Origin of the sequence: Pseudonocardia sp. Ae505_Ps2 (assembly GCF_001932425.1) — a bacterium.
GTDB lineage: Bacteria > Actinomycetota > Actinomycetes > Mycobacteriales > Pseudonocardiaceae > Pseudonocardia.
Map to the genome: position 1 here is coordinate 5,449,871 of NZ_MCIP01000001.1, position 56,301 is coordinate 5,506,171.

At 73.6% G+C, this 56,301-nt stretch carries 54 protein-coding genes (2 of these 54 only partly in view); 25 read left to right on the forward strand and 29 right to left on the reverse strand.

All coding sequences use genetic code 11. The features are described 5' to 3' along the window. On the reverse strand, positions 1-58 hold the beginning of the coding sequence (locus Ae505Ps2_RS25350) for a DUF3046 domain-containing protein (protein ID WP_043278601.1). It extends 137 nt beyond the left edge of the window; the window shows 58 of its 195 coding nt (coding positions 1-58); its start codon is at positions 56-58; the stop codon falls past the left edge of the window. A 77-nt stretch (positions 59-135) separates the two neighbouring features. Here Ae505Ps2_RS25350 and Ae505Ps2_RS32170 point away from each other — a divergent pair, with 77 nt between their 5' ends. Then, a complete protein-coding gene (locus Ae505Ps2_RS32170) occupies positions 136-297 on the forward strand; it encodes a hypothetical protein (protein WP_020624151.1) in 162 nt (53 codons plus the stop codon). Between the two features lie 9 nt (positions 298-306). Here Ae505Ps2_RS32170 and Ae505Ps2_RS32175 read toward each other — a convergent pair whose 3' ends face one another. Further along, entirely contained in the window at positions 307-474 is a 168-nt protein-coding gene (locus Ae505Ps2_RS32175) for a hypothetical protein (protein WP_158071465.1), read from the reverse strand. A 169-nt stretch (positions 475-643) separates the two neighbouring features. On the opposite strand from Ae505Ps2_RS32175, the gene Ae505Ps2_RS25355 reads away from it, so the two are divergent. Both Ae505Ps2_RS25355 and Ae505Ps2_RS25360 read left to right on the forward strand, forming a co-directional pair. Continuing rightward, positions 644-1,165: a hypothetical protein gene (locus Ae505Ps2_RS25355; RefSeq protein ID WP_075311270.1), complete on the forward strand. Its 522-nt coding sequence runs from the start codon at positions 644-646 to the stop codon at positions 1,163-1,165. A 71-nt stretch (positions 1,166-1,236) separates the two neighbouring features. Further along, entirely contained in the window at positions 1,237-6,357 is a 5,121-nt protein-coding gene (locus Ae505Ps2_RS25360) for an ATP-dependent helicase (protein WP_084786430.1), read from the forward strand. Between the two features lie 23 nt (positions 6,358-6,380). Here the strand turns inward: Ae505Ps2_RS25360 and Ae505Ps2_RS25370 are convergent, their stop codons facing one another. Beyond that, positions 6,381-7,172: a carbon-nitrogen hydrolase family protein gene (locus Ae505Ps2_RS25370; protein WP_075554053.1), complete on the reverse strand. Its 792-nt coding sequence runs from the start codon at positions 7,170-7,172 to the stop codon at positions 6,381-6,383. Positions 7,173-7,208: 36 nt separating this feature from the next. Between Ae505Ps2_RS25370 and Ae505Ps2_RS25375 the strand changes: the two genes are divergently transcribed. Then, positions 7,209-7,850 (forward strand): GntR family transcriptional regulator, encoded by a 642-nt coding sequence (locus Ae505Ps2_RS25375; protein ID WP_020622813.1) that lies wholly within the window; start codon positions 7,209-7,211, stop codon positions 7,848-7,850. Here the strand turns inward: Ae505Ps2_RS25375 and Ae505Ps2_RS25380 are convergent. Then, positions 7,840-9,165: an MFS transporter gene (locus tag Ae505Ps2_RS25380; protein WP_075554054.1), complete on the reverse strand. Its 1,326-nt coding sequence runs from the start codon at positions 9,163-9,165 to the stop codon at positions 7,840-7,842. The genes Ae505Ps2_RS25375 and Ae505Ps2_RS25380 overlap by 11 nt on opposite strands. Positions 9,166-9,285: 120 nt before the next feature. Between Ae505Ps2_RS25380 and Ae505Ps2_RS25385 the strand changes: the two genes are divergently transcribed. The 4 genes from Ae505Ps2_RS25385 (at position 9,286) to Ae505Ps2_RS25400 (ending at position 12,988) form a co-directional block, all read left to right on the forward strand. After that, complete coding sequence (locus Ae505Ps2_RS25385) at positions 9,286-9,984, forward strand: DUF2848 domain-containing protein (RefSeq protein ID WP_020622815.1); 699 nt, start codon at positions 9,286-9,288, stop codon at positions 9,982-9,984. A 29-nt stretch (positions 9,985-10,013) separates the two neighbouring features. Further along, positions 10,014-10,415, forward strand: coding sequence for a MauE/DoxX family redox-associated membrane protein (locus tag Ae505Ps2_RS25390; protein ID WP_075311264.1), 402 nt, complete (start codon positions 10,014-10,016; stop codon positions 10,413-10,415). A gap of 134 nt (positions 10,416-10,549) precedes the next feature. Continuing rightward, positions 10,550-12,013, forward strand: coding sequence for a glycosyltransferase family 39 protein (locus Ae505Ps2_RS25395; protein WP_075311262.1), 1,464 nt, complete (start codon positions 10,550-10,552; stop codon positions 12,011-12,013). 99 nt (positions 12,014-12,112) lie between these two features. Further along, positions 12,113-12,988 carry a DNA-formamidopyrimidine glycosylase family protein gene (locus Ae505Ps2_RS25400; RefSeq protein WP_075554055.1) on the forward strand — a complete coding sequence of 292 codons (876 nt, stop codon included), beginning with the start codon at positions 12,113-12,115 and terminating at the stop codon, positions 12,986-12,988. A 135-nt stretch (positions 12,989-13,123) separates the two neighbouring features. Here the strand turns inward: Ae505Ps2_RS25400 and Ae505Ps2_RS25405 are convergent, their stop codons facing one another. The 4 genes from Ae505Ps2_RS25405 to rimO form a co-directional block, all read right to left on the reverse strand. Further along, the gene (locus tag Ae505Ps2_RS25405; RefSeq protein WP_075311258.1) at positions 13,124-13,972 is read right to left on the reverse strand and encodes a PspA/IM30 family protein; all 849 of its coding nucleotides are present in this window, start codon (positions 13,970-13,972) and stop codon (positions 13,124-13,126) included. Between the two features lie 189 nt (positions 13,973-14,161). Continuing rightward, positions 14,162-14,533: a helix-turn-helix transcriptional regulator gene (locus Ae505Ps2_RS25410; protein ID WP_020623215.1), complete on the reverse strand. Its 372-nt coding sequence runs from the start codon at positions 14,531-14,533 to the stop codon at positions 14,162-14,164. A 135-nt stretch (positions 14,534-14,668) separates the two neighbouring features. Then, positions 14,669-15,286, reverse strand: coding sequence for a CDP-diacylglycerol--glycerol-3-phosphate 3-phosphatidyltransferase (pgsA, locus tag Ae505Ps2_RS25415; protein WP_020623216.1), 618 nt, complete (start codon positions 15,284-15,286; stop codon positions 14,669-14,671). Beyond that, positions 15,283-16,779, reverse strand: coding sequence for a 30S ribosomal protein S12 methylthiotransferase RimO (gene rimO / locus Ae505Ps2_RS25420; protein WP_083695117.1), 1,497 nt, complete (start codon positions 16,777-16,779; stop codon positions 15,283-15,285). Before rimO ends, pgsA begins: the two co-directional genes overlap by 4 nt. Before the next feature lie 52 nt (positions 16,780-16,831). Between rimO and Ae505Ps2_RS25425 the strand changes: the two genes are divergently transcribed. The 4 genes from Ae505Ps2_RS25425 to Ae505Ps2_RS25440 are packed head-to-tail and all read left to right on the forward strand — an operon-like array spanning position 16,832 to position 19,090. Then, positions 16,832-17,353, forward strand: a complete 522-nt coding sequence (locus tag Ae505Ps2_RS25425) for an amino-acid N-acetyltransferase (protein WP_249265349.1) — start codon at positions 16,832-16,834, stop codon at positions 17,351-17,353. 28 nt (positions 17,354-17,381) lie between these two features. Then, positions 17,382-18,242 carry a helix-turn-helix transcriptional regulator gene (locus Ae505Ps2_RS25430; RefSeq protein ID WP_084786432.1) on the forward strand — a complete coding sequence of 287 codons (861 nt, stop codon included), beginning with the start codon at positions 17,382-17,384 and terminating at the stop codon, positions 18,240-18,242. Next, positions 18,239-18,625, forward strand: coding sequence for a VOC family protein (locus Ae505Ps2_RS25435; protein ID WP_075311256.1), 387 nt, complete (start codon positions 18,239-18,241; stop codon positions 18,623-18,625). Before Ae505Ps2_RS25430 ends, Ae505Ps2_RS25435 begins: the two co-directional genes overlap by 4 nt. A gap of 3 nt (positions 18,626-18,628) precedes the next feature. Beyond that, positions 18,629-19,090, forward strand: a complete 462-nt coding sequence (locus tag Ae505Ps2_RS25440; RefSeq protein ID WP_075311254.1) for a tRNA (cytidine(34)-2'-O)-methyltransferase — start codon at positions 18,629-18,631, stop codon at positions 19,088-19,090. Here Ae505Ps2_RS25440 and Ae505Ps2_RS25445 read toward each other — a convergent pair. After that, the gene (locus tag Ae505Ps2_RS25445) at positions 19,083-19,943 is read right to left on the reverse strand and encodes a GntR family transcriptional regulator (protein WP_075311252.1); all 861 of its coding nucleotides are present in this window, start codon (positions 19,941-19,943) and stop codon (positions 19,083-19,085) included. The genes Ae505Ps2_RS25440 and Ae505Ps2_RS25445 overlap by 8 nt on opposite strands. A 96-nt stretch (positions 19,944-20,039) precedes the next feature. On the opposite strand from Ae505Ps2_RS25445, the gene Ae505Ps2_RS25450 reads away from it, so the two are divergent. Further along, entirely contained in the window at positions 20,040-21,191 is a 1,152-nt protein-coding gene (locus tag Ae505Ps2_RS25450; protein ID WP_075311250.1) for an FAD-dependent monooxygenase, read from the forward strand. Between the two features lie 39 nt (positions 21,192-21,230). Here the strand turns inward: Ae505Ps2_RS25450 and Ae505Ps2_RS25455 are convergent, their stop codons facing one another. The 5 genes from Ae505Ps2_RS25455 to Ae505Ps2_RS25475 all read right to left on the reverse strand — a co-directional run bounded on the left by Ae505Ps2_RS25455 (position 21,231) and on the right by Ae505Ps2_RS25475 (position 28,340). Continuing rightward, complete coding sequence (locus tag Ae505Ps2_RS25455; RefSeq protein WP_233147469.1) at positions 21,231-22,133, reverse strand: YceI family protein; 903 nt, start codon at positions 22,131-22,133, stop codon at positions 21,231-21,233. Between the two features lie 135 nt (positions 22,134-22,268). Continuing rightward, positions 22,269-24,860 (reverse strand): DNA translocase FtsK, encoded by a 2,592-nt coding sequence (locus Ae505Ps2_RS25460; protein WP_083702282.1) that lies wholly within the window; start codon positions 24,858-24,860, stop codon positions 22,269-22,271. A gap of 79 nt (positions 24,861-24,939) precedes the next feature. Beyond that, a complete protein-coding gene (locus Ae505Ps2_RS25465; RefSeq protein WP_043277545.1) occupies positions 24,940-26,628 on the reverse strand; it encodes a ribonuclease J in 1,689 nt (562 codons plus the stop codon). A 168-nt stretch (positions 26,629-26,796) separates the two neighbouring features. Further along, on the reverse strand, positions 26,797-27,828 hold the full coding sequence (gene dapA, locus Ae505Ps2_RS25470) for a 4-hydroxy-tetrahydrodipicolinate synthase (protein ID WP_020623227.1): 1,032 nt from the start codon (positions 27,826-27,828) through the stop codon (positions 26,797-26,799). 38 nt (positions 27,829-27,866) lie between these two features. Beyond that, positions 27,867-28,340 (reverse strand): TIGR03085 family metal-binding protein, encoded by a 474-nt coding sequence (locus Ae505Ps2_RS25475; RefSeq protein WP_349289839.1) that lies wholly within the window; start codon positions 28,338-28,340, stop codon positions 27,867-27,869. A gap of 317 nt (positions 28,341-28,657) precedes the next feature. Between Ae505Ps2_RS25475 and Ae505Ps2_RS25480 the strand changes: the two genes are divergently transcribed. Both Ae505Ps2_RS25480 and Ae505Ps2_RS25485 read left to right on the forward strand, forming a co-directional pair. Further along, a complete protein-coding gene (locus Ae505Ps2_RS25480; protein WP_083695124.1) occupies positions 28,658-29,971 on the forward strand; it encodes an MFS transporter in 1,314 nt (437 codons plus the stop codon). A 188-nt stretch (positions 29,972-30,159) separates the two neighbouring features. Then, positions 30,160-30,900 carry a Crp/Fnr family transcriptional regulator gene (locus tag Ae505Ps2_RS25485; RefSeq protein ID WP_060712822.1) on the forward strand — a complete coding sequence of 247 codons (741 nt, stop codon included), beginning with the start codon at positions 30,160-30,162 and terminating at the stop codon, positions 30,898-30,900. 84 nt (positions 30,901-30,984) lie between these two features. On the opposite strand, the gene thyX is transcribed toward Ae505Ps2_RS25485, so the two are convergent. After that, positions 30,985-31,749 (reverse strand): FAD-dependent thymidylate synthase, encoded by a 765-nt coding sequence (gene thyX, locus Ae505Ps2_RS25490; protein WP_020627863.1) that lies wholly within the window; start codon positions 31,747-31,749, stop codon positions 30,985-30,987. 151 nt (positions 31,750-31,900) lie between these two features. Between thyX and Ae505Ps2_RS25495 the strand changes: the two genes are divergently transcribed. The 3 genes from Ae505Ps2_RS25495 (at position 31,901) to Ae505Ps2_RS25505 (ending at position 34,157) form a co-directional block, all read left to right on the forward strand. Then, complete coding sequence (locus Ae505Ps2_RS25495; protein WP_075311244.1) at positions 31,901-32,494, forward strand: toxin-antitoxin system HicB family antitoxin; 594 nt, start codon at positions 31,901-31,903, stop codon at positions 32,492-32,494. Next, complete coding sequence (locus tag Ae505Ps2_RS25500; protein WP_084786434.1) at positions 32,491-33,648, forward strand: hypothetical protein; 1,158 nt, start codon at positions 32,491-32,493, stop codon at positions 33,646-33,648. The genes Ae505Ps2_RS25495 and Ae505Ps2_RS25500 overlap by 4 nt, the downstream gene beginning before the upstream one ends. Positions 33,649-33,713: 65 nt before the next feature. Beyond that, positions 33,714-34,157, forward strand: coding sequence for a nitroreductase family deazaflavin-dependent oxidoreductase (locus tag Ae505Ps2_RS25505; protein ID WP_139318968.1), 444 nt, complete (start codon positions 33,714-33,716; stop codon positions 34,155-34,157). Between the two features lie 4 nt (positions 34,158-34,161). On the opposite strand, the gene Ae505Ps2_RS25510 is transcribed toward Ae505Ps2_RS25505, so the two are convergent. Together Ae505Ps2_RS25510 and Ae505Ps2_RS25515 are read right to left on the reverse strand one after the other, a co-directional pair. Next, positions 34,162-35,409 (reverse strand): crosslink repair DNA glycosylase YcaQ family protein, encoded by a 1,248-nt coding sequence (locus Ae505Ps2_RS25510; protein WP_075554317.1) that lies wholly within the window; start codon positions 35,407-35,409, stop codon positions 34,162-34,164. 63 nt (positions 35,410-35,472) lie between these two features. After that, on the reverse strand, positions 35,473-36,357 hold the full coding sequence (locus tag Ae505Ps2_RS25515; protein ID WP_075311242.1) for a 3,4-dioxygenase subunit beta: 885 nt from the start codon (positions 36,355-36,357) through the stop codon (positions 35,473-35,475). A gap of 154 nt (positions 36,358-36,511) precedes the next feature. Here Ae505Ps2_RS25515 and Ae505Ps2_RS25520 point away from each other — a divergent pair, with 154 nt between their 5' ends. Next, positions 36,512-37,042: a GNAT family N-acetyltransferase gene (locus tag Ae505Ps2_RS25520; RefSeq protein ID WP_075333137.1), complete on the forward strand. Its 531-nt coding sequence runs from the start codon at positions 36,512-36,514 to the stop codon at positions 37,040-37,042. A gap of 4 nt (positions 37,043-37,046) precedes the next feature. On the opposite strand, the gene dapB is transcribed toward Ae505Ps2_RS25520, so the two are convergent. Further along, positions 37,047-37,796, reverse strand: a complete 750-nt coding sequence (gene dapB / locus Ae505Ps2_RS25525; protein WP_075311238.1) for a 4-hydroxy-tetrahydrodipicolinate reductase — start codon at positions 37,794-37,796, stop codon at positions 37,047-37,049. Positions 37,797-37,931: 135 nt separating this feature from the next. Beyond that, entirely contained in the window at positions 37,932-38,153 is a 222-nt protein-coding gene (locus tag Ae505Ps2_RS25530) for a hypothetical protein (protein WP_075554056.1), read from the reverse strand. Between the two features lie 208 nt (positions 38,154-38,361). On the opposite strand from Ae505Ps2_RS25530, the gene Ae505Ps2_RS25535 reads away from it, so the two are divergent. Then, complete coding sequence (locus tag Ae505Ps2_RS25535) at positions 38,362-39,186, forward strand: transposase family protein (RefSeq protein WP_075553319.1); 825 nt, start codon at positions 38,362-38,364, stop codon at positions 39,184-39,186. Here Ae505Ps2_RS25535 and Ae505Ps2_RS25540 read toward each other — a convergent pair whose 3' ends face one another. The 3 genes from Ae505Ps2_RS25540 to Ae505Ps2_RS25550 form a co-directional block, all read right to left on the reverse strand. Then, positions 39,187-40,254, reverse strand: coding sequence for a hypothetical protein (locus Ae505Ps2_RS25540; protein ID WP_075307519.1), 1,068 nt, complete (start codon positions 40,252-40,254; stop codon positions 39,187-39,189). Positions 40,255-40,259: 5 nt separating this feature from the next. Next, a complete protein-coding gene (locus Ae505Ps2_RS25545; protein WP_139320213.1) occupies positions 40,260-40,559 on the reverse strand; it encodes a hypothetical protein in 300 nt (99 codons plus the stop codon). 128 nt (positions 40,560-40,687) lie between these two features. After that, complete coding sequence (locus tag Ae505Ps2_RS25550) at positions 40,688-41,167, reverse strand: DUF456 domain-containing protein (RefSeq protein WP_020627871.1); 480 nt, start codon at positions 41,165-41,167, stop codon at positions 40,688-40,690. Positions 41,168-41,397: 230 nt separating this feature from the next. Between Ae505Ps2_RS25550 and Ae505Ps2_RS25555 the strand changes: the two genes are divergently transcribed. The 4 genes from Ae505Ps2_RS25555 to Ae505Ps2_RS25570 are packed head-to-tail and all read left to right on the forward strand — an operon-like array spanning position 41,398 to position 47,144. Next, positions 41,398-42,381: an ABC transporter permease gene (locus tag Ae505Ps2_RS25555; protein WP_020627872.1), complete on the forward strand. Its 984-nt coding sequence runs from the start codon at positions 41,398-41,400 to the stop codon at positions 42,379-42,381. A gap of 1 nt (position 42,382) precedes the next feature. After that, positions 42,383-43,339, forward strand: coding sequence for an ABC transporter permease (locus Ae505Ps2_RS25560; RefSeq protein WP_075554057.1), 957 nt, complete (start codon positions 42,383-42,385; stop codon positions 43,337-43,339). Then, positions 43,336-45,408, forward strand: coding sequence for an ABC transporter ATP-binding protein (locus Ae505Ps2_RS25565; RefSeq protein WP_075307523.1), 2,073 nt, complete (start codon positions 43,336-43,338; stop codon positions 45,406-45,408). Before Ae505Ps2_RS25560 ends, Ae505Ps2_RS25565 begins: the two co-directional genes overlap by 4 nt. Positions 45,409-45,449: 41 nt before the next feature. Next, on the forward strand, positions 45,450-47,144 hold the full coding sequence (locus Ae505Ps2_RS25570; protein ID WP_075554058.1) for an ABC transporter family substrate-binding protein: 1,695 nt from the start codon (positions 45,450-45,452) through the stop codon (positions 47,142-47,144). Between the two features lie 160 nt (positions 47,145-47,304). On the opposite strand, the gene Ae505Ps2_RS25575 is transcribed toward Ae505Ps2_RS25570, so the two are convergent. From Ae505Ps2_RS25575 to Ae505Ps2_RS25605, 7 genes are all read right to left on the reverse strand, one after another. After that, the gene (locus Ae505Ps2_RS25575) at positions 47,305-48,681 is read right to left on the reverse strand and encodes a pitrilysin family protein (protein ID WP_349289840.1); all 1,377 of its coding nucleotides are present in this window, start codon (positions 48,679-48,681) and stop codon (positions 47,305-47,307) included. 4 nt (positions 48,682-48,685) lie between these two features. Further along, entirely contained in the window at positions 48,686-50,962 is a 2,277-nt protein-coding gene (locus Ae505Ps2_RS25580) for a polyribonucleotide nucleotidyltransferase (protein WP_075307529.1), read from the reverse strand. Positions 50,963-51,206: 244 nt separating this feature from the next. Next, the gene (gene rpsO / locus Ae505Ps2_RS25585; protein WP_020621572.1) at positions 51,207-51,476 is read right to left on the reverse strand and encodes a 30S ribosomal protein S15; all 270 of its coding nucleotides are present in this window, start codon (positions 51,474-51,476) and stop codon (positions 51,207-51,209) included. 300 nt (positions 51,477-51,776) lie between these two features. Beyond that, entirely contained in the window at positions 51,777-52,316 is a 540-nt protein-coding gene (locus Ae505Ps2_RS25590) for a helix-turn-helix domain-containing protein (RefSeq protein ID WP_083695722.1), read from the reverse strand. A gap of 64 nt (positions 52,317-52,380) precedes the next feature. Continuing rightward, on the reverse strand, positions 52,381-53,343 hold the full coding sequence (locus Ae505Ps2_RS25595; RefSeq protein WP_075333133.1) for a bifunctional riboflavin kinase/FAD synthetase: 963 nt from the start codon (positions 53,341-53,343) through the stop codon (positions 52,381-52,383). A 65-nt stretch (positions 53,344-53,408) separates the two neighbouring features. Continuing rightward, complete coding sequence (gene truB, locus Ae505Ps2_RS25600) at positions 53,409-54,305, reverse strand: tRNA pseudouridine(55) synthase TruB (RefSeq protein ID WP_075554060.1); 897 nt, start codon at positions 54,303-54,305, stop codon at positions 53,409-53,411. A 9-nt stretch (positions 54,306-54,314) separates the two neighbouring features. After that, positions 54,315-54,974 (reverse strand): response regulator transcription factor, encoded by a 660-nt coding sequence (locus Ae505Ps2_RS25605; RefSeq protein ID WP_075307535.1) that lies wholly within the window; start codon positions 54,972-54,974, stop codon positions 54,315-54,317. A 116-nt stretch (positions 54,975-55,090) separates the two neighbouring features. Here Ae505Ps2_RS25605 and Ae505Ps2_RS25610 point away from each other — a divergent pair, with 116 nt between their 5' ends. Continuing rightward, positions 55,091-56,301, forward strand: partial view of a cation:dicarboxylase symporter family transporter gene (locus Ae505Ps2_RS25610; RefSeq protein ID WP_075307537.1) — the 5' portion only. 256 nt of this gene lie beyond the right edge of the window; 1,211 of the gene's 1,467 nt are visible here — the first part of the coding sequence; its start codon is at positions 55,091-55,093; the stop codon falls past the right edge of the window.

Genomic DNA, 56,301 nt, shown 5'->3' on the forward strand with positions numbered 1-56,301 from the left:
CCGCCCGCACCGGCCCGAACTCGCCCTCCATCAGTTCCCGGAAGTGGCTCAGTCGCACGTCCGCGAGGGTAGACGGGTCACCCGTTCCGTGCGGCGTCCGCCCGATGACGCCCCGGAGCAGGTAGCCTGGGTGATATGTCCGAACTGCTCGCCACCGTCCCGGTCGACGTCGCCGACGAGGTCCTCGCGACGACCGGCATCGGCTCGCCACTGGCGTGGCAGATCGTGTCCCTGCTCGCGCTGCTGTCCGCACTGGTCGTGCTGGTGCGCTGGTGGCTCCACCAGCGCCGTCGCTGAGGGTCTCGCTCAGCCGGCCGCCGGGCGTCCCGCACCGGCCGAACGCACCGCCACCAGCAGGAACGGCACCGTCACCACGACCGCCACCGCGCCGAGCAGCGCGTAGGACGACACCGTCACGAGCACCCCGGCCACGATTCCGGCGGCGGCACCGGCCAGGTTCATCGCCACGTCCACCGAGCACCTGCACCATCGCGAGAACCGTCAGCAGCCGGGGCTGCGCGGGGTTCTGGGGCGGGGAGACGGCGTCGGGTGCGGCGGTCACGGACGGATGCTGCCGTGCGACGGCCGCCGTGCGCCAGGGCGTTACGCTCCGGCCCGGCCACACGAGCGGAGGACGGTGGACATGGCGGGGACGACCCCGAACGCACGCAGGTCGGCGGGCGCGGACGACGCGGAGCTGCGGAACGCCTACCGCATGGTGTCCGACGTGCTGGCCGGGGCGGTCCGCGAGACGCTCGCCGCGCCGGGGCCCGATCCGGCCCGGTTCGCCGTGCGCCGGCTGACCGCGGTCGACCGGGACGTGCCGCCGGACACCACGCCGCCCGGCTGGTCGCTGGCCTTCCTGGTGCTGGCCGACTGGTACGACGCCGCCCGCGCCGCGCTGGTCGACCACGACGACCGCTCCGAGCGGGCACTGGCCTGGATCGGGCAGAACCTGGGCCCGCGCTACGCGGCCCGGGCGCGCTACACCATCGCCCCGCTCGTCGACCCGGCCGACGCCCGCGAGACCTCGCACTACGTCGACGCCCTGGGCGTGGACTTCCTGGCGTCGATGGTCTGGACGGTCGCGGCGGTCGTCGCGGAGTTCCCGGCCGAGGACGCCGCGGAGGTCTGGCCCCGTACCAGGGCCGACGCCGCCCGCTGACCTCGCAGGTCACGCCCGGTCCGACGGGAGCTCGGCGGGTGCTCGGCGGGTGACTGTCGGACCCCACCCGCATGATGGTCGGCGTGACCGCACTCGAGGGCTTCTCCCCCGCCACCCGCCAGTGGTTCGAGGGGGCCTTCGCCGCGCCCACCGCGGCCCAGGAGGGCGCCTGGTCCGCGGCACAGGCCGGGCGCAACGCCCTCGTCGTCGCGCCGACCGGGTCCGGCAAGACCCTGGCCGCGTTCCTCTGGGCGCTCGACCGGCTCGCGGCGACGCCACCGCCCGCCGAACGCAAGCACCGCTGCCGGGTCCTCTACGTCTCCCCGCTCAAGGCCCTCGCCGTCGACGTGCAGCGCAACCTCCGCTCGCCGCTGACCGGCATCCGCCAGGCCGCGCAGCGGCTCGACGAGCCGGTGCCGGACATCACCGTCGGGATGCGCACCGGCGACACCCCGGCCGACGAGCGGCGCCAGTTCCAGCGCACCCCGCCGGACGTGCTGGTGACCACTCCGGAGTCGCTGTTCCTCCTGCTCACCTCGGCCGCGCGGGAGTCGCTGCGCGGGGTGACGACCGTGATCCTCGACGAGGTGCACGCCGTCGCCGGCACGAAGCGGGGGGCGCACCTGGCGGTGTCGCTGGAACGGCTCGAGGAGATCACCGAGGCCACCCCGCAGCGGATCGGGCTCTCGGCGACCGTGCGCCCGGTCGACGAGGTCTCGACGTTCCTGTCCGGTACGCGCCCGGTCGAGGTCGTGCAGCCCACGATCCCCAAGACGATCCGGGTCGAGGTCCAGGTCCCGGTGCCCGACCTGGCCGCGCTCGACGAGCGGCCCGCGCCGGGCAGCACCGACGAGGAGGTCGTCGGGTCCGCCGCGGGCACCGCACGCAGGCCCTCGATCTGGCCCGCCGTCGAGGAGCGGCTGCTCGGCCTGGTGCGCGAGCACCGGTCGACGATCGTGTTCTCCAACTCCCGCCGGCTCGCCGAGCGGCTGACCTCCCGGCTCAACGAGCTCGCCGCCGAGCAGGAGGCGGCCGCACTGGAGGAGACCGCACTGGAGGAGGCCGCCGACCTCGACACCGCGCCGGGCGCGTTCCCTGCCGAGGCGGTCGGGCAGTCCGGGGTGGGCGGCGGGGTCGCACCGACGGTCGCCAAGGCCCACCACGGCTCGATGTCGCGCGACCAGCGGACCCTGGTCGAGGAGGAGCTGAAGTCCGGCGTGCTGCCGTGCGTCGTTGCGACGTCCAGCCTGGAGCTGGGCATCGACATGGGCGCGGTCGACCTGGTCGTGCAGGTCGAGGCACCGCCGTCGGTCGCGTCCGGGCTGCAGCGGGTCGGGCGCGCCGGGCACCAGGTGGGCGCGGTGTCCGAGGGTGTCGTGTTCCCGAAGTACCGCGGGGACCTCGTGTCCTGCGCCGTCGTCGCCGAACGGATGACGACCGGGTCGATCGAGTCCACCCGCTATCCCCGGAACCCGCTCGACGTCCTGGCCCAGCAGATCGTCGCGATGGTCGCGATGGAGCCGTGGCAGCTGTCCGACCTGGCCGCGACGATCCGTCGGGCGGCCCCGTTCGCAGCACTGCCGGACTCCGCGCTGCACTCGGTGCTCGACATGCTGGCCGGGCGCTACCCGTCCGAGGAGTTCGGCGAGCTGCGCGCCCGCATCACCTGGGACCGGGTCACCGACGAGCTGCGCGGGCGCCCGGGCGCGCAGCGCCTGGCCGTCACCTCCGGCGGCACCATCCCCGACCGCGGCCTGTTCACCGTGATGACCCCGGGCGGCGCGGACGGCGCCGGGTCGCGGGTCGGTGAGCTCGACGAGGAGATGGTCTACGAGTCCCGCGTCGGGGACACGTTCCTGCTGGGGACCTCGTCGTGGCGGGTCGAGGACATCACCCACGACCGCGTGATCGTCACCCCGGCGCCGGGGGTGCCCGCCCGGATGCCGTTCTGGAAGGGCGAGTCGATCGGGCGGCCGCTGGAGCTGGGCCGGGCGGTCGGCGCGTTCGTGCGCGAGATGTCCGGGCTGGCCGACGCCGAGGCCCGCGAGCGCGCCACCGCGGCCGGGCTCGACGCGTGGGCCTGCGACAACCTGCTGTCCTATCTGCGCGAGCAGCGTGAGGCGACCCGGCACGTGCCGAGCGACCGCACGATCCTGGTGGAGCGGTTCCGCGACGAGCTGGGCGACTGGCGTCTCGTCGTGCACTCGCCGTTCGGTGCTCAGGTCAACGGGCCGTGGGCACTGGCGATCGCGGCCCGGATGCGGGAGCGACGCGGGGTCGAGGTGAGCGCGTCGGGCGCGGACGACGGGATCGTGCTGCGCCTGCCGGACGCGGTCGACGACAACGGCACCGAGGTCGTCCCGAACGCGGAGGACGTGCTGCTGGAACCGGGCGAGATCGAGCAGATCGTCGTCGCGGAGCTGGGGAACTCGGCGCTCTACGCCTCCCGGTTCCGGGAGTGCGCCGCGCGGGCGCTGCTGCTGCCCCGCCGCGACCCGCGCCGCCGCAGCCCGCTGTGGCAGCAGCGCCAGCGCTCGGCACAGCTGCTGGGCGTGGCGGGCAAGTTCGAGCAGTTCCCGATCACCCTGGAGGCGATGCGGGAGTGCGTGCAGGACGTCTACGACCTGCCCGGGCTCCGCGAGCTGATGGGCGACGTCGCCGCGCGCCGGGTCAAGGTCGTCGAGGTCGAGTCCGCGCAGCCGTCGCCGTTCGCGCGCAGCCTGCTGTTCGGCTACGTCGGGATGTTCCTCTACGAGGCCGACGCGCCGCTGGCCGAGCGGCGCGCGGCCGCCCTGTCGCTGGACTCGACACTGCTGGCGGAGCTGCTCGGCTCCGAGGCGATCCGGGAGCTGCTCGACCCGGAGATGCTGGCCGAGATCGAGGGGCAGCTGCAGCGCACCGACCCGGAGCGGCACGCCCGTGACGTGGAGGGTGCCGCGGACCTGCTCCGCTTCGTCGGTGACCTGTCCGAGGCCGACGCGCGGGCCCGCGGCGTCGACCCGGCGTGGCTGGAGCAGCTGGAGCGCGACCGCCGGGCGCTGCGGGTGCGGATCGCCGGTGAGGAGCGCTTCATCGCGATCGAGGACGCCGGGCGCATCCGGGACGCGCTGGGCACGGCGCTGCCGGTCGGGGTGCCGGAGGCCTTCACCGAGCCGGTGCCCGACCCGCTCGGGGACCTCGTGCTGCGCTGGGCACGTACGCACGGACCGTTCACCGCCGCCGAGCTCGCCCGTCGCTTCGGACTGGGAGTGGCCGTGGTCGCCGGGGTGCTGGAACGGCTCACCGGCACCGGGCGGCTGATGAAGGGCGAGCTGCGGCCGCAGGCCTCGGTGCCCGCCGGGTCCGGCGGTGAGCCGGAGTACTGCGACGCCGAGGTGCTGCGCCGGCTGCGGCGCGCGTCGCTTGCGAAGCTGCGCCACGAGGTCGAGCCCGTCGAGCAGCGGGCGCTGGGGCGGTTCCTGCCGCAGTGGCAGGGCGTGCAGGTGCGGTCGGGCTCCGAGCGGCGCGGCCGGGTGCGCCGTGCACCGGGCGCGGAGGACGTGCTCGGTGTGGTCGAGCAGCTCGCCGGGGCGCCGCTGCCGGCGAGCGCGGTCGAGTCGCTGGTGCTGCCCGCCCGGCTGCCGGGCTACACCCCCGCGCTGCTCGACGAGCTGACCGCCGCCGGTGAGGTGACCTGGGTCGGGTGCGGCGCGCTGTCCGGGCAGGACGGCTGGCTCGCGCTGGCCCCGGCCGACGTGGCGGACCTGCTGCTGCCCGCCCCGGACCTCGACACCGCGGGCACCCCGCTGCACACCGCGGTGCTGGCCGCGCTCGGGCTGACCGACCCGGCCGCGCTGACCGACCCGGGGGCGGCGCCCGATTCCGGGGGCGGTGCGTTGTTCTTCCGCGAGCTCGCGACCCGGGCCGGGGTCCTGCTGACCGAGCAGGGCGAGCCGGCCCCCTCCGACGACGACGTCGTCGCCGCCGTCGGGGACCTGGTCTGGGCGGGTGCGCTCACCAACGACACGCTCGGCCCGCTGCGGGCCCGGCTGTCCGGGGGCGGCTCACGACGGGGCGCCTCCGGGCGGCAGGGCGGGGCGCATCGCACGGCGCGGCGACCGGCCCGCGGACGCTACGCACAGCTGCGTGCGGGGCGGCCGTCGATGCCCAGCCGGACCGGGCCGCCGTCGGTCGGCGGGCGCTGGTCGGTGGCGGTGCCGCGCGAGCCCGACCCGACCCGCCGTGCGCACGCTGCGGCGGAGGCGTTCCTGGAGCGTCACGGCGTGCTGACCCGGGGCGCGCTGGGCACCGAGCGGGTCACGGGCGGGTTCGCCGCGGTCTACAAGGTGCTCCGGGCGATGGAGGAGTCCGGCCGGTGCCGACGCGGCTACATCGTCGAGGGGCTGGGCGCGGCGCAGTTCGCGGTACCGGGTGCGATCGACCGGGTCCGGGCCCTCGCCGGCACCTTCGACGCCCCCTCCACCTCCCCGCAGACCGGCCCGCGCCGCCTCGGCGCCGGTCCCGGGGCGGTCATCGCCGACCCCGCCGACCGTCCCGGCCCGTCCGTCCCCGACCCCGACGACCTCTCGGAGCCCGGCGGCCACGCCCCGCACGACGGCCATCCGGATCCCACCGGGTCCGCCGGTGACGCCGGGGACGGGGACCCGCTGCCTGGCGACCTCGTCGGTGACGCGTCCGGCTCCCCCGGGACCGACGACCCGTACGCAGGGGTGCCCGACGACCTGCGCGGCGGCCTGGGCGGGCTCGGCGGCGCGGGTCGCCACGCCGAGTTCGACGGGGGCGCCGGCCGCCGCCCGCAGGCGCCGCGGGAGGCGTGGCGCGACCTGTCCCGGGTGGTGCTCGCCGCCACCGACCCCGCCCAGCCCTACGGCGCCGCCCTGCCGTGGCCGGACACGACCGGCGAGACCCGGCACCGCCCCGGTCGCAAGGCAGGCGCCCTGGTCACCCTCGTCGACGGGGCGCCAGCGCTCTACGTCGAACGCGGCGGGAAGTCGCTGCTGTCGTTCACCGAGGACCGTGACGAGCTGCGCGCCGGGGCCGAGTCGCTCGCCGGGGCGGTGCACGAGGGCTGGCTGGGATCGCTCGCCGTCGAGCGCGCCGACGGACAGGACTCGCTGGCCTCGGCGCTGTCGGAGGTGCTCACCGAGGCCGGGTTCCGGGTGACGCCGAAGGGGCTGCGGCTGCGGGCCTGACCGGCGACACCGCGCACCCCGGGTCAGTACCGCCGGTTGGCCAGGACCGGGATCGCCCGGCGGGCCGCGGTGACCGCGTCGAGGTCCAGGTCCACCACCAGGGTCCCCGGTGCGGCGTCCAGCGCCGCGACGACCGAGCCGGTCGGGCCGGCGACCGTGCTCGCCCCGATCCCGGTCGGGGCGCCACCGGGGACCGGGCGCCCCGCCGCCTCCGGGTCCGCCTGGTCGCAGGCAGCCACGAAGGCCGTCGTGTCGAGGGCCCTGGCGCGCACCAGCAGCTCCCACTGCTCCCGCTTGCCCGGCCCCGCGCCCCAGGACGCGGGCACGAGGACGACCTGCGCACCGGCGTCGCCGAGGGTCTGGAACAGGCCCGCGAACCGCAGGTCGTAGCAGGTCGCGAGGCCGACCGTCACCCCGTCGACGGTGACCGTGACCGGCCGGTCCCCCGGGGCGACCGTGTCGGACTCGGCGAACCCGAACGCGTCGAACAGGTGGATCTTGTCGTAGTGCTCCTCGACGCCCGGGCCGGTGACGAGCAGGGTGTTGCGGACGCGGCCGTCGTCGGCGGGGGTGAACATCCCGGCGACCACGGTGACCCCCGCACCGGCGGCGATCTCGCGGACGCGGGACGCCCAGGGGCCGTCGAGGGGCTCGGCGACCGGGCCGAGCGGCACGCCGAAGCGGCACTGGGTGGCCTCGGGGAACACGACCAGCCGCGCGCCCCGGGCGGCCGCACCGGCGACGCCGTCGGCGACCAGGGTGAGGTTCTCCGCCGGGTCGGTGGTGGCGGCGATCGGGACGAGGGCGATCCGCATGGCGTCTCCTGGGGTGGTTCGGTGTATACGTGTCGTATGCCGACGTCACGGGAGTCCGGTCGCGACCGCGCGTTGCACTACCTGCGCGAGACCGTCCTGGTGGACCCGCGGGTGCAGGGCACGTTCCTCAACGAGAACGAGCTCGCCGGCCGGATCGGGGTGTCGCGAACCCCGGTCCGTGAGGCGTTGCTGCTGCTCGTGGCCGACGGCCTGGTCGAGATGCTGCCCGGTCGCGGCGCCTACGTGCCGCCGCTGACCGGCCGGCAGATCTCCGAGCTGATGGAGCTGCGCGGGGTCCTGGAGAAGCACGCGGCGCGCGCGGCGATGGGCGCCGACGGTGTGCCGTTCGAGGCGATGAACGCTGCCCTGGACCGGCAGCGCGAGCTCGCCGGTGCCGGCGGGGACCCGGCCGAGTTCATCGAGCTCGACATGGTCTTCCACCAGGCGCTCGTCGACGCCACCGGGAACGCGCTGCTCTCGCGGACCTACGCCGGGCTGCGGGTGCGCCAGCGCCGGGTGGGCGTGACCGCGCTGTTCCGGACCGAGGACCGGCGGCAGGCGGTCTGTGCCGAGCACGACCGGATCGTCGCGGCGCTGGCCGGCGACGACCCGGACGCGGCGGCGGAGGCGATCGACGAGCACCTGCAGCTCACCCTGCGCGTGCTGCTCAGGGCGTGAGGGCGAGGTAGGCCTCGTCCTCGTCGTGGTCCGGGTCGCGACCGATGACCAGCCCGACGACGGTCAGCGCGCAGGCGATGGCCAGGTAGGCCGCGACCGGCACCCAGTTCCCCGACCCGCCGGACAGCGCGGTGAACGCCAGCGGCGCGACGGCGCCCCCGACCACGCCGGCGATGGTGTAGGCCAGCGAGCTGCCGGTGTAGCGCAGCCGCGGTGAGAACTGCTCGGTGACGAACGCGGCCTGCGGCCCGTACATGAACGAGTGCAGGCCGAGCCCGACCACGATGCCGACGACGAGCAGCGCGAACGAGCCGCCCGCGATCATCGGGAAGAAGACGAACGGCCACACCGCTCCCCCGACCGCGGCGACGCCGTAGACCAGGCGCCGGTTGAACCGGTCGGTGAGCGCCCCGGCCAGCGGGATCGCGGGCAGCTGCAGCGCCGAGCCGATCAGGATCGCGCCGAGCACCTCCGACCGGGAGAATCCGAGGTGGGTGGTGGCGAAGGTCAGCACGAAGACGGTGAACAGGGCGTAGCTGACGTCCGGACCGATCCGGCTGAGGATCCCGGCGAGCAGCGGGCGGCGTTCGGCGGTGAACACCTCGCGCACCGGCGCCGACGGCCGGTCACCGGACTCGGCGATCGCGCGGAAGACCGGGGTGTCCTCCAGCTTGAGCCGGATCCACAGCCCGAACGCCACCAGCACCGCCGACAGCAGGAACGCCAGCCGCCAGCCCCAGTCCAGGAACTGCTGGTCGGTCAGCAGCAGGGTGAGCAGGGCCAGGACGCCGTTGGACAGCAGGTTCCCCGCGGGCGGCCCGACCTGGGCGGCCGAGGCCCAGAACCCGCGCCGGCGCGGCTCGCCGAACTCGCTGGAGAGCAGGACCGCGCCGCCCCACTCCCCGCCGACGCCGACGCCCTGGGCGAAGCGCAGCAGCACCAGCAGGATCGGTGCCGCGACGCCGATCGTGCCGTAGGTCGGCAGCAGCCCGATGAGGAACGTCGCGACGCCGATCAGCACGAGCGTGATGACCAGGACCTGCTTGCGGCCGATGACGTCGCCGAGCCTGCCGAACACGACACCGCCGAGCGGGCGCGAGACGTAGCCGACGGCGTAGGTGGAGAACGCGAGCAGCAGACCGGTCACCGGGTCCGCGGCCGGGAAGAACAGCACCGGGAACACCAGCGCGGCCGCCGCGGAGTAGACGGCGAAGTCGTACCACTCGAGCGAGGTGCCGGTGAGGCTCGCGACGAAGGCCTTGCGCAGGTCACGGCGGTCGACCGGTGGTGACGAGGAGGCGGAGGGCGAGGTCATCGCGGGCTCCCGGGGTCGGGGCGGTGGGGTGGACGAGGCTCATACTTGCTGTATACACAGTGTGTGCGCAACCCTCGTGCGCATCGGTAACGCGACGTACACATCTGACGGAGGTCCCCCGTGACGCTCGAGCTGACCCTGCCCGACGGCGACACCCGCTCGGTGGAGGTCCACCGGGTCTTCAACGCCGGCTACGCCGGCCGCGCCCAGGAGGAGGTCGCCGCGCACGTCGCCGAGCTGGCCGAGCTGGGTGTGCCCGCCCCGGACACGGTGCCCGCGCTGTACCCGGTCTCGCCGTACCTGGCGTCGCAGACCGACCGGGTCCCCGCCCAGCACGACCGGACCTCCGGCGAGGCGGAGTGGGCACTGGTCGTCGGCGACGACGTCACCGACCCGCTGCTGACCGTCGCGTGCGACCACACCGACCGCGCGCTGGAGGTGCACGGTGTGGCCTGGAGCAAGAACGCCGGTCTCGACGTCCTGGGGCGCAAGGCCTGGCGGCTCTCGGAGGTCGCCGACCGGCTCGACGACATCACCCTGCGCGCGTGGGTCCGTCACGGCGGCGACCACGACGGCACCGAGGCGCTCGTGCAGGACGCGACGCTGGCAGCCCTGCTGCCGCCCGCCTACTGGGTCGAGGTGCTGCGCGAGCGCGGCTGGCTGGTGCCCGGCACCGTCCTGCTGTCGGGGACCGTCGCGATGAAGGCGGGGGTCGACCAGTTCGCCGACGCCTGGCGGGTGGAGCTGCACGACCCCGCCACCGGCGACACGATCGGCCTGACCTACGAGGTCGACCGGCTCCCGGCGCCGATCGGCTGACCGCCCGGCCGGGTGGCACCATCCCGGTCATGATCCGTCGCTCCCCCACCACCCCGTCCCGCGACCGGCGCCTCGCCGTCGGGCTCGCGGGGCTGCTCGGCACCGCCGCCGTCCTGCACGCGGTGCGGCCCGAGCCGTTCGACTCGATCGTGCCGCGCAGCCTGCCCGGTGAGCCCCGGTTCTGGACCTACGCCTCCGGGCTCGCCGAGGGTGCCGTCGCCGCGGCGGTCGCGCTTCCGCGGACCCGGCGTGCGGGCGGCTGGGCCGCGGCCGCGCTGTTCGCGGCGGTGTTCCCGGCGAACGTGTCGATGGCGCTGCACTGGAACCGCAAGGCTCCGCTGTACCGGGCAATCGGCTGGGGGCGGCTGCCGCTGCAGGTCCCGCTGGTGCTGTGGGCGCTCCGGATCGCCCGCAGCGCCCCGCGCGGCTGACCCGAGGATGGGCCGCCGGTAGACCGAAGTCGATCGTCGACCACCCGATGCCCGCTGCGCCGGAGGGACCCGCCGGGGTCTGATGGCGCCGGGCCCGGGACCGACGGCGCCCACGTCGTCGCTCGGGGGGACACATGACGTCGTCGACCACGGTCCGGGACTCCGACGCCGCACCCGCGGCCGTCCCTCCGCTCGCGCGGCTGCCCGTGGGGATCGTCGCCGCGGTGGTGGCCGCCGTCCACCTCGTGATGGGGGCGCTGGGCCGCGGGCACTGGTTCGACGAGGCGCTGATGCTCGCGATCGGGCGTCACCACCTGGACTGGGGATCGGCCGACCAGCCGCCGGTCGCGCCGGCACTGGCCGGGCTCGCCGACGCCCTCGCGCCGGGGGTGAACGGGGTGCTGCGGATCGTGCCGTCCCTGTCGACGGCCGGCGCGGTCGTCGTCGCGGCGCTGATCGCCCGCGAGCTGGGCGGGGACCGCAGGGCCCAGGTGCTCACCGCGCTCGCCCAGGCCACCGGGCTGTGGGTGACGATGTTCGGGCACTTCGTGACGCCGTACTCGCTCGAACCGCTGCAGTGGGCGCTGCTGCTGTGGCTGCTGGTCCGCTGGACCCGGGTCCGCGACGACCGGCTGCTCCTCGCCGTCGGGCCGCTGCTCGGCCTGGCCGCGCTCACGAAGTTCCAGGTGATCCTGCTCGGCGCGGTGCTGGTGGTCGCGATCGGCGTGGCCGGGCCGCGGGCGATGCTGCGCCGGCCGGCGTTCTGGTGGGCCGCGCTGGTCGGGGCGCTGATCGCGTCGCCGACGCTGGTGTGGCAGGCCGTGCACGGCTGGCCGCAGCTGCGGATGACCGCGGTCGTCGCGCAGGAGTCGATCCTGTTCGGCGGGCCGGGCCCGAACGCGGTGGCGATGCTGCTGCTGGCGGGCCTGCTCGGCACGGTGCTCGTGGTGGTCGGCGCGGTCGCGGCGTTCACGGCGCCGCGGCTGCGGCCCTACCGCTTCGTGGCGGTCACCTTCCTGCTGCTGTGGGTCGTGTTCGCGGTGACCGTCGGGCGCGCCTACTACCTCTGCGGGCTGCACGGCGCCGTCGCCGCGCTCGGTGCGGTGTGGTTCCAGCAGCGGCGCGAGGCCGGGCGACGACGGTGGTCCTGGATGGCGTGGCCCGCGGGGGTGCTGTCGGTCGCCCTCGCCACGGCGATGCTGTCCGCGAGCGTCGCCGCGGCCGACCCCGCCGTGCCGGAGCGGATCGTCACCGAGGTCGCCCGGGTGCGCGACGGGCTGCCCCCGGACCGGCGCGACCGTGCGGTCGTGGTGGGCGACTCCTACATCTTCGCCGCCTACGTCGACACCGCCGACCCCGCGCTGGGCCTGCCCCCCGGGTACAGCGGCAACCGCAGCTACGGCTACTTCGACCCGCCCCCGGACGACCAGGACGTCGTGATCTTCCTCGGGAAGGACCCCGGCCTGCTCGCGCCCACCGGGGTGGCGCTGCGGCCGGTCGCCGACCTCGGCGACGGCAACCGCATCTGGCTGGGCGAGGGCATGACGCATCCGTGGTCGCAGGTGTGGCCGCAGCTGCGGACACTCGTGCTCGACTGAGCCGTCGACCCAGCCGTCGACCCAGCCGGGCGCCCGGGCCCGGCCGGGTCGTCCGCCGAGCCCGGGCCGGGTCCGGCCGGCCCGGGTAGCGTCGCGATCGTGCCCGAGGGAGACACCGTGTACCTGGCCGGCAAGCGGCTGCACGCCGCGCTGGCCCGGCACGAGCTGCTGCGCGGCGAGCTGCGCCACCCGCGGCTGGTCGAGCACGACCTGGCCGGGCTGACCGTCACCGGCGTCGTCTCCGTCGGCAAGCACCTGTTCACCCGTTTCGACGACGGCCGCAGCCTGCACAGCCACTTCCGGATGGACGGCTCCTGGCACCTGTACCGGCCCGGGATGCGCTGGCGCCGGGTCGCCCACGAGGCGCGCGCGGTGCTGGCGACCGCCGACCGGGTCGCCGTCGGGTTCGCCCTGCACGACCTGGAGCTGCTCCCGACCGACGACGAGCACACCCTCGGCGGGCATCTCGGACCCGACCTGCTCGACCCGGCCTGGGGGCCCGCCCACGACGCCGAGGCGCTGCGCCGGATGACCGCCCGCGCCGACCACCCGCTCGGGCTGGTGCTGCTCGAACAGCGGGTCATGGCCGGCCTCGGCAACCTCTACCGCAACGACATCTGCTTCCTGCTCGGACTCACCCCGTGGGTGCCGGTCCGCGACGTACCCGACCTGCCCGGGGTCATCGACCTGTCGCGGCGGCTGCTGTCGTCGAACAAGGACCGCCCGGAGCAGACCACTACCGGCTCGCTGGCCGCGGGCGAGGCGCACTGGGTGTTCGAACGGGCCGGGCGGCCGTGCCGCCGCTGCGGCACCCGCATCCGGACCGCCGACCAGGGCGACGACCACCGGGCCCGGGTCACCTACTGGTGCCCGCGCTGCCAGGCCGGGCCGTCGCCGCGCCCGGTGCGCCGCGGCACCGGCCCGCGCCGCGGCGCACCCGGGCGGCCGCCGCCCGGCGCGGCCCGCACGCCCTGACCACGTCGGCCACGTCGCGACCGACGGCCGGAGCAGGCCCGGAGCCGCATCGACCGGCCCGGGCGGGCCCGGACACACGTCCGCCGCGACCCCGGGATCGGGACCGCGGCGGACGGTGTGGAACGGCTGAGCGGCTCAGGCGGTGCCGGGCTGCTGCTGGTTCTGGGTGTTCTGCTGCTGGGCCGGTGCCGGCGAGGACGGCAGCTGCTGGGTCGCCTCGCCCTGGCCGACCTGCGGGGCCTGCTGGCCACCGGCGATCGGCGCCCCGGACATCGACGCCCGGATCTGCTCCAGCCGCGACATGCCGGCCATGTCGGTGGTCGACTGCTGGACCTCCAGCATCCGGCCCTGCACCGAGTTCTGGGCCAGCTCCGCGGACCCGAGCGCGGTGGCGTACCGCTTCTCGATCTTGTCGCGGACCTCGTCGAGCGAGGGCGCGTTGCGCGGCGCGGACAGCTCGCTCATCTGCTGCAGCGACTTCGCGGCCTGCTCCTGCATCTTGGCCTGCTCGAGCTGGCTGAGCAGCTTGGTGCGCTCGGCGATCTTCTGCTGCAGCATCATCGAGTTCCGCTCGACGGCCTGCTTAGCCTGGGCGGCGGCACCGATCGACTGGTCGTGCAGCGTCTTGAGGTCCTCGACGCCCTGCTCCGCGGTCACCAGCTGGGTCGCGAAGGTCTGCGCCGACTGCTCGTACTGCTGGGCCTTCTGCTCGTCGCCCTGGGAGCGGGCCTGGTCGGCCAGCACGAGTGCCTGCCGCGCCGACGACTGCAGCTTCTCGATCTCACCCAGCTGCCGGTTCAGCTTCATCTCCAGCTGACGCTGGTTGCCGATCACCGCGGCGGCCTGCTGCGACAGCTGCTGGTGCTGGCGCTGGGCGTCCTCGATGGCCTGCTGGATCTGCACCTTCGGGTCGGCGTGCTCGTCGACCTTCGACGAGAACAGGGCCGACAGATAGCTGAAGAACTTGGTGAATCCGTTGGCCATCTCTGCGCGTCCTCCGCCTGCGTTCGCTCGCGACCGTGCCCGCCACCACGGCGGGCGTGCGGACCCCGGACCGACCCCGCGTTCCCCCCGTGGTCGGAACCGGGCCTCCGGCCCTGTCCATCCTGGCATCGCTGCCGGTCTGCCCGCACCCTACCGCGCAGGAGCGGTCGGCCGGGGTCGGCGGTGCGATCAGGCGGCCGAGGCCACCGGGCCGCCCGAGGACGCCGGTGCGGCGACCACGGAACCCGGCCGGCCGGCCAGCCGCAGCTCGGCGTGACGCTGCCCGATCGGGACGAGCACGTCGTCACGGCGGCTCGCGGCCGCGGCGGAGGTCGCCGTCGCCATCTCGGCGGCGACGGTGGTCAGCAGGTCCGGCACGGAGACCCCGAGTGCCTCGCAGATCGCCGCGAGCAGCTCGCTGGAGGGCTCCTTGCGCCCGCGCTCGACCTCGGAGAGGTACCCGAGGCTCACCCGCGCGGCCCGCGAGATGTCGCGCAGCGTGCGCCGGCGCGCCGTGCGCACCTCACGCAGCCCACTGCCGATCGCTTCCCGCAGCAGCATGTGCCCTCCTCGACTGCTCCCCGGACATCCGGTGATGTCTCACCGTACCGACTTCTCCGGTTCCTCCGCGCCGTGACGCTGTACGCCCACGGCGAACACCTCAACGCCGCACGGGCGCCGGATCGTCCCCGCAGGTCAGGCGGCCCGGGGCCGGACGGCCTTGCGGACGTAGTCGGCGCCGGTCACCACGGTGAGCACCAGCGCGACGGCCATCACCGCCCACTGGAGCACGAGCACGGCGGTCGCGGCGGTGGTGCCGGGGCCCAGCAGCTCGGGCAGCGGCAGCAGGAACAGCCCGATCGCGACCGTCTGGGCGACGGTCTTGGCCTTGCCGCCGCGGCTGGCCGGGATGACGCCGTGCCGGCGGATGACGACGAAGCGCAGCACGGTGATGCCCAGCTCGCGGACGACGATCACGATCGTCACCCACCAGGGCAGCACACCGAGGATCGACAGCCCGATCAGGGCCGCGCCCATCAGGGCCTTGTCGGCGATCGGGTCGACCAGTGCGCCGAACCAGGTGACGAGCCCCCGGCTGCGGGCCAGCTGGCCGTCGAGCCGGTCGGTGGCCGCCGCGACGACGAACACCGCGAACGCGACCAGCCGCCACACCACGTCCTCGCCGCCGCCGACGAACAGCGCGACCACGAACACCGGGACGAGCAGCAGCCGCAGGACCGTCAGCGCGTTCGCGATGTTCAGCAGGGGCGGGTCGCCGACTCCGGCGGCGCCCCCGGCCGGGTGCGAGCTCATCCGGCCGCGGAGGCCGCCGGGACGGCGGCGGCCGGTGCGTTCGGGTCGATCAGCTCGAGGGCCTCCACCAGCAGGTCGACGCCCTCGGTGTCCACGACGCGGCAGCGGACGAGGTCACCGGGACGCAGCGAGTCCGGCTCGGGGCCGTCCTGCGCCGCCGCGACGACGGTGCACTCGCCGTCGGCGTCGGGGCCCTGGTGGGCGGCACGACCGGTGCAGTCGTCCTCGTCGCCCTCGGCGGACTCGACCAGCACGACGACCTCGGTGCCGATGCGCTCCTCGGCACGCTGCTCCATCAGCTCGTCGACCAGCGCCGAGATCCGCGCGACGCGGGCCCTGACCTCGGCCGGATCGACGTGGCCGTCGTAGCCCTCGGCCTCGGTGCCGTCCTCGTCGGAGTAGCCGAACACCCCGACGGCGTCGAGCCGGGCGCCGGCCAGGAACGCCTCCAGCTCGGCGAGGTCCTCCTCGGTCTCGCCGGGGAACCCGACGATGACGTTGGAGCGGATCCCGGCCTCCGGCGCCAGCGCGCGGATGCGCTCGCAGAGGTCGAGGAAGTCGGTGCGCGACCCGAACCGGCGCATCCGGCGCAGCACCCGCGCCGACGCGTGCTGGAACGACAGGTCGAAGTACGGCGCGACGCCCGGCGTGGTCGCGATGACGCGCAGCAGGTCGGGCCGGAGCTCGGCGGGCTGCAGGTAGGCGACCCGGATCCGTTCGACGCCCTCGATCGCGGCGAGCTGCGGGAGCAGGTCGACCAGCGCGCGGGTGCCGCCGGGGAGGTCCTTGCCGTAGCTGGTGGAGTTCTCGCTGACCAGCACGAGCTCGCGCACGTCCTGCCGGGCGAGCCAGGCCGCCTCGCCGAGCACGTCGGCCGGCGGGCGGGACACGAAGCTGCCGCGGAAGCTCGGGATCGCGCAGAACGCGCAGCGGCGGTCGCAGCCCGAGGCCAGCTTGAGCGAGGCCACCGGCCCGCCGGACAGGCGGGTGCGCGCGATGTCGGGCACCCAGTCGTGGCCGGGGACCGAGACGTCCGCGGTCGCGGCCGGGCGCTCCGCCGGCGAGATGGGGAGGAGCTTGCGACGGTCGGTGGGGACGTGCGGGGCCGGGGCGTGCCCGCCCAGGACGTCGCCGAGCCGCTCGGCGAGCTCGGGGTAGGCGTCGAAGCCGAGCACCGCGTCGGCCTCGGGGAGGTCGGCGGCGAGCTCGGCGCCGTAGCGCTCGGCCAGGCACCCGACCGCGACGACCTTCGCCCCGGCGGGCCGTGCCACGTCCGCCGCGGCCAGCACCGTGTCGATCGAGTCCTTCTTCGCCTGCTCCACGAACCCGCAGGTGTTGACGACGATGACGTCGGGGCTGCCGTCCTCGGCGTCGACCAGTTCCCAGCCGGACCCGGCCAGACGACCGGCGAGCTCCTCGGAGTCGACCTCGTTGCGCGCGCAGCCCAGGGTCAGCAGGGCGGCGCGCCGGGGCGCAGTCTCGGGGGAAGCCACGAATACCAGGGTAGACGGCGCCGTCGGCGACCCCGGTCTAGGCTCTCCTGCCGTGCCCGACCCCGTGTCCGCCCCGGTCCCCGACGTGATCGTCCGCCGCGCCCGCACCCGCGACGTCCGCCGGATCCGTGAGCTCGTCGACGAGTACGCGGGCACCGTCCTGCTGGCCAAGGAGACCGTCACCCTCTACGAGGCGGTCCCGGAGTTCCTGGTCGCCGAGGTCGACGGCGTGGTCGTCGGCTGCGGCGCGCTGCACGTGCTGTGGGAGGACCTGGGCGAGATCCGCACGGTGGCGGTGTCGCCGTCGGTGCTGGGTCGCGGGGTGGGGCACCGGATCGTCTCCGCGCTGATCGACGGCGCGCGCGAGCTGGGCCTGGAGCGGCTGTTCGTGCTCACCTTCGAGAAGCAGTTCTTCGCCCGGCACGGCTTCGCCGAGATCGACGGGACGCCGGTGTCGGCCGAGGTGTTCGCGGCCATGCTGCGCAGCTACGACGCCGGCGTCGCCGAGTTCCTCGACCTCGCCCACGTCAAGCCGAACACCCTGGGCAACGTGCGGATGCTGCTCACGCTCTGACCCCGCCCGCGCCGCTACCCTGGCCCGCATGTCCGACGGGGCCCGGCGCTGGCGTCCCTCCGCACGTCTGCGCCCGCTGGTCTCCGGGATCTGGTGCTGGTCCTCGCCCGCGGGTCCGGCGGGGACGCACCAGGGCGTGTCGAGCGCCCACCTGACCGTCGTGCTCTGCCTGGACGGCACGGTCGACCTGCTCGCGGCTCCGGACCCGCGACGCGGCCCGGGCCGGTTCACCGCATCGGCGGCCGGTCTGCACACCGCGCCCGCGCTGCTCGCCGCCGGCGCCCCGCAGTCCGGGATGCAGCTGGAGATGACCTGGCGCGGCGCCCGCACGCTGCTCGGGCTGCCCGCCGGCGAGCTGGCCGGCGACGTCGTCGACCTCGCGCTGCTCCTCCCCGACCTGGACACCCTGCTCGACCGACTGCGCGCCGAGCCGGGGTGGGCCGGGCGGTGCGCACTGCTCGACGCCGCGCTGTGCCGCGGCGCCGACGCCCGGGACGGCCCCGGCGAGCCGGCGCCGGAGGTCGTGCACGCCTGGGAGCTGCTGGTCCGCAGCGGCGGGACGGCGCGTGTCGCCGACGTCGCCGGGGAGGTCGGCTGGTCGCCACGCCACCTCGGTGAACGGCTGCGACGCGAGACCGGGCTCGCGACGAAGGCCGCGGCACGGGTCATCCGGTTCGAGCGGGCGTGCACGCTGCTGCGCCGCCCGTCGGCTCCCCCACTCGCCAAGCTGGCCGCGACCTGCGGCTACAGCGACCAGCAGCACCTGGCCCGCGACTTCCGCGAGCTCGCGGGGACGACCGCGCTGAGCTGGCGGGCCGAGCGGGTCGCGCCGGCGGCTCCGATTCGTCCACGACCGGCCCGCGCGGCCTCGGCACCCTCGTCCTCATGAGCGACCTGCCCGGCCTCTGGCCCAGCCTGTCCAGCCCCGACCCACGCGCCCTGGTCACGTTCCTGACCTCGGCGCTGGACTTCACCGAGCGTGCCGTCCACACCGGCGACGACGGCGCCATCGTCCACGCCGAGCTGGTACGCCCCGGGTCGACCGGCGCCCCCGGCGGCGTGATGCTCGGCCCCACCCACGACGGGTGCCGCCCGCCGGGCGGCGCCGCCGTCCACCTGGTCTGCGACGACCCGGACGCCCTGTTCGCCCGCGCCGTCGCGACCGGGGCCACCGTCGTGCACGCGCCCTTCGACGCCGAGTACGGCAGCCGTCTGTTCGAGATCGCCGACCCGGACGGGAACCACTGGAGCGCGGGCACCTGGTACGAGTAGCGCGTGGTCCGCCTCGCCCTGCACACCCCGGAGATCCCGCCGAACACCGGCAACGCGATCCGGCTCGCCGCGAACACCGGCGCCGAGCTGCACCTGGTCCGGCCGCTCGGCTTCTCCCTCGACGAACGCTCGGTGCGCCGGGCCGGGCTCGACTACGCCGATCTCGCCGAGATCGTCGTGCACGACGACACGGCCGCGTTCGCCGGCTGGGTGCGGGCCGCCGGGGCGCGGGTGTTCGCGTTCGTGCCGGGTGCGCCGGTCCGCTACACCGACGTCGCCTACTCCTGCGGGGACGTGCTGCTGTTCGGCCGCGAGTCGACCGGACTCCCGCCCGAGGTCGCGGCGGCGGACTGGGTGACGGGCACGGTGGCGCTGCCGATGCGGCCGTCGAACCGCTCGCTGAACCTGGCCAACGCCGCCGCCGTCGCCGTCTACGAGGCGTGGCGGCAGCAGGGGTTCAGCTGATCCCGTCGAGGAGCCGGGCGATCCCGGTGTCGAACACCCGCTGCAGGTCGTACGGGTAGTCGCCGACCCGGCGCAGCGCGGGCCCGCCGTGACGGCGCAGCGCGGCCCGCAGCCCCGGGTCGTGCTCGGACCAGGTGTCGGCGTCGACGCCGGTGTCGGCCTGCGCCTCCTGCTCCGCGGCCAGGGTCAGCGCCATCCCCCGCACGAATCCGGTCAGCGCCAGGTGCAGGTCGAACCGCTCCACCGGGTCCGCGACGACCTCCTCCAGCGCGGCCAGCTCGAACTCGGCGAAGCGCAGCAGCGACGGCAGCGCCTGCGGCCGGGACAGCGACAGCACCCGCGCCAGCCACGGGTGCCGCCGGTGCACCCGCCACTGGGCGTGCGCAGCGCCCTCCAGCCGGGCCCGCCACGGCCCGTCGGCCGGGGGCAGCACCAGCTCGGCGAAGACCGTCTCGAGCATCGCCAGCAGCAGCTCGTCCCGGCTGCGCACCAGCCGGTACAGCGACATCGTCGGCACGCCGAACGCCCCGGCGAGGCGCCGCATGGACAGCGCGGCCAGGCCCTCGTCGTCGGCGATGCCGATCGCGGTCCGCACCAGCCGGGCCGTGTCCGGTGGCGGAGCGGTGCCCGCAGGCGTGGCCCGTTCCGCCACCACCGACCCGACCCGCGCCGTCGTCCGCAGCAGACCCTCCTCGCGCAGCCGGGACAGCGCCCGGGCCGCGGTGGACATCGCGACACCGTGCTCGGCCACCAGCGCGCGCACCGACGGCGCGCGGTCCCCGGGCCGCAGATCCCCCGACTCGACACGGGCACGCACCGCGGCCGCGACCCGATCCGTGGGCGAACCGTCCACCGGCCACCTCCCTGTACCACCTGTGCCGCTACACGACACCCGTCATCCCAGCTCGCAGCGGCATCGTCGATGCGTACACCGTACCGAGGAGGACACATGACCGACATCCTGATCAGCGGGGCCGGTATCGCAGGGACGACGCTCGCGTGGTGGCTGCGCCGGCACGGGTTCCACCCGGTCGTCGTCGAGTCGGCGCCGAGGCCGCGGCCCGGCGGGCAGGCCGTCGACGTCCGGGGGCCCGCGCTGACCGTCGTCGACCGGATGGGGCTCGGAGCCGCACTGCGCGCCGCCCGCACCGCGATGGACGGCATGTCCCTGGTCGACGAGGACGGCACCGAGGTCTTCCGCAGCACCGAGGTGACACTCACCGGGGGGCCGGTCGCGAGCGACGACGTCGAGATCCTCCGCGACGACCTCGCCGCGCTGCTCACCGGCGCGCTCGACGGCGTCGAGCACCGGTGGGGCGACCGGGTCGTCGCGCTCGATCCGGACCCGGCGGGCGGGGCCCGGGTGCGCTTCGCCTCCGGCACCGAGGAGCACTACGACCTCGTGGTGGGCGCCGACGGCCAGCACTCCGGCGTCCGGCGCCTGGCTCTCGGCCCCGACGACGACGGCCGGCTGGTCCCCCTCGGCCAGCACGTCGCCGTGTTCACCCTGCCCAACACCTTCGGGCTGAGCCGCTGGCAGGTGTTCCTCCAGCGGCCGGACGCGATGGCCGGGCTCTACACCGCCCGCGACGACACCGAGGTCCGGGTGATGCTCGGCTTCTCCGACCCGGACGCCACCTACCACCACCGCGACCTCGGGGCGCAGCGCGCGCTGGTGACACGGCTTTTCGCCGGCGGGGGCTGGTGGCTGCCCGAGCTGCTCGCGGGGATGGACCGCGCCGAGGACCTGTACCTCACCCCGATCACCCAGGTCCGGCTGCCGACCTGGTCGCGCGGTCCGGTCGCGCTCCTCGGCGACGCCGCCTGGTGCCCCACGCTGCTGTCCGGTCAGGGCACCACGCTCGCCGTGGTCGGCGCCTACGTGCTGGCCGGGGAGCTCGCGTGCTCCGGCGGCGATCCCGGACCGGCGGCCGCCGCCCACGAACGGCGGATGCGCGACTGGGTGGAGGCCAACCAGGAGCTCGCGCTGACCAACGCCGCGCGGGTCCGGGACCTCACCGCCCCGGACGCCGCCGCGCCCGGGCTCGTCGAGCACTGGGCCGCGACCGCCGCGACGGCCCTCACGCTCCCCGAGTACTGAGCGCGGAGTACCGAGCCTCGAGTACCGAGCCGTGCGGGGTCAGGACTGCCGGACCGCCTGCACGTCGAGCTGGATCCGGATCGTCGACCCGACCACCGGCAGGCCCTTGGCGATGGTCTGCTGCCAGTTGAGCGTGTAGTGCTCCCGGTGCAGCTGGGTGGTGGCGATCGCACCGACCCGGTCGCCGTTCCACTCCGCCGAGCCCAGGAAGGTGGTGTCCAGCGAGACGTCGCTGGTCAGGCCGTGCAGGGTCAGGTCGCCGTCCACCGTCCACCGGTTCCCGCCGTGCGCGGCGAAGCGCACGCTGGAGAAGCGCAGCTCGGGGAAGCGCTCGACGTCGAGGAAGTCGGCGGAGCGCAGGTGGGTGTCGCGGGCGGCGACGTTGGCCGCGTCGATCACGACGTCCACCGAGGACTCCTCGAACGGCTCGGCGATCCGGATCTGCCCCTGGAACCGGTTGAACCGGCCGTACACCTTGGACATCCCGATGTGCCGGGCGACGAAGCGGACCGAGCTGTGGTCGCCGTCGATGACGAAGACACCGGGCCGCGGCGGGCGCAGCGCCGGGTCCTCACCGAGGACGATGTGGCCCATGTCGGCGTGCTCGCCCCAGGACACCTCGACGACGTCGGTGACCTGCTGGTAGCCGCCCGCCTCGACCCGCACCCGGTACCGGCCGGGCATCAGCGACGCGGCGAACCGGCCGAACGGGTCGGTCTCGACGTACACGGCACGCCGGTCCGCGGGGTCCATCACGGACACCTCGGTGCCGGCCAGCGCACCGCCCTGCTGGTCGCGGACCTGGCCGGACAGCACCCCGCCGGTCAGCGGAATCGGGACGAGGGCGTGCCGGTCGGTGGTGCCCCGCGCCGGGCGACGACGGTCCTTCTTCCTCCAGAACACCAGCCAGTACCTCCCCTGCCCGGCGTCGACGGGCAGCACGACGTGCGATCACCGGACGGCGACCCGAGGCCACTGTGGCACGAACGTGACCGTCCCGTTAAGCCGTGAGCCCGAAATGTCGATCACCGGCGGTGTCGGGATCATCACCGCCCGAGACCGTCACCCGGCGGGGGGTCACTCGTCGTCGGCGGCGACCTCGCCGCCGTCGGCGGTCCCGCCGCCCCGGATCAGGAGGAGCGCGCCCTCCAGCTCGTCCGGCTTGACCAGCACGTCGCGGGCCTTCGAGCCCTCCGAGGGCCCGACGATGTTGCGGGTCTCCAGCAGGTCCATCAGCCGGCCCGCCTTCGCGAACCCGACCCGCAGCTTGCGCTGCAGCATCGACGTCGACCCGAACTGCGAGGTGACGATCAGCTCAGTGGCCTGCAGCAGCAGGTCGAGATCGTCGCCGATGTCGGCGTCGATCTCCTTCTTCTCGCCGGCCTTCTGCGCGGTGACGCCCTCGGTGTAGCTGGGCTCGGCCTGCTCCTTGGTGAACGCGACGACCTTGGAGATCTCGTCGTCGTCGACGAAGGCGCCCTGCATGCGGACCGGCTTGCCGGCGCCCATCGGCAGGTAGAGCGCGTCGCCCATGCCGATCAGCTTCTCCGCGCCCGGCTGGTCGAGGATGACCCGGCTGTCGGTCAGTGACGACGTCGCGAACGCCAGCCGGGACGGGACGTTGGTCTTGATCAGACCGGTGACGACGTCCACCGACGGCCGCTGGGTCGCCAGGATCAGGTGGATCCCGGCCGCACGCGCCTTCTGGGTGATCCGGACGATCGCGTCCTCGACGTCGCGCGGGGCGGTCATCATGAGGTCGGCGAGCTCGTCGACGATGCACATGATGTACGGGTAGGGCCGGTACACCCGCTCCGATCCGGGCGGGGCGGTGATCTCCCCGGTGCGGACCTTGCGGTTGAAGTCGTCGACGTGCCGGACCCGGTTGGCCTGCATGTCCTGGTAGCGCTGCTCCATCTCCTCCACCAGCCAGGCCAGCGCCGCGGCGGCCTTCTTCGGCTGGGTGATGATGGGCGTGATCAGGTGCGGGATGCCCTCGTAGGGCGTCAGCTCGACCATCTTCGGGTCGATGAGGATCATCCGGACCTCGTCCGGCGTGGCCCGGGTCAGCAGCGACACCAGCATCGAGTTGACGAAGCTGGACTTGCCGGAGCCGGTGGAGCCCGCGACCAGCAGGTGCGGCATCTTCGCCAGGTTCGCGACGAGGTAGTGGCCCTCGATGTCCTTGCCCAGGCCGATGCCCATCGGGTGCTGCTCGGCGCGGGCGTTGCCCGAGCGCAGGACGTCGCCGAGGCGGACCATCTCGCGGTCGGTGTTGGGCACCTCGATGCCGACGGCGGACTTGCCGGGGATCGGCGCGAGGAGCCGCACGTTGTCGTTGGCGACGGCGTAGGCGAGGTTGCGCTGCAGCTGGGTGATCTTCTCGACCTTCACCGCCGGGCCGAGCTCGATCTCGTAGCGGGTGACCGTCGGGCCGCGGGTGAAGCCGGTGACCTGGGCGTCGACGTTGAACTGGTCGAGGACCCCGGTGATCGCCTCGATCATCGCGTCGTTGGCGGAGCTGCGGGACTTCGGCGGCGGGCCGGACTCCAGGGTGTCCGCCGGCGGAAGGATGTACTCGGTGTCGGACTGCGGCTGGCGGATCGCCATCGAGAGCTGCTCGCCCTCGATCGGCTCGTCGGCCACCTGCGGCGTCTCGACGACGGGCTTGCGCGGCTTCTTCGCCGGCGGCGCGGCGGCCGCGGGGACGGCGGCGGGGACGTCCTCCTCCGGGGCACCGGGCAGCGACGGGTCCACCGGGGCCGGGGCGTGCTCGCCCTCCTCCACCCGGAACGCGTCGGCCTCCGCGGCCCCCTGCCTGCGCCGCGCCGGGCGACGCCGCTTCGGGGTCTGGTCGGCGTCCTCGGCACGGCTCTCCCGCTCGGCGACGGCGTCGGCCACCGTGCGCGGGCGGTCCGCGCCGGACTCGCCCTCGCCGTCCTGCTCGGGCGGCAGCTGCCCGGTGAGCCTGCGGACACGGTCCGGCAGCTCCCGCACCGGGATCCCGGTGACCAGCAGCACCGAGTAGAGGGTCAGCAGGACGAGAACGGGGACGGCCGTCCACAGGCTGAGCCCGGCCTTCAGCGGGGTCCCCGCGACGTAGCCGAGCGCGCCGCCCGCGCCGCGCCAGGCGTCGGGCTCGGCGGGCGCTCCGGCGCCCAGGTGCACCAACCCGAGCACGCCGAGGGCGAGCAGCAGGCTGCCGGTCACGATCCGCGGCCGGGCCTCCGGGTGCCCCTCGGTGGTGACCAGCACGATGCCGATGCCCAGCAGGATCGCCGGCAGCGCGACGCCGGCCTGCCCCATCACCGCCTGCACGAGGAAGGTGAACCAGTAGCCGACCGAGCCGCCGGCCTGCCACCACAGCCCGGCGGCGGCGATGACGGCGAGCACGAGCATGCCGAACCCGATGCCGTCGCGGCGGTGCGCGGGGTCGATCTCGCGGGTGCGCCCGACCGCGCGCCCGGAGGCGCGGACGGTCTTGGCCACCCCCCGGCCGACCGCGTCGATCCCGCGGTCGACCAGGTCGGGGCCCTGGCGCCGGGCCGGCGGCCTCCGGCCTGCCGACGGACGCCTGCGGGCGGTGGACGCACGCGAGCCCGACCGCCCCGAGCCGCGGCCCGCGGCCGCAGTCGTGGTGGTCCTGCCCGTGCCCGTGCGTCCTGCCATGTCACACACGGTAGCCCGGTTCGGTGATCGAACCGGGGACCGACGCGGCTGTGGAGGGGTCGACGACCCCTCCACACGCTCACACCGCGATGACCGTGGGGACGATCATGGGGCGGCGACGGTAGGTGTCGGACACCCAGCGGCCGACCACGCGCCGCACGCCCTGGGCGATCCGGTGCGGGTCGGTGACGCCCTCGTTCTCCAGCCGGGACAGCTCGTCCTCGACCAGCGCCTGGGCGGCGTCGAGCGCCTTCGGGTCGTCGGAGAACCCGCGCCCGGACAGCGTCGGGCGCGACAGCGCGCGGCCGGTCTTGTGGTCGATCGCCACGTTGATCGCGATGAAACCGCCCTCGCCGAGCGCGATGCGGTCACCGAGCGTGGTCTCCCCCACATCGCCGACCGACAGCCCGTCGACGTAGACCTGGCCGACCTCGACCCGGCCGGTGATCGCCGCACGGCCGTCGACGAGGTCGACGACCACGCCGTTCTCCGCGATGACCACCGACTCCTCCGGCACCCCCGTGCGACGCGCGAGCGCGGCGTTGGCCCGCAGGTGGCGCCACTCCCCGTGCACCGGCATGACGTTCGACGGGCGCACCGCGTTGTAGAGGAACAGCAGCTCGCCGGCCGGGGCGTGCCCGGAGACGTGCACCTTGGCGTTGCCCTGGTGCACCACGGTGGCGCCGAGCCGGGTCAGCCCGTTGATCACGCCGAAGACGGCGGTCTCGTTGCCGGGGATCAGCGAGCTGGCCAGGATGATCGTGTCGTCCGGGCGGATCGTGATGCTGCGGTGGTCCCCGCGCGCCATCCGGGACAGCGCGGCGAGCGGCTCACCCTGCGATCCGGTGGAGACGAGGACCAGTTTCTCGTCGGGCAGGCGCATCGCCTCGTCGATGTCGACGAGCAGCCCCGGCGGGATGTTCAGCAGCGAGTGGTCGTCGGCCAGGCCCATGTTGCGGACCATGGATCGTCCGGTCAGGCACACCTTGCGGCCGTGGGCCTGCGCGGCGTCGAGCACCTGCTGGACACGGTGCACGTGGCTGGCGAAGCAGGCCAGGATGATGCGCGACGGCGCCCGGCGGACCAGGTCGGAGATGACGGGCCCGATGTCGGCCTCGGGGGTGACGAAGCCCGGCACCTCGGCGTTGGTGGAGTCGACCAGGAACAGGTCGACGCCCTCCTCGCCCAGCCGGGAGAACCCGCCCAGGTCGGTGAGCCGCCCGTCGAGCGGGAGCTGGTCGAGCTTGATGTCACCGGTGTGCAGCAGCAGCCCGGCTGGCGTGCGGACAGCGACGGCGACGGCGTCGGGGATCGAGTGGTTGACCGCGAAGTACTCGCAGTCCCACCCGCCGTGGGAGACGCGGTCGCCCTCGCGGATCTCCTGCAGGTGCGGGGTCAGGCGGTGCTCCTTGCACTTCGCCGCGACCAGGGCGAGCGTGAACCGGGACCCGACGACCGGGATGTCCGGGCGCATCCGCAGCAGCCACGGCACGGCACCGATGTGGTCCTCGTGGCCGTGGGTGAGCACGAGCGCGTCGATGTCGTCGAGGCGGTCCTCGATGGTGCGGAAGTCGGGCAGGATCAGGTCGATGCCCGGCTCGGAGTCGGAGGGGAACAGCACGCCGCAGTCGACGATGAGCAGCCGGCCCTCGTACTCGAAGACGGTCATGTTGCGACCGACCTCACCGATGCCGCCGAGCGCGTAGACGCGCAGGCCGCCCTGCGCGAGGGCGGGTGGCGGGCCGTCCGGGAGCTCCGGACGCTCGATGTGCTCCGGCGGCGCGGAGAGCGACCGGCCGGGCCGGTTGCGTCGGTCGTTGCGCTGGGGACTCACAGGGGTTCGTGCCTCACATGGGTTCGTGTTCTCGGGTTCGTGTCAGGGGGTCGGGTCGCGGCGCCGCGGGTCGGGCCGGGCGCGCGACGGCGACCGGGGGACCTACGTCCGGTGGTAGGCGACCTCGGCGCCGAGGTCCGCCGCGGTGCGGCCGCCCAGGGCGCCGTGGCCCGGCTGGTACAGCGGGAGGTTCGGGCGGGCCTGCGGGTCGAGCGCCACCCCGGCGACGGCGAGGTCCCCGGCGATCGCGGCGATCTGGTCCTCGCTGGCGGGCGGCAGCGGCAGCCGGGTGTCACCGACGTCGATGCCCCGCAGGCGCAGCGCGGTCTTGGCGAACACCGCGCCACCGACCCGACCCATCCCGCGGATCACCGGGAGCATCGCGTAGTGCAGCGCGCGGGCCCGCTGGTGCTCACCGGCGTGGTAGGCGTCGATCATGGCGCGCAGCCGGTCGGCGACGACGTGGCCGATCACGCTGACGAAGCCGACCGCCCCGACCGAGAGCCACGGCAGGTTCACCGGGTCGTCGCCGGAGTAGTAGGCGAGCGTGGTGGTGGCCAGCACCTCGGTGCCGACGCGCAGGTCGTTGCGGGCGTCCTTCACCGCGACGATGCGGGGGTTCTGCGCCAGGCGCTGGAAGGTGTCGACGTCGATGCCGATGACGCTGCGCGGCGGGATGTCGTAGAGCATCACCGGCAGGTCGCCCGCGTCGGCGACCGCGGTGAAGTGCGCGAGCAGGCCCTCCTGCGGCGGCCGGGAGTAGTACGGCGTGACCACGAGCAGCCCGTGCGCACCGGCGCGCTCCGCGCTGCGGGCCAGCTCGATCGAGTGCGCGGTGTCGTACGTACCGGCCCCGGCGACGATCGTCGCCCGATCCCCCACCGCGGACACGACCGCGCGGATCAGCTCGGACTTCTCGGTGTCCGACGTGGTCGGGCCCTCGCCGGTGGTGCCGTTGACGACGAGCCCGTCGTTGCCGAGGTCCACCAGGTGGGTCGCCAGCTCCTCGGCCTTGGCCAGGTCCAGCTCGCCGTCGGCGTCGAACGGCGTGACCATCGCGGTCAGCACCTCGCCGAACGGTCGGCGCGGCGGGTGCTGCTGCCCGCCGGGGGCGGGATCGGGACCGGTGCTCATGACTGGTGACGGTACCGCCCGGTACCGACGGATCCCGGTCAGATCCCGGTCGGTGCGCCGCGGTAGGCCTCCACGTCGGCGGGCAGACCGGTCACCTCGACCCGCGCCGCGTCCCGACCGAAGGCGTGCAGCACCAGCTCGGCGGGCTCGCCGGTCACCGTGACCACGCCGAACCCGGTCGCGACGACCTGGGTCGCGCCCTCCGGGCGGGCCAGGACCACGCCCACCGGGCTGCGCCGGAACAGCAGCCTGGCCTGGGTGTGCAGCAGGTTCCACAGCTGCCCGTCGCGCCCCGGGTCGGACGGGCGGGGCTCCCAGCCGGGCTCCCCGCGGCGCAGATCCTCGTGGTGGACGAAGAACTCGGCACCGTTGGCGATCTCGTCGATCTTGCCGACCTTGAACGGCGACCATGCGGGCGGGCCCTTGCGCAGGTCGTCGATCATGTTCGGCCAGGCCGCGGACGCGTAGCCGTCCATCGCCTTGTCGGTCATCGCCGACAGGGCGGGCAGCACGATCCCCCCCGGCGCTCCACGGCTGCCGCTCCCGGACCAGCAGGTGGGTGAGCAGGTCGCGGGCGTTCCAGCCCTCGCAGAGCGTCGGTCGGTCTGGTCCGGAGCGTTCGAACTCGGCGCAGAGGGCGGCACGTTCGGCGGTGGCGAGGCTCACCGTCCCCAACGTAGTGCCGGACGTGCGCGACCGCACCGCGACGACGGTCGACAGAAATCCGACGCAACGCACGTCTTGTGTAGCTGGTGATACAGATCTCACCCGTCCGTGTACGGATACTCCGATCCGTCCCACTCATCGCTTCTCGACGGGGAGAACACACGTGACGAACGCTGCCACCACGCAGCCACCGCGGTCGATGCGCCGGATCGCGCTCGCGAGCATGACCGGCACGGTCATCGAGTTCTACGACTTCTTCATCTACGGGACCGCCGCGGCCCTGGTGTTCAACAAGGTCTTCTTCCCCGAGCTCGGGGCGGCGGCCGGTACCGCACTCGCGCTGGCCACGTTCGGTGTCGCCTTCGTCGCGCGGCCGTTCGGGTCGGTGCTGTTCGGCCACTTCGGCGACCGCCTCGGCCGCAAGGGCACGCTGGTCACCACGCTCCTGCTGATGGGCTTCTCGACGCTCGCGATCGGCCTGCTGCCCACCACCGGCACGATCGGCGTCCTGGCGCCGATCCTGCTCGTGGTGCTGCGCATCCTGCAGGGCCTCGCCGTCGGCGGCGAGTGGGCCGGGGCGACCCTGCTCACCGCGGAGAACGCGCCGACCAAGGCCCGCGGGAAGTACGCGCTGTTCCCGCAGCTCGGCCCGTCGGTGGCCTTCGCGCTGGCTTCGGCGACCTTCCTGGTCACCGCGCTGACCATGAGCAACGAGGCGTTCCTGGCCTGGGGCTGGCGCATCCCGTTCATCGGCTCGGTGCTGCTCGTCGCGGTCGGGCTCTACGTGCGGCTCGCGCTGGAGGAGACGGCGGGCTTCCGCAACAGCGGCCCGGTGTCGACGAAGCTCCCGATCACCGAGGTGTTCACCACCCGGCCGGCCGCGGTGCTCCTCGGGGCGGGCTCGACCACCGCGGTGTTCGCCTTCTTCTACATCGGCGTCACCTACCTGACCAGCTACGGCACCCAGCAGCTGCAGCTGCCGCGCCCGTCGGTGCTGGCCATGGGCATCGTCGGCGGCATCGTCTTCGCCCTGACGACGATCGCCTCGGCGATCCTGTCCGACCGGGTCGGGCGACGGAAGATGGTCGTCGGCGGCAACATCGCCTCGGTCGCCGCCGGGCTGGTCGCGTTCCCGATCATCGACATCGGGACGGTGTGGTCGTTCGGGCTGGGCCTGTCGCTGGTGCTCGGCGTCGTCGGCATCGCCTACGGGCCGATCGGCGCCCAGCTGCCGGAGCTGTTCCCGACCCGCTTCCGCTACACCGGCGCCGGGATCGCCTACAACCTCGCCGGCGTGTTCGGCGGCGGCGTGGTCCCGCTGTTCGCCGCGGCACTCGCCGCGTCGACGCTGGGCAGCCTCGGCATCGGCCTGCTGCTCTCGGCGGTCTCGCTGCTCAGCCTGCTCTGCACGCTGGCCCTGCCGCAGACCGACGCGGACTCCCTCGCCGAGCAGGACGCGCAGCTCGCGGCCGCCTGACCGGCCACCGGGGCGGCCCGTCCGGGCGGGCCGCCCCGCACCCACCCGGTGCCGGCGGCCGCCGGCCGGCACCCCCGGACCCGACGGCCCGGACGCACCCCTCGGCGTCCGGGCCGTCCGCCTACCCGCGGGCGCCCCGGCCCGCTACCGTCCGGACGAACCATCGGCGACGGCCGGGAGGCGGGACCATGAGCAGCGCGGCGCGGAGGCCGGACGGCACCGTGCGGGCGCTGCCCGCACCCGATCCCGACGACCACCCGGTCTCACCGTTCCTGACCGCACCGTGGACCTCGGTGACCGCCCGGATCGCGGAGCTGGGCAGCCCCCGCCACTACGCCCGTGGCGAGCACGTCTACACCCAGGGCCAGCTGTCGTCGCGGTTCCACCTCGTCGTCTCCGGGCGGGTGCGGATCTACCTGCACCGTCCCGACGGCTCGGAACGCTCGCTGGCCTACGCCGAGCCCGGCGCCACCCTCGGCGAGGCGGCCTGCGTCGACGGACGGCCCCGCCACCTCGCCTCGGTCTGCACCCTGCCGTCGGAGATCGTCTCGGTGACCCGCGACGCGCTGCTGACCGCTGCCCGCGACGAGCCGGAACTCCTGCTCGAGATCACCCGTCGGATCGCCTACAAACAGCGGGTCATGCAGCTGCACGTGCTCATCGAGGGACTGCCCGCCCGCGAGCGGATCATCCTGCTGCTCGGCCACCTCGTGGAGGCCTACGGCGAGATCGCGCTCGACGAGGTGGCCCGGCTGTCGATCCGCCCCGCCGTCGACGAGCTGGGGCTGCTCGTGGGACTCACCCGGGTCACGACCAGCCGGGAGCTGTCCCGACTGGTCGCCGAGGGCCTGCTGGAGAAGGAGGGACGCGGGTTCGTCGTGCGGGACCTGCCGGACCTGCGACGACGGGTGCACGCCGTCCTCGCCTGAGCTCTCGCTCGGCAAGCCTCGCTCAGCACCGATGCTCGCTCGGCAAGCCTCGCTCAGCACCGATGCTCGCTCGGCAAGCCTCGCTCAGCCTTCCGCGACCAGCGGGCTGGAGGCGATCTCGGTCCCGTCGGCGAGGGTCTGGATCTGGAAGTCCGCGAACACGTTCGGCACCTCGGCCTGCAGCTGGCGCAGGCACTCGACGGCGAGCTTGCGGATCTCGACGTCGGCGGCCTCGGAGGCGCGCATCGCGATGAAGTGCCGCCACGCCCGGTAGTTCCCGGTCACGACGATCTTGGTCTCGGTCGCGTTCGGCAGCACCGACCGCGCGGCCTGACGGGCCTGCTTGCGCCGCAGCGTCCCGTTCGGCACGTCGGCGAAGCGCGCCTCGAGCCCCTCGAGGAGCTTCTCGTAGGAGGCGAGCGCGTCGGCCGAGGCCTGCAGGAACAGCTCGTGCAGCTCCGGGTCCTGGGCGATGACGTCCGGCTCGACCATCGCGGCGTCCCGCTCGGGGACGTAGCGCTGGGAGAGCTGGGAGTAGGAGAAGTGCCGGTGCCGGATCAGCTCGTGGGTCAGCGAGCGCGAGATGCCGGTCAGGTAGAAGCTGACCGAGCCGTGCTCGAGGACCGAGAGGTGCCCGACCTCGAGGATGTGGGCGATGTAGCCGGCGTTGGTCGCGGTGCGCGGGTTCGGCTTGCCCCACGACTGGTAGCAGGCGCGGCCGGCGAACTCGGCCAGCGCCTGGCCGCCGTCGGCGTCGGTGGACCACGGGACGTCCGCGGGCGGGGTGAACTCGGTCTTCGCGACGAGCTGCACGGTCAGCGGGACGGTCTTCGGCGCGGTCTCCGGCATGCCGCGAGGGTAACGACCGGCGTGCCCGGCACCCGCCGGGCCCCGCGCCCGCACCCACGGTGGCGGCCACGGCACCCCCGGTACGCTGCGACGTCGCGGCCGACGCCACGAACCGGTGGCGTGATGTCATCAGTGACGCCATAGTGGTGTCATGGACCTCACGCCGTACGTCGCGCAGCTGCGCGACGACCTCGCCGCCGCGGCGGCCGCGGGCGACGAGCAGACCCGCCGCACCGCGGCACTGCTCGGCTCCGCGATCGAGCCCGCAGCCCGGCTCGCGATCATGAACGCACTGTCGGACCTGGCCTCGGAGGCGACCGCCGCGCTCGGCGACCGTTCTGTCGAGGTCCGCCTGCACGGCCGGGAGGTGCGCGTGTCGGTGTCCGGCGGCGACCCGGAGCCCGGACACGCACCCACCCCGGACCCCACCCCGGCGGGCGAGGGGACGTCCCCTTTCGGCGGCTTCCCGTTCGGCGGCACCGCCGCCTCCGGTGGTCCGACCTCCTCCGGAGGCCCGGCGACCGGCGGCTCGCCGTTCTCCGGCGACGCCGGTGACATCAGCCGGGTCACCCTGCGCATCGTCGAGCAGATCAAGGCCCAGGCCGAGCGGGCCGCCCAGTCGCAGGGCGTCTCGCTCAACACCTGGGTGTCCCAGGCCGTCCAGGGGGCGCTGGCCGGCGCGGAGGGGCGCACCGGCCGACCGCACCGCGACGGGCGCAGCCTGAAGGGATGGGTGCAGGGATGAGCGACGAGCAGACCGGCCCCGTCGAGCCGGACGACGCCGGCGCTGACGCCACGCACGACGGCGGCGCCCACACCGACGGCACCGGCGCCGGCGCCACCGGTGCGAGCAACGGCGACGCCGGCCACCCGCCGACCGGCCACTCGTCGACCGGCGACACGGCCCCCGGCGGTGCGGGCACCGGGGACGCCGGCACCGGCACGCCCTCCCGCAGCGAGCGGTTCGACTGCGCCGGTGCCGCCGAGATCGAGGTGACGACCGGCGCAGGCCGGGTCCGGATCGACCTGGTCGAGGGAGCCGACGAGGTGCGCGCGGAGATCACCGCCGACCGCAGCGCCGCGCCCTGGTCCGGCGGCCTCGGTGGGCTGCTGGACTGGATCGGCAGCTCGATGACCGGCCGCGCCGGCGTCCCCCAGGCCGGGGCGGGCTGGTCCGGGCGCGGGTTCGACCCGATCGTCGGTGCCCCCTGGGAGGCCACCGGCGATCCCTCGGCCGACGCCGTCGACGCCGTCACCGTCGAGTGGTCGGCGGAGACGCGACGCCTGGTGGTGCGCGGTCCGGACGACGCCGCCCTCGGCGCGGTGCCGCTGGTGGTGACCATCTCCGCGCCCGCCGGGTCGCGGCCCGCGGTACGGACCGGCGCGGCCTCGGTCGAGCTGACCGGCCGCGCGTCCTGGGCCGCGGTGCGGACCGGGTCCGGTGCGGCCCGGCTCGCCGAGGTGCACGGCGACGCCGACGTCACCACCGGTGCGGGGTCGATCGACCTGGGCACGTGCTCCGGCCGGGCCCACCTGCGTGCCGGCTCCGGCGGGGTCGAGGCCGGATCGCTCGGCGGCGCGTCGCGCATCCGAACGGGCAGCGGCGACATCCGTGTCGGCGAGCCCACGGCGGACCTGGAGGTGCGCTCGGGGTCGGGGGACGTGGTCGTCGCCGATGCGGTGTCCGGTGACGTCCGCCTCGGCACCGGGTCGGGGTCGGTCCGGGTCGGGGTGCACTCCGGTGTCGCCGCCGAGCTGGACCTGTCGACCGGGTCGGGCCGTGCCCGCTCCGAGCTCGACGTCCGCCACGACGCCCCGCCGACGGCGCCGGCGGTGCGGCTGTCCGGGCGCACCGGCAGCGGTGACGTCCTGGTGACCCGCGCCTCCGTGGCGGTCTGACCCACACTCGGTATCTCGCTCGTCGAGATGATCGGTGAGCGAGATACCGGCGTAGGATCGGCGCCGTGGACCGCACCGAGATCGCCGCGACGAACGCCTCCATGACCGCCCGGGTCCTGCAGATGCCTCCGGCCCCCGTCCCGGACGGCGGCTACGCACTGCGTGTGCTGCGCACCCGCGGGCGGCGCAGCGGGGAGCCGCGCGACACCCCGATCGGCGTCGTCGGGCACGACGGTGCCACCTACCTGGTCTCCCCCACCGGTGGGCGGGACTGGGTGCGCAACCTGCGGGCGACGCCGGAGTGCGCGATCCGCTCCGCCGCGGGCGACGAGCCGCACCGGGCGGTGGAGCCCGACCGCGCCGAGGCCGCGGCGGCCGTCGTCGGCTACCTGCGGGCGCTCGACGTGCCGTGGGCCCTGGCGGCGTTCCCGGTACCGGCCGACGCCACCGAGGAGCAGGTCGCCGAGCACCTGGACGCGATCGCGGTGTTCCGTCTCGACCCCGCCTGAGCCGTCAGCGGGCGGCGACCTCGGCACGCAGCTGCGCGGCCAGGTCGCCCCGCTCCCCCACGGCGACGCCGTCGAGCCCGAGCCAGCCCGCCATCGTCGCGAGCTCACCGGCCAGCTCGGCGGCGATCCGCGGGCGCGGGGCGGTCGCCCCGGGCTCGGCGAACGCCCCGGGCACCCGCAGCACGCCGGCCGCCCGGTCGGCCTTGAGGTCGACCCGGCCGACGAGCTCGCCGTCGAGCAGGAACGGGAAGACGTAGTAGCCGTACTCCCGCTTCGGCTCCGGCACGTAGATCTCGATGCGGTAGCGGAATCCGAAGATCCGCTCGGTCCGGCCACGCTCCCAGACCAGCGGGTCGAACGGACACAGCAGCGCCCGCCCGATCACCGTGCGCGGCACCCGGGCGGCCGGGTCGCGGTAGGCGGGCCGGTCCCAGCCGCGCACGCCCACCGGCTCCAGGGCACCCGCGTCGACCAGCTCGGCGATCGCGGTGCGGGTGCGTTCCGGGCCGAGCCGGTAGTAGTCGCGCAGGTCGGTCTCGGTACCGACCCCCAGTGCGGAGGCGGACCGCGCGACGAGCTCACGCGCCGCGTCGGCCGGGTCGGGGGCGGGCAGCGCGAGGATCTCCGGCGGCAGCACCCGCGAGGGCAGGTCGTAGCGGCGCTCGAAGTGCACACGCGTGCCGACCGCCAGCTCGCCGACGGCGAACAGGTACTCGCAGAACCGCTTGACCTCCGACCGCTCCCACCAGGTTGCCCCCGGCGGGCGCGGGCGCACCTCACCGGCCCGCCCGTGCGGAGCGAGCGCCTTCTCGATCGCACCGGCGCCCAGCGGCCCGGACTCCGCCACCACGTCGAGGATGTCCCCCGCCAGGGACGGGTGCTTCTCCAGCAGCGGGCCGTAGTGCTTCCACCAGCGCCGCGGCAGCGCCTCGTGGGAGAGCAGCGGCATGTCCTGGACCGGGACCAGACTCGCCTCGTGCGCCCAGGTCTCCGCCAGCAGGCGCGGTCGCCGCGCGCTCGGTGACCAGGCCGCGTCGTCGAGGAGGGCGGTGGGGTAGGCACCGAGCCTGCTGAACAGCGGCATGTAGTGCGCGCGCACCGCGATGTTGACCGAGTCGAGCTGGAGCAGCTTCACCCGGTCGAGCACCCGGCCGAGGTGGCGGCGGGTGACCGGCCCGGACGGCCGTGGATCGGTGAAGCCCTGGGCCGCGAGGAAGGTCCGACGGGCGACGTCGGCGGAGATCGTGCGCACGGCCGGGATGCTGCCACGGGGCACCGACAGGATCCGGCACGGCGTCGGGTGACCTCCGGCCGGTCAGCTGCCGGGCGGGGGGCCACCGGCACCCGGCCGGCCACCGCCCGGGGCGGCTCCCGCGTCCGGCTGGGTGGTGACGTCGACGGCTGCGGTCAGCGCGACCGTGTAGCCCGAGGTCGGGTCGCCGGTGACCGTGGCGAGCTGCAGGGCCCCGCCGTCGTCGCCGAAGACGTTGTCGGAGGCGAGCGAGACCTTCGCCAGGTTGGTGACCGACTGCTCGTAGCCGGCGGTGGCGTAGACGGCGGCGCACACGTCCTGCGGGAGGGCCACCTGGGAGGTGGCGACCGCGTTGCCGGCGTCGGTGATGTCGGCCTGCGCGGGGTACACCTCGAAGTGGATGTGCGGCCAGCGGCCGTCATAGCAGGCCGGGACGATGCTGGTGAAGCGCACCGCCCCGTCGCTGCCGGCGACCTGGACCCCCCGCAGGTAGTTCTCGGCCTCCAGCCCCTCGGAGTACAGGGAGTACCGGCCTTCCCGGTCGCAGTGCCAGACGTAGACCGCGGCACCGGCCATGCCGGCGGCGGCCATGTCGGTGATCGTGAGCTCCAGGGTCATCGGCACTCCGGCCGCGGTCGCCGAGCCGGTGCCGAAGCTCGACCGGATGTCGCTGCGCACCACCCCGGACTCGGTGAGCACGTTCGCGCCGTTGGAGCCGTCGCCGGGGTACGGGCCCGCCGTCTCGTCCGGGATCTCGCCGGTCGAGGTCGCGGTCGTCGCCGACGGGGCCGCGGTGCCGCAGGCCGCGAGCCCGGCGGTGACGGCGCCGACGCCGAGCACGGCCAGCATGCGGCGCCTGCTGAGCAGGGTGCCGAGGTCGAACCCGAGACCCTGGTCGACGACCTCGTCGGCGGGGCGGGGCAGGGCACGGCCCTGGTAGCGCGGCATGGCGGGTCCTCCGGTGCGTCGTCGTGCGGGACTGTCGTGCGGAACGAGAACGACGGTAGGAACCGGACATGGGCCCCGGATCGCACCGCCCTGTGGACCCGCTGTGGACCCGGGCGGTGACGTGGCCCGCGGGGTCGCACGGTAGGCATGACCCATGGCCACCGCGACCGTCCGCCCCGCCACCGACGACGACGTGGGCGCGATCATGGCGATCCAGGACCGCACCTGGCGCACCGCCTACGCCGGGCTGCTGCCCGAGGAGGCGTTCGCGGGACTCACCTCGGACGCCGCGCGCTCGCACTGGAGCGACGCCGTGCACGCCGGCGACGGCTACCACCTGTTCGTCGCCGTCGAGGGGGACGAGACCGTCGGGTTCGCCGCCGCCGCCCGCTACGCCGGGGCCGACGGTCTGGCGATCGCCGAGGTCAGCACGCTGCTGGTGGAGCCGCGCTGGGGCAGGCGCGGGCACGGCGGGCGGCTGCTCGCCGCCGTGGCGGCCGCGCTGCGGGCGTCCGGCTCGGACACCGGGCGCACCTGGGTGCCCGAGGCCGACACCGCCTCACGGAACTTCTACAGCCGCGCCGGCTGGGCGCCCGACGGCGCGGTGCGCACGCTGGACACCGGATCCTCGACGCTGCGCGAGGTCCGCCACGCCGGGACGCTGGACCTGCACCTGGTCGACTGAGGACTCATCCGAGCCCGAGCAGCGGCTCCAGCCCGATCGTCAGCCCCGGGCGCTCGCGTACGGCACTCACCGCGAGCAGCACGCCCGGCATGAAGCTGGTCCGGTTCATCGAGTCGTGGCGCAGGGTGAACACCTCACCGTCGGTGCCGAGGACGACCTCCTGGTGCGCGATCAGCCCGGGCATCCGGACCGCGTGCACGTGGATGCCCTCGACGACCGCGCCACGGGCGCCGTGCGGGTCGTCGGTGGTGGCGTCGGGAACCTCGCCGAGACCGGCCTCGCGCCGCGCCGCGCCGATCACCGACGCGGTCCGCGCGGCGGTGCCGGACGGGGCGTCGACCTTGCCGGCGTGGTGCAGCTCGATGACCTCGGCGGAGTCGAAGAAGCGGGCGGCCTGCGCCGCGAAGTGCATCATCAGCACCGCGCCGACCCCGAAGTTCGGGGCGACGAGCACGCTGCCCGAGCCGTGCTCGTCGAGGATCGCGCGGACCTCGTCGAACTTGGCGGCGTCGAAGCCGCTGGTCCCGACGACCGGGGCGACCCCGCGCGCCAGGCACTCGCGGATGTTGGCGATCGCGGCGCCGGGGTGGGTGAAGTCGACGGCGACGTCGGCGCCGTCGAGGGCGGACAGGTCGTCGCCCGCGTCCAGCGCGGCGACCAGCTCGGTGTCCTCGGCGGCCTCGACCGCCCGGCACACCTCGCTGCCCATCCGGCCCTTCGCGCCGAGGACCGCCACCTTGATCGTCTCGCTCACCCGCGCTCCTCACTCCGTCCGATCCCACCGACCGTCGGGAGTCTAGGCAGCGGAGCCGGGGTGCCACGGAGCCGGTCCCACACCGCCCCGGGGGCGCCCGATCCGTGCTCACGGGCACGGGCGGGCGCACGGCCGTCAGCAGGCCGGGAGCGGGTCGCGGCGGACGCGATCGATCACCTCGACCAGGTGTGGACGCCGCCATCGCCGACGGTCCCGCATGGCCTGGAGCAGCCGTTGCAGGTCCGCCGAGGCCCGCCACGCTCGCCCCACCAACGCAGCCCCGTGGGCCCCCGGTACCAACCGGCCGTCGTAGAGCTCGTGCAGGACGACGCCGAGGGCGAACACGTCGTCCTCCACGGCGGTCGGTTCCCGGCCGTGCGGACGAGGCGGCTCGTAGCCCGGCGAGGCATAGCCGGAGAGCCTCGGCGACGCAATGAGGTGTTCTCAGTAGCGGGGTGGCAGGTCGTGGCGACACGCCGAGGGTGGTGAGATGAGCGGGAACGGGGCAGGACCCCGGTAGATCGGTTCGGTCCAGCACAGATCGACACCGTCACCGAGGTCCTGCATGTCTGATCCTGTCACCTACACCGCTGTCCTCCCGATCGGGGAGCGCACCGTGGCCTATCTGGCGCGGCTCCTGGTCCTTCAACGCCGTCGACGTGGCACCCGGCGGCGGGCGTTGACCCCGTTCGCCCAGGCAGTGCTGGTGATCCGCTGGTTCTGTGATGCTACCCGGGTCCGATGTTCGGCCGGTGACAACGCGATCAGCACTGCAACGGCCTACCGTTACCTGCACGAAGGCATCGACGTCCTCGCCGCGGCCGCACCCGGCCTGCACGGAGCCCTGCTCGCCGCCCGCACAGCCGGGCACACCCACGTGAATCTCGACGGCACCCTGATCGCCACCGACCGGTGCCGCGCGCTCGGCCTCACCCCCGGGGTCGACCTGTGGTGGTCGGGCAAGCACCGCCGCCACGGCGGGAACATCCAGGTCCTCACCGCACCTGATGGATGGCCGCTATGGACCAGCGACGTGCGGCCGGGCCGCGAGCACGACACCCGCTGCGCCCGTACCCACCCCGGGCTGCTCGAGGGCCTGGCCGCGTTCACCGACGACACCCACGCCGCGCTGGGCGACCTCGGCTACGAAGGCGAAGCCGACCGGCTCACCGTGCCCATCAAACTCGCCCCCGGCCGCGGGCAGACGGTCAACCAGCGCACCGTCAACACCCTGCACTCAGCCCTTCGTGCTCTGGCCGAACGCGGAAACGCCCTGCTCAAGACCACCTTCGCCGCGTTGCGGCGAGTCACGCTATGTCCCTGGCGCACCGGCGCGATCACCGCAGCTGCGCTCGTACTACTCCACACCGAGTACGACCGCACGACATGATCAACCCGCTACTGAGAACACCTCAATGGGACAGGCGCCCTCGAAGTCGAGAAGGTGCACCCGCCCCCGGGATCCGACCACGATGTTGGCCGGCTTGCAGTCGTTCCAGATCCAGCCGTGGGTGTGTACCGACCGCACGGACTCGGCGAGGCGCAGCACGATGGCACGCAGTGTGTGTGCCGGAACGTGTCCGTGGACCATCTGCGCGACGTCCACACCCGCGATCGGCTCCATCTTCAGGTAGACGTGCCCACCTGCGGTCTCGACGCCGGTCAGGACCGGCATGCAGCCCAGTCCGCGCAGAGCCGTGAGCGCATCCGCCTCGTCGAGGCCCCGTCGACGGCCGTCGACACCGTCGAAGTCGGTCTCACCGTGCCTGCGCCCCTCCTTGGCGATGCACAGGTGGCGCCGACCGGCATTGCGATCCACCGCGAGGTAGACGCCGCCCTTACCCCGCTGGCTGACGGCCCGGAGCCCGACGAACGACATCGCCTCCTGTCGGTGCACCGTCCGGGCCCGCCACACAACCGGGTCCCGCACCCACGCCGGAGGCTCCGTGTCGGAACGACGGTCGGGCACGACCTGCCCGTCGGGGCCCCTCAGGTGGCACGCCCCGAGCGTCGTGTCGACCGAGGGGTCGACGACGCCGTACCGGTAGAAGACCGGACGACCCGCGGCCAGCTGCTTCTCGAAGGGGACCGCGGGCCAATGATCGCAGTCCTCGGTGGCTGCGACGAGTGCGTCCCCGAGTGCGACGAACTCCTCGTCGGAGGACGGATAAACGGTGAAGATCTTGCCGATCTGAGAGTACGTCGGTCCTATTCCCTGGTTCAGCCGGGCCACTCCAGCGAGGGTCCGCGGACATTTCGCGAGGACGCCGTACTCCCGCACGATCTGCGCGACCCGATCGAGGATCACGGGCACCGTCATGACCGTGGCCGAGACATGGATCTTCCACCCGGCATGGGGAAGATCCGCGTCCTCGGGCGGCGAGGTGAATCGCCACTCGCCCCGCTCGCACGGGAAGGTCCGCGACGACTCCCGCAGCCAGTCGTCAGCGAGGTGCACGCCCGTTACGCCTCCTGCACCGCGGTCAACGTCGTCAGCGTTGCGGTCGTCACGGTCGTCGGGCTGGTCAGCGTGCACGTCGTCGCCGTCGTGACGGTCGTCGAGAACTCGGCTTCATTCCCGGCCGCCTGGGTGAGGTTCCCGAGTCCGGCCGGATCGAGCGCCATCTTGCGCCGCAGGTCGTCGGTGGTGGCCGTGCCGCTCACGACCTTGTTCAAGGTGGTGCGCATGTCCTCCGCATAGGCCTCGTCGGTCACGAGTCGATTGACGTATTCGGCGACGGAGTTCTTGTGAGCATCAGGCATGAGAGCTGCTCCTCGTCCTGGGATTCGCGTCTTCGCCCTCGTAGTGTTCGCTCCCCCCCCCGAACGTCGGACATGATGCGAATTGACGATATCCGGGCATGCCGAGCGGGCAGTCCACGCCGAAGGACTCACCCTACGACGAGGCCGCCGATCCACACCGCGACCGTGACCAGCCCCGCGGCGAGCTCGATCAGGATGCTCCAGCCGACGGCGGTGAGCGCCTCGCGTGCCGAGCGCCAGGCGGTGGCGGCGTCGGGCAGACGGGCCAGCTCGGCCAGCCAGACCCCGAGCACGAACCCGAGGAACAGCCCGACCACCGGCACGACGAAGAACCCGACGACGCCCAGCACGAGCCCGGCGAACAGGGTGCGGGTCGGGACCCCGGCGGCCTTGAGCCGGCGTCCCGGGAGCAGGTACTTCGCGACCTGGCCGGCGACGGTGACGAGCACCGCGATGCCGAGCACCCACCAGCCGACCGCATCGCCGCGCGGGACCGCCCAGACCGCGACCCCGCCGACGATCAGCAGCGGCCCGGGCAGGACCGGCAGCACGATCCCGGCCAGTCCGACGAGCATCATCAGGCCGGCGACGACGGCGAGGGCGGTCATGGCGCCCAGCCTGCCAGCAGGTCCGGCGGTTCCCTCGGACGAACCCGCGGTGCCGGGAGGGTGTCATCATCACGAGTGGGTAAACGCTGTGAGCCGGGACTACCAACTTCTGGTACTGGCGTGCCAGCCTCGATGTCACCCGAAACAGTGACACCCGCTCACCTGCGGTCGTCCCACCACCCGCGCGCTGCCGGTCACCACCGCACCGCGGACGAACAGAGAAGAGCAGCGTGCTCCGGTACCTCCTGCGCAGGGGCGCCGGGTGGCTCGCGATGATCGTCGTCGCGACCAACCTGGTCTACTTCCTCGCGAACTCCTTCCTCGACCCCCGGGTCAACTACCTGCAGCTGCGACCGCCGCGCACCGACGCGGAGATCGCCCGGTCGCTGGGCCAGTACAACCTGGACTCGAACGTCCCGGTCCTGGAGCGGTGGTGGATCTGGATCACCGGGATCGTGACCCGCTGGGACTGGGGCACCAGCCCGATCGGCGACCCGGTGAACGCGCAGGTGGCGTTCCGCGTCGTGGTGTCCGGGCAGCTGGTGTTCTTCTCGCTGCTGCTGTCGATCGTGATCGGGGTGGCGCTCGGGGTCTACTCGGCCCAGCGCCAGTACCGGCTCGGTGACCGCGCCGCCCAGCTGACCTCGGTGTTCACCCTGAACATCCCGTCGGCGGTCGCGGCGCTGGCGGTCGTGTTCGTCGCCATCGCGATCAACCAGGGTGTCGGCGGGACGCTCTTCTACGTCGCGGGGTCCGAGTCGCCCGGGGTCACCGGGTTCTGGCCGCTGCTGGTCGACCGGGCCCAGCACCTCGTACTGCCGACGATCTCGCTGCTGATCATCTCCTACGCGGGTTACCACCTGCTGCAGCGCTCGATGCTGCTCGACGTGGTCAACTCCGACTACGTGCGGACCGCCCGGGCCAAGGGGCTGACCCGCAGGCAGGCCATCCGGCGTCACGGGCTGCGCAGCTCGATGATCCCGGTGGCGACTCAGGTGGCGTTCGCGATCCCGGCGCTGTTCACCGGTGCGGTGATCACCGAGAAGACCTTCGCCTGGCAGGGCATGGGCGACTACTTCATCCGCACCATCTCGACCAACGACATCCACGGCGTCGTCGCCACGGCGGCGTTCGGCGCGGTGACGACGGCGGTCGGCGCCATGCTCGCCGACATCGCGGTCGTCGCCCTCGACCCGAGGGTGCGGGTGGGCTGACATGAGCCTGAACATGCCCGAGCTCGCCCCCACCGTCTCCGACGGTGCCGACGGCGCCCCGGGGCCGGGCGCACCCCGTCGTCGCCGGGGTGCCCGCGCCGCGCTGGTCTGGCGTCGCTACCGGCGCAACTGGCCCGCGATGGCAGGTCTGGTCGTCTTCGGTCTGCTGGTGCTGTTCTCCCTGGTCGGCGGGTTCCTCTCCCCCTACGACCACACCGACGTCGACTTCGCGGCGCTGACCGCGGCGCCGTCGCTGGACCACCCGCTGGGCACCACGGCCGGCGGTAACGACGTCTACGCCCAGGCCGTGCACGGCCTGCAGCGCTCACTGACCATCGCCGTCACGGTCTCGCTGCTGACCACCCTGATCGCCGCGGTGGTCGGGGCGGGCGCGGCCTACCTGGGCGGCGGGCGGACCTGGGCCCGGCGCGGCGAGCGCGTCCTGCTCACGGTCGTCCACTTCCTGATGGTGGTGCCGTCGTTCCTGATCCTGGCGCTGGCCTCCCAGTGGGGGTCGGGCGACTACCGGATCCTGATCGTCGCCCTGACCCTGCTGGGCTGGATGACCACCGCCCGCGTGGTCTGGACCGTCGCGACGACGCTGCGCGAACGCGAGTACGTCTCGGCCGCCCGCTTCATGGGGGTGTCCGGGCCGGGGATCGTCTTCCGCCACCTCATCCCGAACATCGGCTCGCTGCTCATCGTCACCTTCACCCTGAACGTGGCGAGCACCGTGCAGAGCGAGACCGCGCTGTCGTTCATCGGGTTCGGCGTGCAGATCCCCGACGTCTCGCTGGGCACGATGCTCGCCGACGGCGGCTCGTCGATGGCGACCGCGCCGTGGATCTTCATCGTGCCGTCGGTGCTGCTGGTGCTGCTGACCGCGTCGCTCGCGTTCGTCGGCGACGGCCTGCGCGACGCCCTCGACCCGACGTCCCGGGCCGGAGGCAGCGCATGAACGCCCCCGTGCTGTCCGTGCGCGACCTGACCGTCGCGTTCCCCTCCGAGGCCGGCCGGGTGGCGGCCGTCCGCGGCGTCGACTTCGACCTGTTGCCCGGGCGCACGCTCGGCATCGTCGGCGAGTCCGGATCCGGCAAGTCGGTGACCTCGCTGGCCGTGATGGGCCTGCTGCCCGAGACGGCGTCGGTGACGGGCTCGATCACCCTGGCCGGCCGCGAGCTGGTCGGACTGTCCGACGAGGAGCTGTCCGGGATCCGCGGCAACGACATCGGGATGGTCTTCCAGGACCCGCTGTCCTCGCTGACACCGATCTTCACCGTCGGCGACCAGCTCGTCGAGGCCATGCAGATCCACCGCGACATCGGCCGCGCGAAGGCCCGCGAACGTGCGGTCGAGCTGCTCGACCTGGTCGGCATCCCCGATCCTCGACGACGCGTGCGCGCCTTCCCGCACGAGTTCTCGGGCGGCATGCGTCAGCGCGTGATGATCGCGATGGCGATCGCGAACGACCCGTCGGTGATCATCGCCGACGAGCCGACGACCGCCCTGGACGTCACCGTGCAGGCACAGATCCTCGACGTGCTGAAGGTGGCGCGTGACGAGACCGGCGCCGCCGTCGTCATGATCACCCACGACCTGGGAGTGGTCGCCGGGGTCGCCGACGACGTGCTCGTCATGTACGCCGGGCGCCCGGTCGAGACGGCCCCGGTGGACGAGCTGTTCGCCGCGCCGCGGATGCCGTACACGATCGGTCTGCTCGGCGCGGTCCCCCGCGTCGACAGCGTCGAGCGGCGCCCGCTGGTCCCGGTGCCCGGCAGCCCGCCCGCACCGACCGACCTGCCGACGGGCTGCCCGTTCGCGCCGCGCTGCCCGGTCGCCGTCGACGCCTGCCGCACCGCCGAGCCGCCGCTTCGGCCCGTCCCGGGTCGCGACGGCCACGCCGCCGCCTGCGTGCGGACCGGCGAGATCGTCGACGGTGCGATCGACGGCGAGCCCGTGTTCGCCGTTCCGGACCTCCTCCTCGACGACGACCGCGCCGGCGACCGCGAGACCCGTCCCGCGGTGCTGTCGGTGAGCCACCTGCGCAGGACGTTCCCCCTGATGAAGGGGTCCCTGGTGCGACGCCGGGTCGGCACGGTGCACGCCGTCGCCGACGTGGACCTCGACATCCGCCGCGGTGAGACCCTCGGCCTGGTCGGCGAGTCCGGCTGCGGCAAGACCACGACGCTGCTGGAGATCATGAACCTGCTCCCGCCGGAGAGCGGGACGATCGAGATCGCCGGAACCGACGTCGCCACGCTGCGCGGCCGCAGCGACATCGCCGCGCTGCGTCGCGAGATCCAGATCGTGTTCCAGGACCCGATGGGCGCGCTCGACCCGCGCATGACGGTCGGCGACATCCTCACCGAACCGCTGCGGGCGGCCGGCTGGACCGACCGGGACCGGGTCGCCACCCGGGTCGACGAGCTGATGGCGCTGGTCGGTCTGGACCCGGAGCACGTCGACCGGTTCCCGGCGGCGTTCTCCGGCGGGCAGCGCCAGCGCATCGGGATCGCCCGCGCGCTGGCGACGAAGCCGTCGCTGCTGGTGCTCGACGAGCCGGTGTCCGCCCTCGACGTCTCGGTGCAGGCCGGGGTGCTGAACCTGCTCACCGCACTGCAGCGCGAGCTGGGGCTGAGCTACCTGTTCGTCGCGCACGACCTGTCGGTGGTGCGGCACGTCGCGGACCGGGTCGCGGTCATGTACCTGGGCCGGATCGTGGAGTCCGGCGCGGTCGCCGACGTGTTCGGCAACCCGCAGCACCCTTACACCCAGGCGCTGCTGTCGGCGATCCCGGTGCCGGACCCGCAGGTCGAACGGACCCGGCAGCGGGTGGTGCTCTCCGGGGACCTGCCCAGCCCGACCGACGACGCGCCGGGCTGCGCGTTCCTGGGCCGCTGCCCGCTGGCCCGGACGCTGTCCGAGCACGAGCGCTCGCGCTGTGCCGGCGAGACCCCCGAGCTCCTGGTCAAGGACGGCGCGAGCGACGCAGACTCCGACCACCGCAACGCCTGCCACTTCCGCTGACCCACCTCAACCCCGACCGGGGAACCGAACGAAGGAGAGACATGCGCAGACCCATCCGACGCGGGGCGACCACCGCCGCCGTCGCGGCGCTGGCCCTGGTGCTGGCGGGCTGTGGCGGAGGTGGCTCCGGCGGGCCCGCGCAGACGGCCGAGTCGCTGTCGACGACGCCGTCGTACAACGCCCAGCCCTACGAGAACGTCAAGGACGGCGGCCAGGTCACCCTGCCGTTCCGCTCGGACCTGAACCCGCAGTTCAACCAGTTCCAGGGCGACATGACGACGGACACCCGTCTGGCCTGGGGCTTCTACAACCCCATGGTCATCACCTTCACCCCCACCGGTGAGCCGGTGATCAACCCGGACTACGTGACCAAGGCCGACGCCGTCGACAACGGCGGGAAGACCACCGTCACCTACACGATCAACCCGAAGGCCGTCTTCAACGACGGCACGCCGATCGACTGGCGGGCCTTCGAGTCGACCTGGAAGGCCAACAACGGCAAGGACAGCGCCTTCATCCCGAACTCCACCGACGGCTACGACCGGATCACCTCGGTGACCCGCGGTGCCGACGACAAGCAGGCCGTCGTCGCCTTCAACGGGCCCAACCCGTGGTGGCAGGGCCTCTTCAACAACCTGCTGCACCCGAAGGCGGCCACCCCGGACGTCTTCAACAAGGGTTACCTGAACAACCCGCATCCCGAGTGGGGCGCCGGCCCGTACGTCCTGTCGAACTTCGACAAGCAGAACTCGACGCTCACCTTCGAGCGCAACCCGAAGTGGTGGGGCAAGAAGGGCAAGCTCGACCGCATCACCCTGGTGCAGATGGAGACGCAGGCGAAGGTCAACGCCTTCCGCAACGGGCAGATCGACGCCGCCGAGGCGGAAACCGCCGACCTGCTCGCCCAGGCCCGCAGCGTGCCGAACGCCGACATCCGCATCTCCGGGACCCCGGCCAACTTCCTGCTGACGCTCAACAGCACCACCCCGGTCCTCAAGGACCCCGCGGTCCGCAAGGCGGTGTTCGACGCCATCGACCGAACCCAGCTCGCCAAGATCGCGTTCCAGGGGCTCGACTACACCGAGGACCCCGGTGGGTCGTTGGTGCTGCAGCCCTACCAGAAGGGCTACGAGGACAACCTCGCCGCCGCGGTCGCCTTCGACCCGGAGCGCGCGAAACAGGGCCTCGACGCCGCGGGCTGGGTCGCCGGCCCGGACGGCGTCCGGACCAAGGGCGGTCAGCCACTGACCTTCACCTACGTACAGACCGGAGACACCCCCACCAAGCGGGCGGCCTCGGGTGCCATGGTGGCCATGCTGAAGAACATCGGCGTCGACCTCAAGGTCCGCGTCGTACCCTCGACCGACTTCTCGAAGGTCATGGCGAACAAGGAGTTCGACATGGTCTTCAGCGGATTCAAGTCCTCGGACCCGTACGGCGTCGCCTACATCTGCCAGCAGTACTGCTCGGACTCGACGCTGAACAAGTCCGGCACCGGCACCGGCACCGCCGCGCTCGACGAGGAGCTGCGCAAGGTCAACACCCTGCCGACCGCCGACGAGCAGTACGCCGCCGCGAACGCGGTGGAGAAGAAGGCATTCGCGACGTACGGGCTGCTCCCGGTCTACTCGGGCCCCGCGATCTGGGCCACCAAGCCCGGGCTCGCGAACTGGGGCGCAAGCCTGTTCGCCTTCAACCCGCTGCCCGAGACCCTCGGCTGGCAGAACGGATCCTGAGCGACCCCGCACCACACCGACGGAGCCCCGGACCCGCACCGGGTCCGGGGCTCCGCCTCTGCCTCCTCGACACACGAAACGGGCCCCTCGTACGGAAGTTCGTACGAGGGGCCCGTTCGTGCGTAGGAAGCCGCCCGGCGAGGCGGCCGAAAGGGTGGGGTCAGGCCAGGTCCCGCAGGGCGACCGGGAGGTCGTCGACGTCGGCGTAGGGCCCCACGACGGCCGCCGTCAGCGGCTGGGCCAGCAGGTCCGCGGCCAGCACCGCGACCTCGCCCGGGGTGACCGCGTCGATGCGGGCGAGGCTGTCGGCCAGCGACCGCTGCCGCCCGTGGTCCAGCTCGGCGCGGCCGAGCCGGTTCATCCGCGACGCGGTGTCCTCGCAGCCCAGCACCAGTCCCCCGCGCAGGGCGCCCTGGGCACGGACGACCTCGGCCTCGGTCAGTCCGTCGGCCGCGACCTCGCCGAGCACGTCGCGCACCACGGCGACGACCTCGCCGAGGCGTTCGGGGGCGCATCCGGCGTACACCGACAGCGCGCCGGCGTCGGCGTAGCGCACCGTCGAGGAGTAGACCTGGTAGGCCAGCCCGCGCTGCTCCCGGACCTGCTGGAACAGCCGCGAGGACAGCCCCCCGCCGAGGGCGGAGTTGAGGACGGCGAGCACCGGGAGGCCGCGGCCGGCGCGGCCCGCGGTGGGCACGCCGAGCATCACGTGGGCCTGCTCTGACTCGTCGTCGAGCAGCCCGAGGGCACCGGTGCGGACCGGGCGGACACCTGTGGCGCTGCGCGGGGGCACCGGACGGGCCCCCTCGTGGTGCCGCGCGGCCGCGCCGAGGGCGGCGGCCACGAGCTCGGCGACGTGGGAGTGGTCGAGGTTCCCGGCCGCGGCGACGACCATCCGCGGCGCCGTGTACTGCCCGCGCCAGAAGCTGTGCAGGGTGTCGCGGCTCATCGCCCGGACCGACTCCTCGGAGCCGATCACCGGGCGCCCCAGCGGGTGGTCGCCGAACAGGGTCTCGTCGAACAGGTCGCCGAGCAGGTCCTCCGGGTCGTCGTCGCGCATCGAGATCTCCTCGAGCACGACGCCGCGTTCCAGCTCGACGTCGGTGTGCGCCAGCTCGGCGTCGGTGACGACGTCGGCCAGCACGTCCACCGCGAGCGCCACATCGGTGTCGAGGACGTGGGCGTAGTAGCAGGTGTGCTCCTTGGCGGTGAACGCGTTCAGCTCACCGCCGACGGCGTCCATCTCCTCGGCGATGCCCGCCGCGGTGCGCCGCCGGGTGCCCTTGAACAGCAGGTGTTCCAGGAAGTGCGCGGCGCCGGCCTGCTCGGGTGTCTCGTCGACCGAGCCGATCCCGATCCAGATGCCGAGTGCCACCGAGCGGACCCCGGGCACGGCCTCGGTGACCAGCCGCACCCCGCCGAGCAGATCGCTGCGGCGGACGGTGTCACCGGAGTCGGCGTCGGGGAGCGGGGACACACGGGCGGCGGCCCGGGAGGAGTCCCGGGCCGCCGTCGCGTGGTCGTTCTCAGATGCCAACAGTTCAGCTCGGGTTGGCGGCGGCCTCGGCCGGAGCCTCGGCGTCGACGACGCCCTCGGCGGGCGCCTCCGCGACCGCGGACTCGTCGACCACCGGGATCAGCGAGATCTTGCCGCGGTTGTCGATGTCGGTGACCTCGACGCGCAGCTTGTCGCCGACCTTGACGACGTCCTCGACCTTGCTGATCCGCTTCCCGTTGCCGAGCTTCGAGATGTGGACCAGGCCGTCCTTGCCGGGGACCAGCGAGACGAAGGCACCGAACGCGGCGGCCTTGACCACCGTGCCCAGGAAGCGCTCGCCGACCTTCGGCAGCTGCGGGTTGGCGATCGCGTTGATCATGCCGATCGCCTCCTCCGCGGAGGGGCCGTCGTTCGCACCGACGTAGATCGTGCCGTCGTCCTCGATCGAGATGTCGGCGCCGGTCTTCTCGGTGATCGAGTTGATCATCTTGCCCTTCGGGCCGATGACCTCGCCGATCTTGTCGACCGGGACCTTCACCGCGGTGACCCGCGGCGCGTACTTGCTCATCTCGTCCGGGCCGTCGATGGCCTCGCCGATCACCTCGAGGATGGTCAGGCGGGCGTCCTTGGCCTGGTTCAGCGCGGCGGCGAGCACCTCGGACGGGATGCCGTCCAGCTTGGTGTCCAGCTGCAGCGCCGTGACGAACTCCTTGGTGCCGGCGACCTTGAAGTCCATGTCGCCGAAGGCGTCCTCGGCGCCGAGGATGTCGGTCAGCGCGACGTAGCGCGTCTGGCCGTCGACCTCGTCGGACACCAGGCCCATCGCGATGCCCGCGACCGGCGCCTTCAGCGGCACACCGGCGTTGAGCAGCGACATCGTGGACGCGCAGACCGAGCCCATCGAGGTCGAGCCGTTCGAGCCGAGGGCCTCGGAGACCTGGCGGATCGCGTAGGGGAACTCCTCGCGGTTCGGCAGGACCGGGATCAGGGCCCGCTCGGCGAGCGCGCCGTGGCCGATCTCGCGGCGCTTCGGCGAGCCGACGCGACCGGTCTCACCGGTCGAGTACGGCGGGAAGTTGTAGTGGTGCAGGTAGCGCTTGCGCGTCTCCGGCCCCAGCTGGTCGATCTGCTGCTCCATGCGGAGCATGTTCAGCGTGGTGACACCCATGATCTGGGTCTCGCCGCGCTCGAACAGCGCCGAGCCGTGCGCCCGCGGGACGACCTCGACCTCGGCCGACAGCGGCCGGATGTCGGTCAGGCCGCGGCCGTCGATCCGGACCTGGTCGGTCAGGATCCGGCGGCGGACCAGCTTCTTGTTCAGCGCGCGGAACGCGTTGCCGAGCTCGGACTCGCGGCCGACGAAGCGCTCGCCGAGCTTCTCGAGCACCGACGCCTTGATCTCGTCGGTGCGGGTCTCGCGCTCCTGCTTGCCGGCGATGGTCAGCGCCTGCGCCAGCTCCTGCTCGACGGCCTCGGAGACGGCCTCGAAGGCGTCCGGCTGGTAGGCCGGGAACACCGGGTAGTCGCCGGTCGGCTTGGCGGCGACGTCGGCCAGCTGCTGCTGGGCGATGCACAGCGAGCGGATGAAGGGCTTCGCGGCCTCGAGGCCGTCGGCCACGACGCCCTCGGTCGGGGCGGTGGCGCCGCCCGCGATCAGCTCGATCGTGTTCTCGGTGGCCTCGGCCTCGACCATCATGATCGCGACGTCGTCGCCCACGATGCGGCCCGCGACGACCATGTCGAACGCGGCGCGGTCGAGCTGGTCGTGGGTCGGGAAGGCGACCCACTGGGTGTCGGTGCCCGCCTCGTTCGCGATGAGCGCGACGCGGACGCCGCCGACCGGGCCGGAGAACGGCAGGCCGGCGAGCTGGGTGGACGCCGACGCGGCGTTGATCGCCACGACGTCGTAGGGGTCCTTCGGGTCGAGCGACATGACCGTCACGACGACCTGGATCTCGTTGCGCAGACCGTCCACGAAGGACGGGCGCAGCGGGCGGTCGATGAGGCGGCAGGTCAGGATCGCGTCGGTGCCCGGGCGGCCCTCGCGGCGGAAGAACGAGCCGGGGATCCGGCCCGCGGCGTACATCCGCTCCTCGACGTCCACCGTGAGCGGGAAGAAGTCGAACTGGTCCTTCGGCCGCTTCGAGGCGGTCGTGGCGGACAGCAGCATGGTCTCGTCGTCGAGGTACGCGACGACGGACCCGGCAGCCTGGCGCGCGAGCCGGCCGGTCTCGAACCGGACGGTGCGGGTGCCGTAGGTGCCGTTGTCGATGACGGCGGTGCTCTCGTGCACGCCGTCCTCGGAGATGACGTCAGTCATACGGGGGTGTTCTCCTCGTCGTTGGGAGTGGTCTTCGTCTACCCCCACCACCGTGGCGCCGGCTCGATCCCCTGCTGGGCCGGTCTTCGATCGAAGCCCCCGGCCGCGCGTCGCGCTCCGGGGGCCACTACCGAGGACCGGCGGATGTCCGGTCGCCTCGCGTGGCGGGCTCTGTTCAGTTGTGTCGCTCGGTGTTACGGAACGACCCGGCACCGGGAACCGGTGCCGGGTCGCCCCAGGCGGGTCAGCGGCGCAGACCCAGCTTCTCGATCAGCGCGCGGTAGCGGGCGACGTCGACCTCGCGCAGGTACTTGAGCAGCCGGCGACGACGACCGACCAGCAGCAGCAGGCCGCGCCGGCTGTGGTGGTCGTGCTTGTGCTGCTTCAGGTGCTCGGTCAGGCCGACGATGCGCTGCGTCAGCAGCGCGACCTGGGCCTCGGGGGACCCGGTGTCGGTGGCGTGGGTGCCGTACTGCTCGAGCGTGCTCTTCTTCTCGGCGGTGGTCAGTGCCACTGCTCAACTCCTTCATCCTTGAGACGGTCCGTGGGGCCGTGACGTCCGACGAAACCCGGGTGAACCGGCGGGACGGCAGGAAGTCGGTCGCGGCCGCCACGGACTGCAGCCGGACCCGAGGTGAAACGGTACCAGCGACGGGTGCGCCGACCGCCGCCGACCCGCGTCACCCCGGTGTGTGGTCCGGTGTCCCGGCGTTGTGTGCTCCGGTGTCCCGGCACGCGGCGGGACCCGGTGGACCACCGCGGCCACCGATGCGGGTCACCCCACCGCGTCCGCACCCGGGGTCGGCAGCCGGGCTCAGCGCCGTCCGGCGGCGGCCCGGCGCAGCACCTCGGCGATCTCCGGGAACGCCGCGGCCAGCTCGGCCGCCGCCGCGACGAGCCGGGCCGGCGCACTCACCCCGCGCAGCGCGTCCTCCGCGGTCGGCTCGGCCGGGGCCCGTCGCGGCTGCGGCACCGCCGGCCCGGTCGTGGGTGCCTGCCCGGCGCAGCGGCAGGCACCGGTCGGTGCACCCGGCGTCGGCTCCTGCCGGACCCTGGCCAGCAGCACCTCGCGTTCGGCCTCGGGCACCGGACCGTGCGCGAGCCGCCGGTCCAGCGCGGTCATCCGGCCCAGCACCGCAGGGTCCCCGATCTTGACCCGGCGCCCGCCCGCCAGCTGGGACAGCATCGCCGGGCTCAGCCCGATCGCGGCGGCGAGGCGGGCCTGGGTGATGCCGAGGCCGGTCGTGAGCCGGCGGATGCGTTCGTCGAGGGGCTCGCCGTAGATCGCGCTCTGGCGGTCGCGGTTGCGCGCGATCTCCTGCGCCACCGGGTCCACGGTGCGGGGGTCGTCCATGCCTGCCAGCCTCGGTGACCACGCGGTTTGGCGCGGTCGTTCGGCCCCGGCAGGGGGTTTTCACCTAATCCGGCACCCAGTCGGGTCCGGTGGCGTCGCCGGCCGCGGTGAGGATCTCGCGGCAGGTCTCCACGTCGCGGCCCATCTGCGCGACGAGCGCCTCGACGCCGTCGTAGTGCTCCTGGCCGCGCAGCCGCTCGACGAACTCGACGCTGACCTCGTGGCCGTAGAAGTTCTCGTCGACGTCGAGGACGTAGACCTCGACGGTGCGCACCCGCCCGGAGAACGTCGGGTTGGTCCCCACCGAGATCGCGCCCATCAGACGACGGTCGCCGATGCGGAACCAGCCCGCGTAGACGCCGTCGGCGGGGATCGCGGTGTGCGGCGGGGTGGCGACGTTCGCGGTCGGGTAGCCCAGGTCACGGCCACGTTTGTGGCCGTGCACGATCACGCCGTCCACCCGGTGCCAGCGGCCCAGCGCGTGCGCGGCGTCGCGGACGGCCCCGGCGTCGATGCAGGACCGGATGTAGGTGGAGGAGAAGGTCACGTCGTGGTCGGAGACCAGGTCGAGCGCCTCGCAGGCGAACCCGAAGCGACGGCCCAGCTCGGCGAGGGTCCCGACGTCACCCTCGGCCCGGTGGCCGAAGGTGAAGTTGCTGCCCACCACGACGACGGCCGCGTGCAGCCGGTCGACCAGCACCTCGTGCGCGAACCCGGCGGGCGGCATCCGGGACAGCGCCTCGGTGAACGGGATGACACAGAAGACGTCCGCGCCCACCTCGGCCACGAGCTCGGCCCGCCGGTCGAGTGTGGACAGCCGCGCCGGGTGGGTGCCGGGCCGGATCAGCTCGGCCGGGTGCGGGTCGAACGTCACGACGACGGCGGGCAGGCCGCGCTCGTGCGCCCGTTCCACCGCGCGGGAGATCAGCTGCCGGTGTCCACGGTGCACCCCGTCGAACACGCCGACGGTCACGACGCACCGGCCCCAGCCGGGCGGAACCGCCTCCAGACCACGCCACCGCTGCACGGGCGCGAGCCTAGGCGAACCGGGCCGGGTCCCGCGCAGCGGGCGACCGCGCTCGGCCCGCAGGGTCAGCCGGCCGGCGCGAGCACGACGACCGGGCGGGCGGCGGCACCGCGGTCGGCCATCAGGGCCAGCGCGGCGCCGTCCGGGGCGAACACCCCGTAGGTGCCCGCGATCCCGGCCGCCGGCAGTGACTTGCCGAACCGCACGTCGGTGGCGGCCGAGGCGTCGAGGTCGACCCGCGGGAACGCCGTCGCGACGGCCGCGGCGAGGTCCAGCGACAGCCCGGGTTCCTCTTCGAGCTGCTCGACGGTGCGCGCGTGCTCCAGGGTGAAGGGTCCGACCCGGGTGCGCCGCAGCGCGGTCAGGTGCCCGGCGGAGCCCAGCGCAGTGCCGAGGTCGCGGGCGAGCGCGCGGACATAGGTGCCCGAGGAGCAGTCGACGGCGACGTCGAGGTCGCACCACGGGCCGTCACGGCGCACCGCGAGCAGCTCGAACGCCGACACGGTGACCGGGCGGGCCGGGATCTCGACGGTCTCGCCGTCGCGGACCCGCTGGTAGGCGCGCTTTCCGTCGATCTTCACCGCGGACACCGCGCTGGGGACCTGCATGATCTCCCCGGTCAGCGCGGCCATGGCGGCGCGGACGGCGTCGTCGTCGGCCCCGACCGGGACGGGCTCGCCGACGGGCGTGCCCTCGGCGTCGTCGGTGTCGGTGCCCTGCCCGAGCCGCACGGTCGCGGTGTAGGCCTTGGTGTCGAGCGACAGGTGCCCGAGCAGCTTGGTGGCCCGCTCGATGCCGACGACCAGCACCCCGGTCGCCATCGGGTCCAGCGTCCCGGCGTGGCCGACCTTGCGGGTGCCCATGATCCGGCGGAGCTTCCCGACGACGTCGTGGCTGGTCGGGCCCCGGTTCTTGTCGACGATCACGAGGCCGGGCGGCGGGGGCGGGTTGCGTGCGGGCACGCCGGGACGCTAACGCGCCAGCCGGTACCCGACTCCACGGACCGTCACCACGACGTCGCGGGCCCCCAGCTTCGACCGCAGCGACGCCACGTGCGCCTCCAGCGTGCGTGCCGCGGACGCGTCGGCGGTCCCCCACACCTGTTCCAGCAGCTCGGTGCGCGGCAGCACCGCTCCCTCCCGGCGGGCGAGCGCGGCGAGCAGGTCGAACTCCTTGCGGGTCAGCGCGACCTCGGTGCCGGCCGCGGTCACCGCCCGCCGGTCGAGGTCGACGACGACGTCGCCGACGCTCACCGTCGCGGCCACCGCCGCGCCGGTGGCACGACGCAGGACGGCCTCGATCCTGGCCACCAGCTCGTCGGTGGAGACCGGCTTGACCAGGTAGTCGTCGGCGCCCGAGCGCAGTCCCTGCACCCGCGCCGCGACGTCGCCGCGGCCGGTGATGGCGAGGATCGGCACCCGGGACCGCTCCCGGATCTCCCGGCAGACGCCGATGCCGTCGCGGTCGGGCAGGCCCATGTCGAGCAGCACGACGTCGGGCTCCCGCTCGGCGACGGCGGCGATGGCCGCGGACCCGCTGGTCACGAGGTCGGTCGGGTATCCCTGGCGGACGAGGCTGCGTCGCAGGGCGTCGCCGAGGACCGCGTCGTCCTCGACCAGCAGCACCCGCACGGACCCACCCTAGTCACGATTCCTCAAAGCTTCCTCAAGCTCGGTGCCCCCGCGGTTGCCCCACGACACGCCCCGGCTCCATCGTGTCCGCACCGAACACGTCGAGGAGGACGGACATGGCCGAGGTCGCCAACGCAGACGGCTCGTCCGGGACGGGGTCCACCACCCCCACCCGGACCAAGAAGAAGGTCTACACCCAGCTCTGGTTCTGGGTGCTCGTCGGCATCGCGTCCGGCATCGCGGTCGGGTTCCTCGCTCCCGGCTTCGCCGGTGAGCTGAAGTGGCTCGCCGACACGTTCGTCCAGATGATCAAGGTCATCATCGGCCCGGTCATCTTCTGCACCGTCATCGTCGGCATCGCCTCGCTGGGCAACCTCGCCCGGGCCGGGGGGCTCGCCGCGCGGGCCATGGGCTACTTCCTGATCATGACGGTGATCGCGCTGACGCTCGGCCTCATCGCCGGCAACGTCTTCCAGCCGGGTGCCGGTTTCGAGGGGCAACCGAGCGCAGCGGAGCTGACCCGGGCCGAGGGACAGTTCGAGACCGGGGCCCAGGAGTCGGGTGTCATCCCGTTCATCCAGGACTCGCTGCTCCCGAAGAGCTTCTTCGGCCCGTTCGTGGACAACTCGGTCCTGCAGGTCCTGGTGCTGGCCATCCTGGCCGCCTGCGCCATCTCCTCGCTGAACCCGGCCCTGCGCAGCCGCCTGGTCGGCGGCATCGAGGGCATCGCCCAGGTCATCTTCGGCATCATCAAGATCATCATGTGGGCCGCGCCGGTCGCCGCGTTCGGCGGCATGGCCTACACCGTCGGCCAGATGGGCGGCGCGTCGCTCATCAACCTGCTCAAGCTGATGCTGGTCTTCTACGGCACCTGCCTGTTCTTCATCGTCGTCGTCCTCGGTGCGGTGTCCTGGATGGCAGGCATCAACATCTTCAAGGTCATCCGCCTCATCAAGGACGAGCTGCTGATCATCCTCGGCACCTCGTCGTCGGAGTCGGTGCTGCCGCGCTTCCTCACCAAGCTGCAGTCCGCCGGTGCGTCCAAGCAGACCGTCGGCATGGTCATCCCGACCGGCTACTCGTTCAACCTCGACGGCACCTGCATCTACCTGACCCTGGGTGCGCTGTTCATCATCCAGGCGGGCAACGAGTACCTGCCGATCGGCGCGCAGATCGCGCTGGCCGTGCTCATGGTGCTCACCTCGAAGGGCGCCGCGGGCGTCACCGGCGCCGGCCTGGTCACCCTGGCCGCGTCGCTGCAGGCCTTCGGCGGGGAGTTCTTCACCCCCGAGGCCATCGTCGTCGGTCTCGCGCTGATCGTCGGCAT

Excerpts from the sequence above, each read along its gene's own strand:
- Ae505Ps2_RS32170 (WP_020624151.1), top strand. The coding sequence starts at position 136 with ATGTCCGAACTGCTCGCCACCGTCCCGGTCGACGTCGCCGACGAGGTC.
- Ae505Ps2_RS25355 (WP_075311270.1), top strand. The coding sequence starts at position 644 with ATGGCGGGGACGACCCCGAACGCACGCAGGTCGGCGGGCGCGGACGAC.
- Ae505Ps2_RS25360 (WP_084786430.1), top strand. The coding sequence starts at position 1,237 with ATGATGGTCGGCGTGACCGCACTCGAGGGCTTCTCCCCCGCCACCCGC.
- Ae505Ps2_RS25370 (WP_075554053.1), bottom strand. The coding sequence starts at position 7,172 with ATGCGGATCGCCCTCGTCCCGATCGCCGCCACCACCGACCCGGCGGAG.
- Ae505Ps2_RS25375 (WP_020622813.1), top strand. The coding sequence starts at position 7,209 with ATGCCGACGTCACGGGAGTCCGGTCGCGACCGCGCGTTGCACTACCTG.
- Ae505Ps2_RS25380 (WP_075554054.1), bottom strand. The coding sequence starts at position 9,165 with ATGACCTCGCCCTCCGCCTCCTCGTCACCACCGGTCGACCGCCGTGAC.
- Ae505Ps2_RS25390 (WP_075311264.1), top strand. The coding sequence starts at position 10,014 with ATGATCCGTCGCTCCCCCACCACCCCGTCCCGCGACCGGCGCCTCGCC.
- Ae505Ps2_RS25395 (WP_075311262.1), top strand. The coding sequence starts at position 10,550 with ATGACGTCGTCGACCACGGTCCGGGACTCCGACGCCGCACCCGCGGCC.
- Ae505Ps2_RS25405 (WP_075311258.1), bottom strand. The coding sequence starts at position 13,972 with ATGGCCAACGGATTCACCAAGTTCTTCAGCTATCTGTCGGCCCTGTTC.
- Ae505Ps2_RS25410 (WP_020623215.1), bottom strand. The coding sequence starts at position 14,533 with ATGCTGCTGCGGGAAGCGATCGGCAGTGGGCTGCGTGAGGTGCGCACG.
- pgsA (WP_020623216.1), bottom strand. The coding sequence starts at position 15,286 with ATGAGCTCGCACCCGGCCGGGGGCGCCGCCGGAGTCGGCGACCCGCCC.
- Ae505Ps2_RS25430 (WP_084786432.1), top strand. The coding sequence starts at position 17,382 with ATGTCCGACGGGGCCCGGCGCTGGCGTCCCTCCGCACGTCTGCGCCCG.
- Ae505Ps2_RS25435 (WP_075311256.1), top strand. The coding sequence starts at position 18,239 with ATGAGCGACCTGCCCGGCCTCTGGCCCAGCCTGTCCAGCCCCGACCCA.
- Ae505Ps2_RS25450 (WP_075311250.1), top strand. The coding sequence starts at position 20,040 with ATGACCGACATCCTGATCAGCGGGGCCGGTATCGCAGGGACGACGCTC.
- Ae505Ps2_RS25460 (WP_083702282.1), bottom strand. The coding sequence starts at position 24,860 with ATGGCAGGACGCACGGGCACGGGCAGGACCACCACGACTGCGGCCGCG.
- dapA (WP_020623227.1), bottom strand. The coding sequence starts at position 27,828 with ATGAGCACCGGTCCCGATCCCGCCCCCGGCGGGCAGCAGCACCCGCCG.
- Ae505Ps2_RS25485 (WP_060712822.1), top strand. The coding sequence starts at position 30,160 with ATGAGCAGCGCGGCGCGGAGGCCGGACGGCACCGTGCGGGCGCTGCCC.
- thyX (WP_020627863.1), bottom strand. The coding sequence starts at position 31,749 with ATGCCGGAGACCGCGCCGAAGACCGTCCCGCTGACCGTGCAGCTCGTC.
- Ae505Ps2_RS25495 (WP_075311244.1), top strand. The coding sequence starts at position 31,901 with ATGGACCTCACGCCGTACGTCGCGCAGCTGCGCGACGACCTCGCCGCC.
- Ae505Ps2_RS25500 (WP_084786434.1), top strand. The coding sequence starts at position 32,491 with ATGAGCGACGAGCAGACCGGCCCCGTCGAGCCGGACGACGCCGGCGCT.
- Ae505Ps2_RS25515 (WP_075311242.1), bottom strand. The coding sequence starts at position 36,357 with ATGCCGCGCTACCAGGGCCGTGCCCTGCCCCGCCCCGCCGACGAGGTC.
- Ae505Ps2_RS25520 (WP_075333137.1), top strand. The coding sequence starts at position 36,512 with ATGGCCACCGCGACCGTCCGCCCCGCCACCGACGACGACGTGGGCGCG.
- Ae505Ps2_RS25535 (WP_075553319.1), top strand. The coding sequence starts at position 38,362 with ATGTCTGATCCTGTCACCTACACCGCTGTCCTCCCGATCGGGGAGCGC.
- Ae505Ps2_RS25545 (WP_139320213.1), bottom strand. The coding sequence starts at position 40,559 with ATGCCTGATGCTCACAAGAACTCCGTCGCCGAATACGTCAATCGACTC.
- Ae505Ps2_RS25550 (WP_020627871.1), bottom strand. The coding sequence starts at position 41,167 with ATGACCGCCCTCGCCGTCGTCGCCGGCCTGATGATGCTCGTCGGACTG.
- Ae505Ps2_RS25560 (WP_075554057.1), top strand. The coding sequence starts at position 42,383 with ATGAGCCTGAACATGCCCGAGCTCGCCCCCACCGTCTCCGACGGTGCC.
- Ae505Ps2_RS25565 (WP_075307523.1), top strand. The coding sequence starts at position 43,336 with ATGAACGCCCCCGTGCTGTCCGTGCGCGACCTGACCGTCGCGTTCCCC.
- Ae505Ps2_RS25570 (WP_075554058.1), top strand. The coding sequence starts at position 45,450 with ATGCGCAGACCCATCCGACGCGGGGCGACCACCGCCGCCGTCGCGGCG.
- Ae505Ps2_RS25580 (WP_075307529.1), bottom strand. The coding sequence starts at position 50,962 with ATGACTGACGTCATCTCCGAGGACGGCGTGCACGAGAGCACCGCCGTC.
- Ae505Ps2_RS25590 (WP_083695722.1), bottom strand. The coding sequence starts at position 52,316 with ATGGACGACCCCCGCACCGTGGACCCGGTGGCGCAGGAGATCGCGCGC.